At 61.7% G+C, this 55,864-nt stretch carries 51 protein-coding genes and 5 tRNA genes (2 of these 56 cut by a window edge); 15 read left to right on the forward strand and 41 right to left on the reverse strand.

Annotated elements, in window-relative coordinates; translation table 11 throughout:
* From K6T12_RS03655 to rnr, 3 genes are all read left to right on the forward strand, one after another.
* Positions 1 to 908, forward strand: partial view of a tetratricopeptide repeat protein gene (locus tag K6T12_RS03655; RefSeq protein WP_222219596.1) — the 3' portion only. It extends 655 nt beyond the left edge of the window; only the last 908 of its 1,563 coding nucleotides appear in the window; its start codon lies beyond the left edge, outside the window; its stop codon occupies positions 906 to 908.
* A gap of 134 nt (positions 909 to 1,042) precedes the next feature.
* Positions 1,043 to 1,750 carry a tRNA-uridine aminocarboxypropyltransferase gene (locus K6T12_RS03660; protein WP_222219598.1) on the forward strand — a complete coding sequence of 236 codons (708 nt, stop codon included), beginning with the start codon at positions 1,043 to 1,045 and terminating at the stop codon, positions 1,748 to 1,750.
* Positions 1,751 to 1,797: 47 nt separating this feature from the next.
* The gene (gene rnr / locus K6T12_RS03665) at positions 1,798 to 4,323 is read left to right on the forward strand and encodes a ribonuclease R (protein ID WP_222219600.1); all 2,526 of its coding nucleotides are present in this window, start codon (positions 1,798 to 1,800) and stop codon (positions 4,321 to 4,323) included.
* On the opposite strand, the gene K6T12_RS03670 is transcribed toward rnr, so the two are convergent.
* Positions 4,313 to 5,656 (reverse strand): bifunctional DedA family/phosphatase PAP2 family protein, encoded by a 1,344-nt coding sequence (locus K6T12_RS03670; RefSeq protein WP_222219602.1) that lies wholly within the window; start codon positions 5,654 to 5,656, stop codon positions 4,313 to 4,315. The two genes, rnr and K6T12_RS03670, sit on opposite strands and share 11 nt — an antisense overlap.
* A gap of 113 nt (positions 5,657 to 5,769) precedes the next feature.
* Between K6T12_RS03670 and serB the strand changes: the two genes are divergently transcribed.
* On the forward strand, positions 5,770 to 6,987 hold the full coding sequence (serB, locus tag K6T12_RS03675; RefSeq protein WP_222219604.1) for a phosphoserine phosphatase SerB: 1,218 nt from the start codon (positions 5,770 to 5,772) through the stop codon (positions 6,985 to 6,987).
* An 86-nt stretch (positions 6,988 to 7,073) separates the two neighbouring features.
* Here the strand turns inward: serB and K6T12_RS03680 are convergent, their stop codons facing one another.
* From K6T12_RS03680 to K6T12_RS03735, 12 genes are all read right to left on the reverse strand, one after another.
* Positions 7,074 to 9,191, reverse strand: coding sequence for an EAL domain-containing protein (locus tag K6T12_RS03680; RefSeq protein ID WP_222219606.1), 2,118 nt, complete (start codon positions 9,189 to 9,191; stop codon positions 7,074 to 7,076).
* 300 nt (positions 9,192 to 9,491) lie between these two features.
* A tRNA-Gln gene (locus K6T12_RS03685) sits at positions 9,492 to 9,566 on the reverse strand.
* A 44-nt stretch (positions 9,567 to 9,610) separates the two neighbouring features.
* Positions 9,611 to 9,687 (reverse strand) — tRNA-Met (locus K6T12_RS03690).
* 12 nt (positions 9,688 to 9,699) lie between these two features.
* Positions 9,700 to 9,774 (reverse strand) — tRNA-Gln (locus tag K6T12_RS03695).
* Positions 9,775 to 9,789: 15 nt separating this feature from the next.
* Positions 9,790 to 9,866 (reverse strand) — tRNA-Met (locus K6T12_RS03700).
* A 186-nt stretch (positions 9,867 to 10,052) separates the two neighbouring features.
* Positions 10,053 to 11,144 carry a redox-regulated ATPase YchF gene (ychF, locus tag K6T12_RS03705; RefSeq protein ID WP_222219608.1) on the reverse strand — a complete coding sequence of 364 codons (1,092 nt, stop codon included), beginning with the start codon at positions 11,142 to 11,144 and terminating at the stop codon, positions 10,053 to 10,055.
* A 78-nt stretch (positions 11,145 to 11,222) separates the two neighbouring features.
* A complete protein-coding gene (pth, locus tag K6T12_RS03710; protein WP_222219610.1) occupies positions 11,223 to 11,810 on the reverse strand; it encodes an aminoacyl-tRNA hydrolase in 588 nt (195 codons plus the stop codon).
* A 27-nt stretch (positions 11,811 to 11,837) separates the two neighbouring features.
* The gene (locus tag K6T12_RS03715; protein WP_222219612.1) at positions 11,838 to 12,434 is read right to left on the reverse strand and encodes a 50S ribosomal protein L25/general stress protein Ctc; all 597 of its coding nucleotides are present in this window, start codon (positions 12,432 to 12,434) and stop codon (positions 11,838 to 11,840) included.
* A 122-nt stretch (positions 12,435 to 12,556) separates the two neighbouring features.
* A complete protein-coding gene (locus tag K6T12_RS03720) occupies positions 12,557 to 13,498 on the reverse strand; it encodes a ribose-phosphate pyrophosphokinase (RefSeq protein ID WP_222219614.1) in 942 nt (313 codons plus the stop codon).
* A gap of 66 nt (positions 13,499 to 13,564) precedes the next feature.
* A tRNA-Gln gene (locus K6T12_RS03725) sits at positions 13,565 to 13,639 on the reverse strand.
* A 132-nt stretch (positions 13,640 to 13,771) separates the two neighbouring features.
* On the reverse strand, positions 13,772 to 14,341 hold the full coding sequence (lolB, locus tag K6T12_RS03730; RefSeq protein ID WP_222219616.1) for a lipoprotein insertase outer membrane protein LolB: 570 nt from the start codon (positions 14,339 to 14,341) through the stop codon (positions 13,772 to 13,774).
* Positions 14,341 to 16,041 (reverse strand): tetratricopeptide repeat protein, encoded by a 1,701-nt coding sequence (locus K6T12_RS03735; protein WP_222219618.1) that lies wholly within the window; start codon positions 16,039 to 16,041, stop codon positions 14,341 to 14,343. Before K6T12_RS03735 ends, lolB begins: the two co-directional genes overlap by 1 nt.
* A 196-nt stretch (positions 16,042 to 16,237) precedes the next feature.
* Here K6T12_RS03735 and hemA point away from each other — a divergent pair, with 196 nt between their 5' ends.
* Positions 16,238 to 17,509, forward strand: a complete 1,272-nt coding sequence (gene hemA / locus K6T12_RS03740; RefSeq protein WP_222219733.1) for a glutamyl-tRNA reductase — start codon at positions 16,238 to 16,240, stop codon at positions 17,507 to 17,509.
* 2 nt (positions 17,510 to 17,511) lie between these two features.
* Positions 17,512 to 18,600: a peptide chain release factor 1 gene (gene prfA, locus K6T12_RS03745; RefSeq protein ID WP_222219620.1), complete on the forward strand. Its 1,089-nt coding sequence runs from the start codon at positions 17,512 to 17,514 to the stop codon at positions 18,598 to 18,600.
* Positions 18,601 to 18,881: 281 nt separating this feature from the next.
* Here the strand turns inward: prfA and K6T12_RS03750 are convergent, their stop codons facing one another.
* Entirely contained in the window at positions 18,882 to 19,079 is a 198-nt protein-coding gene (locus K6T12_RS03750; protein WP_222219622.1) for a hypothetical protein, read from the reverse strand.
* A gap of 274 nt (positions 19,080 to 19,353) precedes the next feature.
* On the opposite strand from K6T12_RS03750, the gene prmC reads away from it, so the two are divergent.
* Genes prmC through K6T12_RS03765 form a run of 3 tightly spaced genes read left to right on the forward strand, consistent with a single transcriptional unit; the run spans position 19,354 to position 21,394 of the window.
* Positions 19,354 to 20,196, forward strand: a complete 843-nt coding sequence (gene prmC / locus K6T12_RS03755) for a peptide chain release factor N(5)-glutamine methyltransferase (RefSeq protein ID WP_315853558.1) — start codon at positions 19,354 to 19,356, stop codon at positions 20,194 to 20,196.
* Positions 20,197 to 20,202: 6 nt separating this feature from the next.
* Positions 20,203 to 20,958 (forward strand): molybdopterin-synthase adenylyltransferase MoeB, encoded by a 756-nt coding sequence (locus tag K6T12_RS03760; protein WP_222219624.1) that lies wholly within the window; start codon positions 20,203 to 20,205, stop codon positions 20,956 to 20,958.
* Positions 20,959 to 20,980: 22 nt separating this feature from the next.
* The gene (locus K6T12_RS03765; RefSeq protein ID WP_222219626.1) at positions 20,981 to 21,394 is read left to right on the forward strand and encodes a CoA-binding protein; all 414 of its coding nucleotides are present in this window, start codon (positions 20,981 to 20,983) and stop codon (positions 21,392 to 21,394) included.
* A 363-nt stretch (positions 21,395 to 21,757) separates the two neighbouring features.
* On the opposite strand, the gene K6T12_RS03770 is transcribed toward K6T12_RS03765, so the two are convergent.
* A complete protein-coding gene (locus K6T12_RS03770; protein ID WP_222219628.1) occupies positions 21,758 to 21,943 on the reverse strand; it encodes a hypothetical protein in 186 nt (61 codons plus the stop codon).
* A gap of 110 nt (positions 21,944 to 22,053) precedes the next feature.
* Positions 22,054 to 22,623 (reverse strand): TetR/AcrR family transcriptional regulator, encoded by a 570-nt coding sequence (locus K6T12_RS03775; protein ID WP_222219630.1) that lies wholly within the window; start codon positions 22,621 to 22,623, stop codon positions 22,054 to 22,056.
* Between the two features lie 115 nt (positions 22,624 to 22,738).
* Here K6T12_RS03775 and K6T12_RS03780 point away from each other — a divergent pair, with 115 nt between their 5' ends.
* A complete protein-coding gene (locus tag K6T12_RS03780) occupies positions 22,739 to 23,383 on the forward strand; it encodes a glutathione S-transferase family protein (RefSeq protein ID WP_222219632.1) in 645 nt (214 codons plus the stop codon).
* Between the two features lie 18 nt (positions 23,384 to 23,401).
* Here the strand turns inward: K6T12_RS03780 and K6T12_RS03785 are convergent, their stop codons facing one another.
* The 10 genes from K6T12_RS03785 to aspA all read right to left on the reverse strand — a co-directional run bounded on the left by K6T12_RS03785 (position 23,402) and on the right by aspA (position 35,190).
* Positions 23,402 to 24,010 carry a hypothetical protein gene (locus K6T12_RS03785; protein WP_222219633.1) on the reverse strand — a complete coding sequence of 203 codons (609 nt, stop codon included), beginning with the start codon at positions 24,008 to 24,010 and terminating at the stop codon, positions 23,402 to 23,404.
* Between the two features lie 15 nt (positions 24,011 to 24,025).
* Complete coding sequence (locus tag K6T12_RS03790) at positions 24,026 to 24,706, reverse strand: MOSC domain-containing protein (RefSeq protein ID WP_222219634.1); 681 nt, start codon at positions 24,704 to 24,706, stop codon at positions 24,026 to 24,028.
* Positions 24,707 to 24,855: 149 nt separating this feature from the next.
* A complete protein-coding gene (gene cydC / locus K6T12_RS03795; RefSeq protein WP_222219635.1) occupies positions 24,856 to 26,610 on the reverse strand; it encodes a thiol reductant ABC exporter subunit CydC in 1,755 nt (584 codons plus the stop codon).
* Complete coding sequence (gene cydD / locus K6T12_RS03800) at positions 26,603 to 28,384, reverse strand: thiol reductant ABC exporter subunit CydD (RefSeq protein ID WP_222219636.1); 1,782 nt, start codon at positions 28,382 to 28,384, stop codon at positions 26,603 to 26,605. The genes cydC and cydD overlap by 8 nt, the downstream gene beginning before the upstream one ends.
* A gap of 5 nt (positions 28,385 to 28,389) precedes the next feature.
* Entirely contained in the window at positions 28,390 to 28,542 is a 153-nt protein-coding gene (gene cydX, locus K6T12_RS03805; protein ID WP_222219637.1) for a cytochrome bd-I oxidase subunit CydX, read from the reverse strand.
* A gap of 69 nt (positions 28,543 to 28,611) precedes the next feature.
* Positions 28,612 to 29,754: a cytochrome d ubiquinol oxidase subunit II gene (cydB, locus tag K6T12_RS03810; RefSeq protein WP_255611522.1), complete on the reverse strand. Its 1,143-nt coding sequence runs from the start codon at positions 29,752 to 29,754 to the stop codon at positions 28,612 to 28,614.
* 14 nt (positions 29,755 to 29,768) lie between these two features.
* Positions 29,769 to 31,361, reverse strand: coding sequence for a cytochrome ubiquinol oxidase subunit I (locus tag K6T12_RS03815; RefSeq protein WP_222219638.1), 1,593 nt, complete (start codon positions 31,359 to 31,361; stop codon positions 29,769 to 29,771).
* A 13-nt stretch (positions 31,362 to 31,374) separates the two neighbouring features.
* A complete protein-coding gene (locus tag K6T12_RS03820) occupies positions 31,375 to 31,983 on the reverse strand; it encodes a GbsR/MarR family transcriptional regulator (RefSeq protein WP_222219639.1) in 609 nt (202 codons plus the stop codon).
* Positions 31,984 to 32,391: 408 nt separating this feature from the next.
* Positions 32,392 to 33,687 carry a dicarboxylate/amino acid:cation symporter gene (locus K6T12_RS03825; protein ID WP_222219640.1) on the reverse strand — a complete coding sequence of 432 codons (1,296 nt, stop codon included), beginning with the start codon at positions 33,685 to 33,687 and terminating at the stop codon, positions 32,392 to 32,394.
* Positions 33,688 to 33,777: 90 nt separating this feature from the next.
* Complete coding sequence (gene aspA, locus K6T12_RS03830; protein ID WP_222219641.1) at positions 33,778 to 35,190, reverse strand: aspartate ammonia-lyase; 1,413 nt, start codon at positions 35,188 to 35,190, stop codon at positions 33,778 to 33,780.
* A gap of 560 nt (positions 35,191 to 35,750) precedes the next feature.
* Between aspA and K6T12_RS03835 the strand changes: the two genes are divergently transcribed.
* Entirely contained in the window at positions 35,751 to 36,548 is a 798-nt protein-coding gene (locus tag K6T12_RS03835) for a TSUP family transporter (RefSeq protein ID WP_222219642.1), read from the forward strand.
* 190 nt (positions 36,549 to 36,738) lie between these two features.
* On the opposite strand, the gene K6T12_RS03840 is transcribed toward K6T12_RS03835, so the two are convergent.
* From K6T12_RS03840 to K6T12_RS03865, 6 genes are all read right to left on the reverse strand, one after another.
* A complete protein-coding gene (locus K6T12_RS03840) occupies positions 36,739 to 37,590 on the reverse strand; it encodes a LysR family transcriptional regulator (protein ID WP_222219643.1) in 852 nt (283 codons plus the stop codon).
* Positions 37,591 to 37,629: 39 nt separating this feature from the next.
* Positions 37,630 to 39,045: a sigma-54-dependent transcriptional regulator gene (locus K6T12_RS03845; protein ID WP_222219739.1), complete on the reverse strand. Its 1,416-nt coding sequence runs from the start codon at positions 39,043 to 39,045 to the stop codon at positions 37,630 to 37,632.
* Entirely contained in the window at positions 39,045 to 40,775 is a 1,731-nt protein-coding gene (locus K6T12_RS03850; RefSeq protein WP_222219644.1) for a transporter substrate-binding domain-containing protein, read from the reverse strand. Before K6T12_RS03850 ends, K6T12_RS03845 begins: the two co-directional genes overlap by 1 nt.
* 289 nt (positions 40,776 to 41,064) lie before the next feature.
* Positions 41,065 to 42,021: an AEC family transporter gene (locus tag K6T12_RS03855; protein ID WP_222219645.1), complete on the reverse strand. Its 957-nt coding sequence runs from the start codon at positions 42,019 to 42,021 to the stop codon at positions 41,065 to 41,067.
* A gap of 195 nt (positions 42,022 to 42,216) precedes the next feature.
* Positions 42,217 to 42,720: a SixA phosphatase family protein gene (locus K6T12_RS03860; protein WP_222219646.1), complete on the reverse strand. Its 504-nt coding sequence runs from the start codon at positions 42,718 to 42,720 to the stop codon at positions 42,217 to 42,219.
* A 151-nt stretch (positions 42,721 to 42,871) separates the two neighbouring features.
* Entirely contained in the window at positions 42,872 to 43,531 is a 660-nt protein-coding gene (locus tag K6T12_RS03865) for a peroxiredoxin (protein WP_222219647.1), read from the reverse strand.
* Positions 43,532 to 43,819: 288 nt separating this feature from the next.
* On the opposite strand from K6T12_RS03865, the gene K6T12_RS03870 reads away from it, so the two are divergent.
* Positions 43,820 to 44,599, forward strand: a complete 780-nt coding sequence (locus K6T12_RS03870; RefSeq protein WP_222219648.1) for a Mut7-C ubiquitin/RNAse domain-containing protein — start codon at positions 43,820 to 43,822, stop codon at positions 44,597 to 44,599.
* Here the strand turns inward: K6T12_RS03870 and K6T12_RS03875 are convergent.
* The 8 genes from K6T12_RS03875 to K6T12_RS03910 form a co-directional block, all read right to left on the reverse strand.
* Complete coding sequence (locus K6T12_RS03875; RefSeq protein ID WP_222219649.1) at positions 44,562 to 45,743, reverse strand: MFS transporter; 1,182 nt, start codon at positions 45,741 to 45,743, stop codon at positions 44,562 to 44,564. The genes K6T12_RS03870 and K6T12_RS03875 overlap by 38 nt on opposite strands.
* Positions 45,744 to 45,833: 90 nt before the next feature.
* Positions 45,834 to 46,280, reverse strand: a complete 447-nt coding sequence (locus tag K6T12_RS03880) for a hypothetical protein (RefSeq protein ID WP_222219651.1) — start codon at positions 46,278 to 46,280, stop codon at positions 45,834 to 45,836.
* A gap of 121 nt (positions 46,281 to 46,401) precedes the next feature.
* A complete protein-coding gene (locus tag K6T12_RS03885) occupies positions 46,402 to 46,887 on the reverse strand; it encodes a hypothetical protein (protein WP_222219653.1) in 486 nt (161 codons plus the stop codon).
* A 118-nt stretch (positions 46,888 to 47,005) separates the two neighbouring features.
* Positions 47,006 to 47,707, reverse strand: coding sequence for an ABC transporter ATP-binding protein (locus K6T12_RS03890; RefSeq protein ID WP_222219654.1), 702 nt, complete (start codon positions 47,705 to 47,707; stop codon positions 47,006 to 47,008).
* A 1-nt stretch (position 47,708) separates the two neighbouring features.
* Positions 47,709 to 48,476, reverse strand: coding sequence for a high-affinity branched-chain amino acid ABC transporter ATP-binding protein LivG (gene livG, locus K6T12_RS03895; protein WP_222219656.1), 768 nt, complete (start codon positions 48,474 to 48,476; stop codon positions 47,709 to 47,711).
* Positions 48,473 to 49,726 carry a high-affinity branched-chain amino acid ABC transporter permease LivM gene (locus K6T12_RS03900; RefSeq protein ID WP_222219658.1) on the reverse strand — a complete coding sequence of 418 codons (1,254 nt, stop codon included), beginning with the start codon at positions 49,724 to 49,726 and terminating at the stop codon, positions 48,473 to 48,475. Before K6T12_RS03900 ends, livG begins: the two co-directional genes overlap by 4 nt.
* A complete protein-coding gene (gene livH, locus K6T12_RS03905; protein ID WP_222219660.1) occupies positions 49,726 to 50,652 on the reverse strand; it encodes a high-affinity branched-chain amino acid ABC transporter permease LivH in 927 nt (308 codons plus the stop codon). The genes K6T12_RS03900 and livH overlap by 1 nt, the downstream gene beginning before the upstream one ends.
* A 72-nt stretch (positions 50,653 to 50,724) precedes the next feature.
* On the reverse strand, positions 50,725 to 51,837 hold the full coding sequence (locus K6T12_RS03910) for a branched-chain amino acid ABC transporter substrate-binding protein (protein ID WP_222219662.1): 1,113 nt from the start codon (positions 51,835 to 51,837) through the stop codon (positions 50,725 to 50,727).
* A gap of 582 nt (positions 51,838 to 52,419) precedes the next feature.
* On the opposite strand from K6T12_RS03910, the gene K6T12_RS03915 reads away from it, so the two are divergent.
* Entirely contained in the window at positions 52,420 to 54,105 is a 1,686-nt protein-coding gene (locus K6T12_RS03915; protein WP_222219664.1) for an AMP-binding protein, read from the forward strand.
* 332 nt (positions 54,106 to 54,437) lie between these two features.
* On the opposite strand, the gene K6T12_RS03920 is transcribed toward K6T12_RS03915, so the two are convergent.
* Positions 54,438 to 55,268: a helix-turn-helix transcriptional regulator gene (locus K6T12_RS03920; RefSeq protein WP_222219666.1), complete on the reverse strand. Its 831-nt coding sequence runs from the start codon at positions 55,266 to 55,268 to the stop codon at positions 54,438 to 54,440.
* A 276-nt stretch (positions 55,269 to 55,544) separates the two neighbouring features.
* Here K6T12_RS03920 and K6T12_RS03925 point away from each other — a divergent pair, with 276 nt between their 5' ends.
* Both K6T12_RS03925 and K6T12_RS03930 read left to right on the forward strand, forming a co-directional pair.
* Positions 55,545 to 55,754 carry a Flp family type IVb pilin gene (locus K6T12_RS03925; RefSeq protein ID WP_222219668.1) on the forward strand — a complete coding sequence of 70 codons (210 nt, stop codon included), beginning with the start codon at positions 55,545 to 55,547 and terminating at the stop codon, positions 55,752 to 55,754.
* A gap of 91 nt (positions 55,755 to 55,845) precedes the next feature.
* Positions 55,846 to 55,864: the 5' end (the start) of an A24 family peptidase gene (locus tag K6T12_RS03930; protein WP_222219670.1), read on the forward strand. 575 nt of this gene lie beyond the right edge of the window; only the first 19 of its 594 coding nucleotides appear in the window; its start codon is at positions 55,846 to 55,848; the stop codon falls past the right edge of the window.

Raw genomic sequence — 55,864 nt, forward strand, 5'->3', positions numbered from 1 at the left:
TGCTGGCCGAGGTGCACGAGTGCCTCGGTGACACGGAGGCCGCATTGGAGGCGCTACAGGAGGCGACCGCCCGGGCACCGATGGGGATCCCCCGCCAGATGCGCCTTGGCCGCACGGCGACCCAGACCGGCCGCTACGATCTGGCCAGCGGCGCCTATCAGAAATCGATCATATTGGGCCGGCACAGCTGCTATCGGTCGCCGGAGCCGTACCTGCGACTGGCTAACATCCGACGTCTGGAGTTGAACGGGGCCACCGGTCGGCAAAGGGATAGCCTTGCCGGTGGTATCGAGCAGTTGCTGGTCAATGCCCAGTCCAAATTTCCGCGTGATAGGGAGCTGGAGGTCAGGGCGGCACTGCTGCGGGCCGAGATGTACAAGGAGCTTGGCGATAGCCTTAATACCAAGAAGTTCCAGGAAGCCGCGCAGATGTACAACCAGGAGTTGGAGCAACCGCTCGACCTGGAGCGGGAACGACTCGACGTCACCGGCGACAAGGTGCCGGTACTGGAACCGGTGGCTCAGCCGATCGAGCCGTCACCGGAATCGGCGCCGCAGGGCCAGCCGGGCCAGGACCCGATGATGAGCCAGAAGGTCAACCGGCAGGGGGTCAAGCAGTACCTGGCCGGCAAGCTGGTTCAGGCCATCAAGCACTTCACCCTGGCGATCGACTACGACCGCAACAACGCCTATGCGCTGCTTAACCTGGCCCAGTTATTTCTGGAAACGGCACGGGACAGCCAGCAGAATCGTGACGAGCGGCTGAAGATGGCCGACCGTTATCTGAAGCTGACCAAGTTGCTGGACCTCGACGACAGCGCCGGGCAGAAAGCGGAGCTGCTGGCGGAGCTGTTGGCCGCTGGCGTGGAGCAACTGCCAGACGGCTCGCTCGGCGCCCTGTTGCGCTGACGGCCAGTTTGGCACCAGTCCTGAGTTATCCAGGCCAGGTTGGTCGGCGGGCAGCGGTTCGCAACGGTTCTTTCCCGCTTGGCTGCCCTATGGGACTGGCGTATAGTGCCTGCTGACGATTGTAGTTGGATGTTATGACCTGCCTCACCAGCTTTCCGCGGCGTCCCTTCCGGGCCCGCGGCTCGAATGTCGAGCGCTGCGGCCACTGCCTGTTGACGCCGCGCACCTGTATCTGTGAATTCCGCTTTCTGCACCATGCCCAGGCGCGCTTCTGCCTGCTGATGCATCGCAAGGAACAGTACAAGCCCACCAATACCGGCCGCCTGATTGGCGATGTGATCGCCAATACCGAACAGCTTGAATGGCAGCGTACGGCGCCTGGCGAACGTTTGGCCCGGTTGCTGGACGACCCCACGCTGGCGCCCCATATCGTCTTCCCGCCGGCGGAGGATTATCGTCACCGGATGGTTAGCCGGCCGGTCGACGACGGCCGTATCCCGCTGTTTATTTTGCCGGACGGTACCTGGCGGCAGGCCCGGCGGATTTTCCGCCACAGCCGCTATCTGGATCAGCTGCCGGTGATCTCGCCGCAGCAGCAGCTGTTGAGCCGCTATCATCTGCGTAAGAAGATCGAACCGGATCAACTCTGTACAGCGGAGGTGGCAGCTGCCATGCTCGATCAGATAGGGGATCCCCGTTCAGCCCGGTTGCTGGACGCGTATTTTGATATTTTTAACGAACACTACCGTGCCTCACGGCTGACCCGGCCGCTGAACCCCGAACAACCGGCCAAGCAGCTGATCCGGGCGTTACAACGGGGCGAATGGCCTGCAGCGGGTTGAGGTAGACGGATGCGGTCGCGTTCCGGCCGCCTGAATGGAATGGAGCTATGACAGAGCATTGGAGTCAGCGCGATCCGTTCGCGGCGCGCGAGCGGGAAAAGTATGGTACGCCGGTCCCCAGCCGGGAGTATATCCAGCAGACGCTGGAACGAATTGGCAAGCCGCTGCCCCACGAACGGGTCTGCGATGCCCTCGGTATTGAAGACGAGGAGACTCGCGATGCGGTGCTGTTCCGGCTCAAGGCGATGTGCCGCGATGGCCAGTTGATCAGCAACCGCAAGAACGAGTTCGGCCTGATCCAGCACATGGGGCTGATCAAGGGACGGGTGATCGGACACCGCGACGGCTTCGGCTTCGTGAAGCCGGATGAGGGCGGCAGTGACCTGTTTATCAGCCCGCGCCAGATGCGCCAGGTATTCGACGGCGATCGGGTGCTGGTGCAGGAGCTGGGTGCCGATTTCAAAGGGCGTCGCGACGGCAAGATTGTCGAGGTGCTGGAGCGCTGTACCCACAAGCTGGTCGGCCGTTTCAAGGGCCAGGACGGCTTCGGCTACCTGACCCCGGAGAATCAGCGTATTCCTCAGGAGATCATGGTGGTCAGTGACCAATCGGCGCCGGCCTACCACGACGGCCAGCTGGTGGTCGCCGAGATCGTACAGCAACCGGGGCGGCGCCAGATGGCGCAGGCGCGGGTGATCGAGGTGTTGGGCGACCATATGGCGCCGGGCATGGAGATCCAGGTGGCGATCCACAACTACGATATCCCGCAGGATTGGCCGCAAGGCGTCAGTGACGAGATTGCCCAGCTGGATGTCGAGGTGGACGAGGCGGCCAAGGCCGGCCGGGTCGACCTGCGTCAGCTGCCGTTCGTCACCATCGACGGTGAGGACGCCAAGGACTTCGACGATGCGGTCTATGCCGAGCGAAACACCAGCGGCGGCTGGCGGCTGTGGGTGGCTATCGCCGATGTTTCCTGGTACGTGCGGCCCGGTACCGAACTGGACAGCGAAGCGCTGAAGCGCGGCAACTCGGTCTATTTCCCGGAATACGTGGTACCGATGCTGCCGGAACTGCTTTCCAATGGCCTCTGCTCGCTGAACCCGCAGGTCGACCGGCTGGCGATGGTCTGCGAGATGACCATCAGCAAGGCCGGTCGATTGTCCGGTTACCGCTTCTACGAGGCGGTGATCAATTCCCACGCCCGGCTGACCTATACCCAGGTGGGCGCCATGCTGACCGAGGCCGATACCGAGTACGGTGCGCGGATGCGGCGGGAGTACGAAGGGCTGCTACGCCACCTGGAAAACCTGCACGGCCTCTATTTCAATTTGCGCAATGCCCGCGAGCAGCGCGGCGCGATCGATTTTGAAACCACCGAGACGCGGATCCTGTTCGACGAGACACGCAAGATCGAGCAGATCGTGCCGGTCCAGCGCAACGATGCCCATAAGCTGATCGAAGAGTGCATGCTGTGCGCCAACGTGGCCACCGCCCGTTTCCTGCATAAGCTGAAGCGGCCGGCGATCTACCGGATTCACGAAGGACCCAAGGCGCAGAAACTGGAAAACCTGCGTGGCTTCCTCGGCGAGCTGGGGCTGGCGATCAGCGGCGGTGACGACCCGAGCCCGGAGGATTTCCAGCAGCTGGCGACGATGATCGAGAACCGGCCCGACCGCCACCTGATCCAGACCATGATGCTGCGCTCGATGAACCAGGCGGTCTACAGTCCGGACAACCAGGGCCATTTCGGGCTGGCCTACTCGGCCTATACTCATTTCACCTCGCCGATCCGCCGCTACCCGGACCTGGTGGTGCACCGGTTGATCCGGGCCGCACTGCACAGTGAGCGGGAGGAGCGTTCGTTGTTGCGGGCCGACGACTTCGCCGTCAATCCGCAGTTCGCCGTGCAGTACGACATGCCGCAGATGCTGCAGCTGGGTGAGCACTGCTCGATGACTGAGCGTCGCGCCGACGATGCCACCCGTGATGTGGTGGCCTGGCTGAAGTGCGAGTACATGAGAGATCAGGTCGGCGGGGAGTTCGACGGCGTGGTGGCGGCCGTGACCGGCTTCGGCCTGTTCGTCGAGCTCGACCAGGTGTTCGTCGAGGGGCTGATCCATGTCACCGGCCTGCCGTCTGATTACTACCAGTTCGATGCCGGCAAGCAGCGGTTGATCGGTGAGCGTACCTGCAAGGTGTTCCGTCTCGGCGACCGGCTGAGGGTTCGGGTGGCACGGGTCGACCTGGATGAGCGTAAGATCGATTTCGAGCTGATCTCGGTCGAGCAACGGGGCCGTAAACAGTCGAGCGTCCGCCAGCAACTGGCGGCAGGCAAGCTGGGTGGCGAGCTGCCGGCTGAGAAAGCCGCCAAGCCGCGCCGGCGACCGGCTGCCAAGGGCGCGAAGGACAAGGCCCCGCTGTCTGCAGCGGAGCGGGAGCAGCAGGCGTTCAGTGCCGAGTCCGCCGGCAAGAGTCAGAAGGCCAAGAAGCGTAAAGCCAAGGCGGGCGGCAAGACCACCGCCAAGACTGACAAGAAGGCCAAAGCCGACAAGGTTGGGAAAGTCAGCCGCTGAGCTGGTAGAACTGCAGTGCGCCGGAGGTGCAGGCCAATAGATAGAGGCCTGTACCTACGGCGACCCCGCAGCCAATCTGGCGGCGCAGCCGGCTATCCAGCGGCAGCGGTCGGTGGTCCAGCCAGAGCCGCCAGCACAGTGCCGCCACTATCCCTTCAAGCGCACCGGCCAGCGCATCCAGCGGCCAGTGCAGGTCCAGCAGCACCCGCGACAGTGGCACCAGCGTCACCGGCAGCAATGTCAGTGTATATAGCCGCCTGCGTAGCCGGTCCGGCCAGCCCCGAACCAGCAACACCGCCAGCATCGCGAAGAATCCTGCCGCGGCACTGGCGTGACCGCTGGGGAAGCTCCAGCTGTCATAGAGGCTGGTTCCCAGCGGGGGGCGCGGTAGCGCGTACAGCCACTTAAGACCGCTGTTGAATGCTACCAGGGCGAACAGCAGGCTGATAAACACCAGGCCGTGGCGCCAGAGGCCGCGCCAGGCCAGCAGGGCGACGAGTCCGAAGCTCAGGCCGAGCAGCAGCACCTTGTCACCCAGCTGGGTTATGGCCACGGCCGCCGGCTTCAGCCAGTGCGGCCATTGTTGCAGTTGTTGGTGCCAGAGTTGTTCGCTGTCCGGCACGCCAACCAATAACCGTATCAGGCAGAGCAGCGTCAGCAGCGTAAGCGCGGTCGCCAGCAGCAACCAACTGCCGCGTGGTTCCGGTAGCCAGCCGAGTTGGCGTGCCAGCCAGCGCTGCGGCTGCAACTGCAGGTGCAGGCTGTGCCACAGCAGCATCAGTAGCAGCAGGGCACCGAGCAGTTGCAGTGGCCCGTTCCAGTAGGGTTGCAGCTGTTGGCTCTGTTCGCCGAGCCAATAGCCGGGCAGCAGGTAGGCCGGTGCCCAGAGCAGCGCCGAGAGGATATTGACTAGCATGAAGCGCAGCGGCGGCATCGCCATGCTGCCGGCGATAAACGGGATGAACGGCCGTACCGGTCCGACGAAGCGACCCACCAGGACGCTCAGCCCGCCGTAGCGGGCGAAGAACCGGTGGCCATCTGCCAGCCAACGGGGGTGGCGCCGGAACAGTGCCAGACTGGCGATTGAACCGGCCCAATGACGACCCAGCCAGTAGCTGATACCGTCACCCAGCACCGCGCCGACGAACCCCCAGCCGAGCAGCACCGGCAACGCCAGCTGTTGCTGGCCGGCCAGCCAGCTCAGCGAGGCGATCAAAGCCACGCCGGGTACCAGCAGGCCGACCAGCAGCAGCGACTCCAGCAGTGCCACCAGGCCGATCAGCAGCGGCAGTCCCTGCGGGCTGTAAAACCAGTCGATCAGCGCAGCGATCATCTCAATATCCAGTCCATTTGCCGGCAGTATACTCCGTTGGCAACGCACCAAGGGAAACAGTTCCTGCTATAATCGCGCCCCATCTCATCTGATTACCCCGACGGGACGGCCTGATGAACGAGATTATCCTGATGACCCTGTCCGGCGAAGACAAGCCGGGCGTGACTTCCGCCCTGACCGCCATCCTGGCGCAGTACAAGATCAATATCCTGGATATCGGCCAGGCGGTGATCCATAACACCCTGTCGCTTGGCATTCTGATCCAGGTGCCGAAGGAGGCGGAATCTTCGCCGCTGCTGCGCGACATATTGTTCAAGGCGCATGAGTTGAACATGCAGGTCCGTTTTCAGCCGGTACTGGATGGTGAGTACGAGCAGTGGGTGGAGCACCAGGGCAAGTCCCGTCACATCATCAGTCTGCTGGCCCGTAAGATCAGTGCTGAACATATCGCCCGGGTAACCCAGGTGGCGGCCGCGCACGGCCTGAACATCGACAATATCAGCCGCTTGTCCGGCCGGGTATCGCTGCAGGAGTCGGCCCAGGATCGCACCAAGGCCTGCGTCGAGTTCTCGGTGCGCGGCGGGCCGGCCGATGCCGCTGCGCTGCGTGAGGAGTTCCTCAGTGTAGCGGCCGAAATGGACGTGGATATCGCTTTCCAGGAGGACAGCATCTACCGCCGCAACCGCCGGCTGGTGGTGTTCGATATGGATTCGACGCTGATCGAGGCGGAGGTGATCGACGAGCTGGCCAAGGAGGCCGGTGTCGGCGACCAGGTCATTGAGATCACCGAGGCGGCGATGCGTGGCGAGATCGATTTCAACGAGAGCTTCCGGCGCCGGGTCGGCCTGCTGAAGGGGCTGGATGAATCGGTTCTTGAGCGGATCGCCGAGCGACTGCCGCTGACCGAAGGGGCCGAGGAGTTGGTCTCCAACCTGAAGGCGCTGGGTTTCAAGACCGCCATCCTGTCCGGTGGCTTCACCTACTTCGGCGAGTATCTGCGTCGCAAGCTGGGCTTCGACTACGTCTACGCCAACGAGTTGGATATCCGCGACGGCAAGGTGACCGGCGAAGTGACCGGTACCATCGTCAACGGCGAGCGCAAGGCGGAACTGCTGCGCGAGATCGCCGCCCGCGAAGGGGTTCGGTTGGAGCAGACCATCGCCGTCGGCGACGGCGCCAACGACCTGCCGATGCTGTCGATTGCCGGCCTGGGGATCGCCTTCAGGGCCAAGCCGCTGGTGCGCCAGAGTGCCAAGCAGGCAATCTCGACACTGGGGCTGGACGGTATTCTCTACCTGATCGGCTTCCGTGATCGCGATACCCTGCAATAGCTGCTCAGTGGTAGCTATTCACTTATTGAATTAAGCAAACCGGCGCCTCAGGGCGCCGGTTTTCGTTTTGGCTCGGGAGCAGTGGGTTACTGCTGGAAGAAGTCGTACTGCATCTCCTCGCTGGGCGACTGCAGGTAGTGACCCTGTACGTAGCGGATCTGCGCCCGCCAGAGCTTGCTCATCACCCGGGCGGATTCGACCAGCGGGGCGATGGTCTGACAGTCGCCGGCATGCAGCGAACTGACCAGCTTCATGAAGTTCTGGTCGTGCAGGTTGTCCTGGTTGAGGTCGTTGATATAGGTGCCGTCCAGCTTCACGTAGCGCGGTTTCAGCTGCTTCAATACCCGGTCGGCGCTATTGGAGCTGCCGTAATGCTTGATGCACAGCGGGCTGTGCAGGCGTTTCAAGGATTCCGCCCAGTCCCGAGCCCGCTGCAGCTGTGCCAGCACATCGGTCTCACTGAGCTGGAAGATCAGTTGCTCGCCGGAAACCCGGTGGCGCCGTAGCAGCTCGGCGATCCAGTTGATCAGGTTACGATCGCGCAGGGTGCGGCTGTTGAGGTTGATAAACAGCTGGGTATTCTCGCCCTGCTGTTGTAGTCGCTGGATGCATTGGTTGATCACCCAGCGGTCCAGTTGTACGCAAAGGGTGTCCAGGTTGAACGCGGTCAGGAAAGGCGCCGGTGAGTACTCCCGGCCCTGTTCGTCCTGCAGGCGCAGCAGTACCTCGTAACGCCCCCGACTGTCCTGCTGGGCCAGGCCGACCACCGGCTGGAACAGCAGCTTCATCCGCTCCTTTTCGACCGCTTCGCGCAGGGTCTGCAGTACGCCATCGCGTTGCAGTGATTGGGGTTCATGGATGATGGCGGTGTACAGCTCGACATGCGGGCCCGAGTTGAGCTGGTGGGTTCGTTCTATCGCTTTGCGGCCCTGGCTGAGCAATGCGTCTATGCTGGCGGCGTTGTCATTGATCGGCACTACGCCGGCGGCCCAGCGTAGTTCGACCGGTTGTTTGACTGCTGTCAGGGTCAGCTGGTCCAGTTCCGATACCAGTTGTCGGGCGACCTCCAATGCCGTTTGCTGGCGGGCATCCTGATAGATCACCAAATAGCTATCGTCCTGCAGACGGCCGAGCGGGTGGGGGTTGCCGATCGCTTCACGCAGCAAGGTGGCGGCATCCAGGCTGAGCTGGTCGGTTGCGTAGGTGCCATACTGTTCGCGCAGCTGGTTGAAGTTCTCCAGCTGGACATACAGCAAATTGCAGTCATGGCCGCCATCCAGTGCGCGCCTGTAGCAGCGATCGAGCTGCTCATGGATCTGCTCGCCGTTGGGCAGGCCGGTGATCAGGTCCAGCCGCTGCTGGCGCTCCTCCAGGGCTTGCTCGGGGCGTATAGTCAGTAGCAGTGTCGAGATGCCGTTATGGCGGATCTCCTGCATGCCGATGCTGGCTTTGAACTGGCTACCGTCGACACGCTGGCAGGTGAGGTTCTGCCACTGTTCCGTCAGGTGGTCCTGCAGGAAGCTGCGTAGCTGATCCTGGAAGACAGGCTGGTCATCCTCCATGATCAGGGTGTCGATGGGCTTGTTGAGCAGTGCTTCGCTGCTGTCATAGCCGAACTGGTGCAGCAGGCTCTGGTTCAGGTAGACGATATGATCCGGATCGCAGCAGCAGAGGGCTTCGCTGGAATGGTTCATCAGCCGGTTCTGGCGCTGCTCCGCTTCATGTAGCAGCAGATCGATGCGTTTCAGCCTGCGTCGCTGCTCCAGAGACTCCAGCTCTCTTCGAATGCATACCAGTACCAGTTCCGGATCATCAGCAGGCAGTACCGCCTTGAGCTGCTGATGAAGGCCCTGATAGATCGCCTGTTTGCTGCAGGTCTCCAGCAACTGGATCACCGGGATATCTCGGTTCTGCTGATACAGCAATTCGATAATACGCCGGGCCGGCAGCTGCGCCGCCTGGTCACCGCAGATGATAAGGTCCCAGCTGCGCTGACTCAGCTCGTCCAGCAGCTCTTCCGGCGTATCGACTTGCCGGGTGCGAGGGCCGATATGGGTGCCGCGCAGCACGGTACAGACCTGGTCGGCCAGCTCTAACGGCAGGCCGATGAACAGCAGCTCGACATTCTTACGTAAAGGCTGGCGGCGGCGCTGTGACAACTCCTTGAGCAGCGCGACATTGGAAAGCGCAACAGTCTGATTCATCAATGAATTCCCCGCATTCATTGCAGTGGGGCGAGTGATCCTTGCCCCAAGTTTAGACCCGGTTGACGAGAAATGTCAGTGGGGGAGCTTCAAGTTACAAGCGATAAGCTGTAAGTAGATCGTGCCAGGTGGGTAGCTTATCGTTTGAAGCTGAAAGCTTGTGGCTCTGAATCAGCAGTGCCTGCAGCATGGCATAGCTATAAGTTTCAAGCTGTAAGTCATACAGGCCAAAGCAGTGAATCGACAGCAGTACTGCTGTCAGCTTTTGATATTCGTGGGGAGTAATAACGAGAGGGGAGGTGGCTGGGGTAGGAGGATTCGAACCTCCGCATGCTGGAATCAGAATCCAGTGCCTTACCGCTTGGCGATACCCCAACAATGTTCAGTCGCTAGCTTACAGCTTTAAGCGTCAAGTAGCGTGGTGGCAATAGCGGGACTCGAACCTGCGACCCTCGCATTATGAATGCGATGCTCTAACCAACTGAGCTATATTGCCACGCAAAAAAAGTGGCAGGGGTAGCTGGATTCGAACCAACGCATGACGGGATCAAAACCCGTTGCCTTACCGCTTGGCTATACCCCTGCAATTTCAAAAACATGGTGGCAATGGCGGGACTCGAACCTGCGACCCTCGCATTATGAATGCGATGCTCTAACCAACTGAGCTACATTGCCATGCTTTCGAGGACGCGCATTATTGGTTATTTCCGTATTGCTGTCAACAGCTTGCGTTAAAAAAGTTGGTAAATTTTATCTCTAAGGATAGTTGCTCTATTGACGGGTTGTGCTGCCGGTAGAGGAAGGTGTCGGCCACAAAAAAGCCGACCATGGCGGTCGGCTTTGTGATCAGTATCGGCGGCTTTAAACGTTGAAGCGGAAGTGTACTACATCGCCGTCCTGCACGATGTAATCCTTGCCTTCCAGGCGCCAGCGGCCGGCGTCTTTGGCACCCTGTTCGCCGTTGTGGTTGACGAAGTCGTCGTAGCTGACCACTTCGGCCCGGATGAAGCCTTTTTCGAAATCGGTGTGGATAACTCCGGCGGCCTGCGGCGCGGTGGCGCCGATTTTCACGGTCCAGGCGCGGACTTCCTTAACCCCGGCGGTGAAGTAGGTCTGCAGGCCCAGCAGCTGGTAACCGGCGCGGATGACACGATCCAGGCCCGGCTCCTCCATGCCCAGGTCGGCGAGGAACTCGTCGCGCTCCTCGTCGTCCAGCTCGGCAATCTCCGCTTCAAGCTTGTTGCAGATCGCGACGACGACGGCACCTTCCGTTTCGGCCAGCTCGCGCACGGCGTCGAGGTGCGGGTTGTCTTCGAAGCCGTCCTCATCGACGTTGGCGATGTACATGGTCGGCTTGACCGTCAGCAGGTGGAAGCCCTTGACGATCTTCATCTCATCCGCATCCAGCTTGAGCGCGCGTACCGGCTGGCCCTCTTCCAGGTGCGGGATCAGCCGTTCGAGCATCGCTTTCTGCTGGACGGCTTCCTTGTCGCCGCCTTTGGCTGCACGCTGAATACGCTGCAACTGCTTCTCGGCGGAGTCCAGGTCGGCCAGGGCCAGTTCCAGGTTGATGGTTTCGATATCTTCCAGCGGGTGGATGCGGTTGGCGACGTGGATAACGTTGTCATCCTCGAAGCAGCGCACCACATGGGCGATGGCATCGGTTTCGCGAATGTTGGCCAGGAACTGGTTGCCCAGGCCTTCACCTTTGGAGGCGCCCGCCACCAGGCCGGCGATATCGACGAACTCCATGGTGGTCGGCAGCACCCGCTCCGGCTTGACGATCCCGGCCAGCTTGTCCAGCCGCGGATCCGGCATCGGAACAACACCGGAGTTCGGTTCAATGGTGCAGAATGGGAAGTTCTCTGCAGCAATGCCGTTCTTGGTCAGGGCGTTGAACAGGGTGGATTTACCTACGTTCGGCAGGCCGACGATACCGCATTTAAAACCCATGGTGGTGGTCCTGTAATCTGTTGGAAAACCAGCGAAAGCGTCTGCCGTTGCCACGGTCAAACGGTTTGGCTGGGGTTCCTATGCCTTAAAGCTGTGTAACTGGTTCATCGCCTTGGCCCAATCGCCGTTGATGGCGTCCTTCAGCTGATAGAGCGCTTCGTCGATGGCGGCCTGGGTTTTTTCCCGTTCACTGCCGGGGGCCTTGCTCAACACGAAGTTGGAGACCTGGCTGCTGTGGCCGGGATGGCCGATGCCGAGGCGCAGGCGATAGAAGTTCTTGTTGTTGCCAAGCTTGCTGATGATATCGCGCAGGCCGTTGTGACCACCGTGTCCGCCACCCAGCTTGAAGCGGGCGACGCCGGGCGGCAGGTCGAGTTCGTCATGAGCGACCAGAATGGCCTCGGGCGGAATCTTGTAGAAGTTGGCGAGACTGGCGACCGACTGGCCACTGAGGTTCATGAAGGTGGTCGGGATCAGCAGGTGTACCTGCTGGCCGTCCAGCTGAACCTTGCCGTACAGGCCGTGATATTTCTTATCGGCCTGCAGGGTAACGAGCTGTCGAGCAGCAAGCTGCTCGACAAACTCGGCGCCGGCATTGTGACGGGTATGTGCATACTTGTCGCCTGGATTACCCAGGCCCACAATCAGCTGAATCCGATCCTTCATGCCGGCGCTCTGTCAGGGCTACAGCGCTTACTTGGCTTTGGAGCCACGCGGAGCGTAGACGTAGCCGATGCCCTGGTCGTGGTCGGCGCCGCGACGCAGTGCGACGATCTCAACGCCTTCCGGCAGGGAGATGTCGGACAGGTGCAGGATCTGGCCCAGTTCTGCGCTGGTCAGGTCGACAGTCAGTGCTTCCGGCAGTTTGTCGGCCAGGCACAGTACTTCGGCAGTGTTCTTCTCAACCGCGAACTTGGCAGCAGCCTTGGATGCAGCGGACTTTTCGAAGTTGACGAACTGCAGCGGCACGGTGATCTTGATCTTGTTGGACTTGGTAACGCGCTGGAAGTCAGCGTGCAGCAGGACCGGCTTGGCCGGGTGACGCTGCAGGTCCTTGATGATCACCTGTTCTTCCTTGTCATCCAGCTTCAGAGTCAGGATGGAGGAGAAGAACGCCTGGTCTTCAGTCAGCTTGACCAGTTCGTTGTTCGGGATAGAGATAGACGCCGGCTTCTTGCGCTTGTCGCCACCGAATACGATACCCGGTACCAGACCTTCGCGACGCAGGCGGCGGCTCGCACCTTTCCCTTCGTCTTCACGTGCTACTGCATTGATTACGAAATCAGTCATTTTTTTAACCTTCTTTAATAAACAAAACTGCAAAACCCCGCGACCAGAGTTTTGCAGTAATGGTTTTAGGCCCCGAAGGGCGTTATAGCGGGCCGGTAAACCGGCCCGTCAGCACGCTGTTATTAGCGGAACATCGCGCTGATGGATTCCTCATTGCATACGCGGCGAACCGCTTCGGCCAGCATCGGCGCCAGCGTCAGCTGACGGATCTTGCCGCAGTTTTTTGCAGCATCCGACAGCGGGATGGTGTCGGTGACCACCAGTTCGTCCAGCTCGGAGCCGATAACGTTCTGAATCGCCGGGCCGGACAGCACCGGGTGGGTGGCGTAAGCGACCACTTTGGCGGCGCCCTTGTCTTTCAGGGCCTTGGCTGCCTTGCACAGGGTGCCGGCGGTATCGCACATGTCGTCGACCAGTAGGCAGGTGCGGCCTTCCACGTCGCCGATCAGGTTCATTACCTGGGATTCGTTGGCGCGCTCGCGGCGCTTGTCGATGATCGCCAGGTCACAGTCCAGCTGCTTGGCGACTGCGCGGGCGCGAACCACGCCGCCTACGTCCGGCGATACGACAACCATGTTCTCGTATTCCTGATCCATGATGTCGTCCAGCAGCACCGGGGAGCCATACACGTTATCCACCGGGACGTCGAAGAAGCCCTGGATCTGGTCGGCGTGCAGATCGACGGTCAGTACCCGGTCGATGCCTACGCCGGACAGGATGTCTGCTACGACCTTGGCGCTGATCGCCACACGGGCGGAGCGCGGGCGGCGGTCCTGGCGGGCATAACCGAAGTACGGGATGACGGCTGTCAGGCGGCTGGCGGATGCACGACGCAGGGCGTCGGCCAGCACCATCAGTTCCATCAGGTTGTCGTTGGTCGGAGCACAGGTGGACTGGATAATGAAAACGTCCTTACCGCGCACGTTTTCCTGAATCTCTACTGCCACTTCGCCGTCGCTGAAACGACCGACATTTGCTTTACCCATCGGGATGTCAAGGCGTTCGACAACCTTGGCGGCCAGCTCCGGATTCGCATTGCCGGTAAAGACCATCATCTTGGACACGAGGTGCACCTTCTCGATTTGATTGGAATCTGAACTAATAACTGACAGGGAACCGTTCATGGTAATTGGCTGGGGTAGGAGGATTCGAACCTCCGCATGCTGGAATCAGAATCCAGTGCCTTACCGCTTGGCGATACCCCAGTAATCTTGTCGGAGGACCGGCCTCCCATAAAAGAGGCGCGTATTGTCGTTGATGATTTGGCCGATGTCAAACCTGAACGGCCGGCAACGGGTAAAGTCGCCGAAGGGCCTTGGGCATAGCTTTCTGCGCAATCATTGCCAGTCATGGATCACCAGGGTGATACGCAGCCGGTCCCGTTGCAGCACCAGTTTTTCCGGTCGGCTGCGATCCTCGCTGTAGCGCAGATAGCGGATGGTCCAGCCAGCCTGGTCGAGCCGCGCCAACCGCTGATCCTGCAGTTTCTGCTGGTAGCTCTGGTCGGGGGAGGGCAGGCCGCGGATCCACCAGTTCAGATCATGGATCGGAAACTGCCAACCGAGGTGATCTTGCAACAGCGCTTCGGGGCTCGGTGCCCGATAGCGGCGGTCGTCCATCTCCAACTGGATATAGTCGAGGTTGCCCTCGATGCGGGCGCCCAGCTGATTGAGCGGACCGAACAGTTCGATCTGGTAGCGGTCGTCCTGCTGCTGCCAGCGAAAACCGGCCGACTCGCTGTCGTCGGGGGTACGGAAGCCTACTTTGCCGCTCAGCTGCCACTGCTTCAGGGTGCTCATCTGCCACTGGTATTGCTGCCAGTTACTGACCTGGGCGGGTGGGCTCGGCTGCAGGCTGCTGCAGGCGGCCAGCCAGAGGCTGGCCAACAGCACGATCAATGGACGCATCAGCGGTTACTCAACGCTTCGGCCGCTTCCAGCAGGAAGCTGTTGTCCGGATCGCTGGTCAGGCTGTTGTCCAGCAGTTGGCGGGCCTTTTCCAGCTGGCCGTTGGCCTGGTAGCTCTGGATCAGGTGGCCGGCCACTTCCGGATCGGGGTACTGCTGATAGGCGCGTTCCAGGTAGTCGATCGAGTCGCTGTAGCGTTGCAGCTTGAACAGTACCCAACCCATGGAATCGAGTATCGCCGGGTCGTCCGGTTTGCCGGCCAGCGCCCGCTCGATCAGCGCCAACGCCTCCTGGTAGCGTTCAGTGTGCAGGGTCAGGGTGTAACCCAGCGCATTCAGCGCCTGGCTGTTGTCGGGCTGTTGGCGAATGACCTCGCGCAGGTCCTTTTCGGCCTGGCTGAAATCGCTCGCTTCGATCAGCATCGCCCGGGTATAAAGCAGGTCGGGATCGTTGTCGAACTCGGCCAGAGCCTCCTCCAGCAGCGCCAGGGCTTCATCGGTCAAGTCATACAGATGCAGCCATTCGGCTTCCATGGTGTACAGCAGGCGGGCGATCTCCGGATGCAGTGCGCGACCGTCGGCGACGATCTGGCTGAGCCGGGCTTTGTGCTCGGCGCTGTCCAGCAGCGCGGCGATACGGGCATAGGCCTGGTACAGCTTGGGACCGTCATCGACCTGCTGGTAGTGGGCGATGGCGGCGTTGACGCGGTTGTCGCGTTGTTCGATAAAGCCCAGGTAGAAATGTGGCGTGCTGTCCTGCGGGTACTGTTCCAGCAACTGCTGCAGAATCCGGCGGGACGGCTCCATCAGGTCGGCGTCCAGCATCAGTAGCGCCAGGTACAGGTGCAACTGGGCGTCGCGCGGGGTCTGCTCGATCAGTTCGAGTGCCGCGTTGCTGCCCTGTTCGGCCCGGTCGCTGTCGAACAGCAGCTGGATCCGCAGTAACTTTAGCTGGCGGTTGTCCGGTTCGATCGCCAGGGCTTTGCGCACCAGCGTCAAAGCCGGTTCCGTTTGATCCATCGCCCGCAGCAGATCGGCCTTCTGTGCCATGATATCCAGCTGATTCGGTGCCAACTGCTGGGCCCGGTTAAGTGCCTGCAGGGCGGCTTGCTCGTCTCCCTGCTGGCGTAGCAGTACCCCGCGGCTGCGGTGCAGGCTGGCATTCTCCGGATCTTGCTTCAACTGGGTATCCAGCAGCGCCAGGTAGCCGGCCAGGGTTTCCGGCTCCATCTGCGCGGCGCGGCTGTCGATCAGCGCCAGGGTCTGGGACTGGTCGGTCTGCAGTGCCTGCTCCAGCAACGGCAGCGCCTGTGGGTAATCGCCTTGGTGCAGCATCACGCTGGCGGCGATCTGGTAGGGTTCCGGGTTGGTCGGGTCCGCTGAGATCCACAGCAGTGCGGCCTGGCGGATACTGTCCGGTTCACGCAGATACTGGGCGATACGGGTGGCCCGCTCGGCGACCCCCGGATCGCGGGTCAGCCGGGCCTGGCGCAGATAGTTGTCCAGCGCCTGCGGGTATAGCTGACGCTGGCCGGCGATCTCGGCACTGAGCAGTTCGTACAGGGTTTCCCGGTTCAATTCGCCCGGCTGATAGTGCACCGGAGGCAGAGGCTGGGCGCTGTAGTCGCTGGAACGTTGCAGGTTGCTGCAGCCGGCCAGCAGCAGGGCTGCGCTGAGCGCCGCTAGTACAGATGATTTCATAGGGTGTTCGCAATCCGGTATTTGAGCTCACTATAGATGAAAGCACCAAACCTTGTCAGCCGTCGCCGGCCTGCCGGGCAGCCCGTGGCGGGGGAAGCTCGGCGGTTCCGGTCATCGTATTCGGTTATGCTAACCATAGTATTGAAACCGTTGTATCATTACGCGCTTTGTGAGTGAAAGGGTGCGCGACAGTCGTATGGCGCTTTTGGCATTAGGCATAAACCATAAAACGGCCTCGGTCGAGGTTCGCGAGCGGGTTGCGTTCGTGCCGGAACAGATGGCTGAGGCATTGGAACAAGCCCGTCGCTCCGCTTCCCTGAAAGAGGTGGCGATCCTGTCCACCTGTAACCGTACCGAACTGTACTGCTCAACCGACCTGGCCGGCACCCGGGCGCTGCTCGAATGGCTGGGCAGTTATCACGGGCTCAGTGCCGATGCGTTGCAGTCCTGCTCCTACGCTTACTGGGATGAGGAGGCCGCGCGCCACATGATGCGGGTGGCCAGCGGGCTCGATTCGCTGGTGCTTGGCGAACCGCAGATCCTCGGCCAGCTGAAATCCGCCCATGCGGTCTCCCAGCAGCACGGTACTTTGGGGGCCGAACTGGGCCGACTGTTCCAGCAGACCTTTGCGGTGGCCAAGCAGGTGCGCACCGATACCGCCATCGGTGAAAACCCGGTGTCGGTGGCCTATGCCGCGGTCAGCCTGGCCCAGCATATCTTCGCCGACCTGAGCCGCAGCCGGGCATTGCTGATCGGCGCCGGCGAGACCATCGAGCTGGTGGCGCGCCATCTGGTCAATGCCGGCGTCAGCCAGATCACCGTTGCCAACCGGACGCTCAATCGCGCGGTCGACCTGGCCGGCGAATTTAACGGCGAGGCGATCCTGCTGGGCGATATCCCCGAGGCGCTGGTCAAGGCGGATATCGTGATCGCCTCGACTGCCAGCCAGCTGCCGATTCTCGGCAAGGGTGCGGTAGAGGCGGCGCTGAAAAAGCGCAAGCACCGGCCGATCTTCATGGTCGATATCGCGGTACCGCGCGATATCGAACCGCAAGTGGCCGAGCTGGACGATATCTACCTGTATACCGTGGACGACCTGCGTGAGGTGATCGAAGAGAACCAGCGCAATCGCGAGAGTGCCGCCCAGGAAGCCGAGGCGATCATCGAGACCGGTGCCCACGAATTTTTCCGCCAGCTGCGCTCGCTGGCTGCGGTCGATACCCTGACCGCACTGCGCGGTCAGGCGGAGCAGACCCGAGACCAGGAGCTCGAGCGCGCCCTGCGCCAGCTCGACAACGGCAAGGACCCGGCCCAGGTGCTGACCCAGCTGGCCCGCGGCCTGACCAATAAATTGCTGCATCAACCGACCATCCAGATGCGTAAAGCCAGCGCCGAAGGGCGCTCTGAACTGCTGCAGGCGGTACAGGAGCTGTATCAGCTGGCTGGCCCTGAAAAGACCGATTCCTGACCATGAAAGATTCCATTCTTGCCAAGCTGGAAAAGCTGCAAGACCGCTATGAGGAGCTGGCCGCGTTGATGTCGGATGCCGGCGTAATCAGCGACCAGAACCGTTTCCGCGACTACTCCAAGGAGTATGCCGAACTGGAGCCGGTGGTGAAGAGCTTCGGCGCTTACCAGCAGGCCCGCGAGGACCTGGCCGAAGCCGAACTGATGTCCGAGGACAGCGACCCCGAGATGCGCGAGATGGCGCAGGAGGAGTTGGCCGACGCCCGCGAACGGATCGAGGCGCTTGAGACCGAGCTGCAGATCCTGCTGCTGCCGAAGGACCCGAACGATGCCCGCAACGTGTTCCTGGAGATCCGGGCCGGAACCGGTGGCGACGAGGCGGCGCTGTTCTCCGGCGACCTGTACCGGATGTACGCCAAGTATGCCGAGCAGAAAGGCTGGCGGATCGAGGTGATCAGTGCCAGCGAGGGCGAGCATGGCGGCTACAAGGAGCTGATCACCCGGGTGGTCGGCAGCGATGTTTATTCTCACCTGAAATTCGAATCCGGCGCCCACCGGGTGCAGCGGGTGCCCGAGACCGAGTCCCAGGGGCGCATTCATACCTCCGCCTGTACCGTGGCGATCATGCCGGAGATGGACGCATCCGCCGAAATCGAGATCAACAAGGCGGATCTGCGGGTCGACACCTTCCGGGCTTCCGGCGCCGGCGGCCAGCACGTCAACAAGACCGACTCGGCGATCCGTATCACCCATATCCCGACCGGTGTGGTGGTGGAGTGCCAGGAGGAGCGTTCGCAGCACAAGAACCGCGCCAAGGCGATGTCGCTGCTGGCCTCGCGGCTGCAGGCCGCCGAACAGGAGCGCACCGCCGCCGCGCAGGCTGGCATGCGCAAGAGCCTGGTCGGTAGCGGCGACCGTTCCGAGCGGATCCGCACCTACAACTATCCGCAGGGACGGGTGACCGATCACCGTATCAACCTGACGCTGTACAAGCTGCAGGAGGTGATGGCTGGCGAGCTGAACCATGTGGTCGAGCCGCTGATGACCGAGTACCAGGCCGAGCAACTGGGCGCATTGTCCGATAGCGATTGAGCTGGGCGCGTCTGAACCAGCTGGCCGAAGGCGTCCCGCAACGAGTAGCCGGCCGCTCCGTGGCAGCCCGCTTGGTATGCCCCTCGGGTACCTAGGGCGACACCCTCGAGGCTGAGCCAACCTTGTCGCGGTCAGAGCCCGCTGCTACAAGGTTTCATGCTTCGTAGCAACCCGCCGCCAAAAGAAACTAAAAAGCCCCGCTCAATAGCGGGGCTTTTTTGTGTGCGCGCTCAGGGCACGCTTAACGGGGGCTTGGCATTGTTAGCGTTGCTGCTAACCCCTTATGACCAGCTATAGTCATCGGCGTCGTAGCTGCTTTCAATCTGCCGGCGCAGTCGTTTCTCTTCCAGCCGTTCCTCTATGTCGCGTCTCCGGTCCCGGCCCGCTTTCTTGCGATAGGAACCTTTGTCGGAAAAGTCGTCATCCCATTCATCGAGATTGTCCAAGCTAGTATGATCGACACTGACTTTGGTGCCCATCGTTTCACTCTCACTGTCAGGTTGATAATCATGCAGGCGGGCCTAATTGCCATGCCTGCGGTGAAAACCAGTTGGGTGTCATCGGTCTGGCGCCATCGGCAGCAGGCCTGCTGGCCTCAACTACTACCCGGCGGCTGCGCTATTGTGCACCCTAATATGGCGAAATATAGCAGGAAAATCGAATTGGAAAAGCCCGAAATATGACTATTTTTTTGTGCTCCAACGACTGCACAGAAAACCGTCCTGGCGAGCCGCCATGCGGGGTGGAGGTTGAATGATGCGGATAGCGGATGCGCTGGCGTTGAGTGCGCGCCTGGAGCCGGTCAGCGACAGTGCCCGGCTGGATGTTGAGTTGCTGCTTTGCGCGGTGCTGCGGCAACCGCGCAGCTACCTGTTTACCTGGCCCGATCGCGAACTGGCGGCGGACCAGCGGCAGCAACTGGAGCGGATGCTGGAACGCCGCCAGCAGGGCGAGCCGGTAGCCCATATCGTCGGTCACACCGGCTTCTGGACCTTGCAACTGGAGGTTTCGCCGGACACCCTGATCCCGCGGCCCGATACCGAGACGCTGGTGGAGCAGGCGCTGGAGCGATTGGCCGACGGTCCCTATCGGGTGCTGGACCTGGGCACGGGAACTGGCGCTATCGCCCTGGCGCTGGCGTCCGAGCGGCCCGCTTGGCGACTGGTCGGCTGCGATCGGGTGGCCGCGGCGGTGGCCCTGGCAGAACGAAACCGTCAGCGAAACGGGCTGACCAACGTCGAGTTCGTCGAAGGCAACTGGTTTGAGCCGCTGCAGGGCCGGTTCGATATGATTGTCAGTAATCCTCCCTATATAGACCCGGCCGATCCGCACTTGGCGCAGGGGGATGTGCGGTTCGAGCCGAGTAGTGCGCTGGTGGCCGACGAGGCCGGTATGGCCGATATCCGTTGGATCGCCGAGCAGGCGCGAGCATGCCTGAAGCCGGGTGGCTGGTTGCTGTTCGAGCACGGTTACGATCAGGGCGAGGCGTCTGCGCAGCTGTTGCGCCGACTTGGCTACCGGCAGGTTAAAACGGTACGGGATTATGGCGGGCGCGACCGGATCACGGTCGGTCGCTGGCCCGGTGATGAGGAGTAGAGAAAGATGCTGAGTGACCAACAACTGCTGCGTTACAGCCGGCAGATCATGTTGCCGGAAGTGGAGATCGCCGGCCAGCAGGCCTGGCTGGACAGCTGGGTACTGATTATCGGGGCCGGCGGACTGGGCAGTCCGGTGGCGATCTATCTGGCGGCGGCCGGGGTCGGCACGCTGGTGCTGGCGGACGACGACCAGGTCGACCTGAGCAACCTGCAGCGGCAGATCGTCCATACCACCGAGCGGATCGGGGTCGACAAGGTGGAATCGGCCCGCCAGACGTTGCAGGCGCTGAACCCGGAGGTGCAGGTGGAAACCATCGCTGCCCGGCTGGAGGGCGAGACGCTGGCGCAGCAGGTGGCTCGCGCCGACCTGGTGGTCGATTGCACCGACAATTTCACGACCCGCTTCGCGATCAACCGAGCTTGCGTGGCCGCCAAAACCCCGCTGGTGTCCGGCGCCGCGATCCGTATCGAAGGCCAGGTGGCGGTGTACGATCCGCGCCAGCCGGATTCGCCCTGCTATCAGTGCCTGTATAAGGACGGGGATGACGAGAACCTGACCTGCTCCGAATCCGGCGTGCTGGCGCCGCTGGTCGGCATTATCGGTTCGGTCCAGGCGATGGAGGCATTGAAGGTGCTGGCCAATATCGGTCAGCCGCTGGTTGGCAAGCTGATGTTGCTGGATGGTCTCAGCATGGAGTGGCGTACATTGAAACTCCGCAAGGACCCGGCCTGCCCGGTCTGCGGGAGTGGTGACCGGTAAGGGGATGGGAGACAGTCGGTCGATGAACGATCAAGAGCAATTGATTCGCAAGCTGTTAACGGAATGCCGGCTGATCGCGTTGGTCGGCGCCAGTCCGAAACCGGCCAGAGCCAGCCACCGGGTGATGGAGTTTCTACTGGCGCGCGGCTACCGGGTGATTCCGGTCAACCCGCGCTATGCCGGCCAGCAGATTCTCGGCCAGGAGGTGCGGGCCTCGCTGGCCGAGATCGCCTCGCCGATCGACCTGGTCGACGTGTTCCGCAACGTCGAGGCCGCCGGCGAGGTGATCGATGAAGCGATCGCTGTCGGCGCCAGGGCGGTCTGGCTACAGCTGGATATCGTCGATGAAGTCGGTGCCGAGCGGGCTCGCCGGGCCGGCCTCGAGGTGGTGATGGATCGTTGCCCGGCGATCGAGATTCCGCGGTTGGGGCTTTAGAGGGGCTACCGGGCCTTACATCGCCTGTAGGACGCGACCCGGGGCGCCAACGAATTAAATATGACCCGCTTGACCGCCCGGTGCGGCCCTACAGGATTGGTTGCCGTAACCGAAATAAAAAGGTCCGGTAGGGTGGGCACATGTTTTGTGCACACCAATCGCCGGATTGCCGGACCACGCGGGGTGCTTCCCACAAGAGCTTGCCCGGTCCAGTGATCCCTCTGAAAAACTTGCTCACCCCTCGCTCGGAGTTCGCCTGTTGTGCCGCTTGTTGCTTGCAGCTTATAGCTTGTCGCTCCCCGAAAGGGGCATAAAAAACGCGCCCGGCAGGGCGCGTTGGGCGTGCTGAGGGGGAAGCGAAAATCAGTTCAACAGCCGGGCGGATATCTCGTACTGCTCGGCCAGCCAGAACTCGGCGGCGTGTTGGCCTTCATCTCTCAGCTGTTCCGCCCGTTGGCGTAGTTCCGTCGCCAGCTGTTGGCGTTCTCGTTCGTTCTTCGATGAGCGTTCCGAGCTGTTCAGTACAGCGGCAATGGTGCGGTGATCCATGGTCTCATCCCTTTTTTATGATCTTCTTATCTCTCTGGCCAGCCCCATACCGCAGGGGCAGAGACTCAGTGTAGACCAGATTTCGGCATGCACCGCCCTGGTGCAGGGATTCAACAAAACTCTTGATCTGAAGCAACTTGCGGCTGCCGACAGGCCTGTAGAAGCCGCTCCGCCAGGGCGTCGTCATTCAGTGCCCGGGCGATCGCCATACCGCCGATCATCAGTACCGCAGTGCGCATCGCATCATCCTGCTGTTGCGGACCTTCACTCTGGGTCATATGCGGTTTCAGCAGTTCGACAAAACCGCGGAACACGTCGGTATAGGTACTACGTAACTGTTCATCGCGCTGGGCGACATCGGTGACCAGGAACGCCATCGGGCAGTTGGCGCCTTCTCCGTTGCGGTGCGCCTGGCTCAGGTAGCCCTCCAGTAGATCGGTCAGCGACAGCGAAGGTTCGCGCAGCCGCTGGCCGTTGCGACGGGCCGTGGCCAGTATCGCTTCGCGATAGAGCTCGGCCTTCGAATTGAAATGAGCGTAGAAGGCGCCGCGGGTCATTCCCGCCTCGCGCATCAGCTGGTCGATGCCGACCCGGTCGAAACCGTGTAGTGCAAACAAGCGGGCGGCGGCTTCGACGATTCGGCGACGGCTGTCTTCCTTATGGGCTTCATTCCAGGGCATGGCGATTCTCCTTCATGGTGCCACCGCCATTATGGCGCGACAGCAGAATATGTTCTTGATCATATTTTGCTGCTCACTAGGCTGTGGATAAAGACCCAACCGAAGGAGAATCGGAATGAGCACTGAGGTACAGATCTACGGGCCGGCGTTCAGCAGTTTCGTACGCACGGTGATGCTCTGCTGTGAGGAAAAGGGGATCGACTACAGCCTCGGTTTCGAGCTGGATGGCGAAGCGATCGAGTTCCACAGCGAGGCCCACTACCGCATTCACCCCTGGGGTAAATTGCCGGTGCTCAGTCATCAGGGACGCAGACTGTACGAGACCGCGGCGATCTGCCGCTATCTGGATGCGAACTTTGGCGGTCCCGCCCTGCAGCCGGCCGACCCTTATCAACGGGCGCTGGTGGATCAGTGGTCGGCAGCGATTAGCGGCTATGTCGATCAGGCGTTGGTGCGCCGCTACCTGCTGGAGTTTGCATTCCCGAAAGGGGAGGATGGCAGCGTGCGGATGGAGCGGGTGGCCGAGGCCCAGCCGGAGGTGGAAAACACCCTGGCGATTCTGACCACCCAGCTGGCCGATCAGCCGTATATCTGCGGCGATAGGCTCACTATCGCCGACCTGCTGTTGCTGCCGATGCTCGATTACCTGGCCGGTTTGCCGCACGGCGAAACATTGATCGCCGCCGATTCGCCGCTGGCGGCTTACCTGGCCCGTCTGCGTGAGCGGCCGTCGGCACAGAAGGTGCTGGCGAAGCGTTGATCAGCGATTGAAGGCTAATTAGCGATTGAAAAAAGCCTGGCGGATCTGTCGGTCCTGCTGCAGCCGGCGGGCGTAGTTAAGCAGCTCGGCGTCGTACTCGGCGTCCGGCAGGGTATCCGGCAGGTCGAGCCCGGAGTTGACCAGGAACTGGACCAGTTCGCGATCCTGCTGCTGCAGCGCGTTGAGCAGCAGTTGTGGCTGCGACTGCAGGTCGGCGCCATGCTGGATCAGCCGGTTCAGGTGCAACATCCGCCGCGCCGGCGGGCAGTGGATCAGGCACAGCTGCAGCAGGCTGCGGCCGGCTTGATCGCAGCCGTTGGCGTTGGCGCCTGCCTGCAGCAGCGCGCTGAGCAGCGCCAGGCTGTCCGGTTGTTGCAGCGCCAGCGGGCTCAACGGTTGGCCGTCGCTGGCCAAGGTGTCGGCCGTGCCGCCTTTGTCGAGGATCAACCTCAGCGCGCCAGCCTGATTGGCACGAATCGCTCGTTCGGTGGCACTCTGTCCCTCCAGCAACGGGCCATTCAACTGGTCCGCATCGAACCTGTTCAGCAGCGGGCCCAGCTTATCCAGCGCGCCCCGGTCGATCGCGTCGGCCAGTTTGGCGCTGCGGCCCTTCAGGAAATTCAGCATCGTGTTCCCGCGGATTCAGTTGATAGTTGCAGTAGCTGTTGACGCCTTGGCCAGCCGTGCCGCCTTGTCGGCCAGCTTCTTTTGCCAGGGTTCAGACAGCCCGTACAGGCGTGAAGCTTTGGTCAGCTCGGCGATGGCCGGTTGCTTGCTGCGCTGCAGCTGCCAGAAGCGGTTCAGTGGCCAGTCCGGGTTGGGACGTTCCAGTAGTTTCAGGTTATCGCCCGCCTGGGCGCAGCCGGGTTCAAGCACCCGGTAGTACCAGCCGGTCAGCCCCTGTGCCTCGATATGGCCGGCCAGTTCGGCGCAGTCGAACTTGTGGTTGATCTTCCAGCAGGGCCGGCGTGGCTCCGACAGTTGTATGCGGGCGCTGCCGAGCTGAAAGATATCGCCGATGCAGACGTTGTCGCCATCCAGCTCGGCACAGCTCAGGTTCTCGCCCAGGCTGCCCGGTTGTAGCTGGCTGGCCAACTGCGGGAACGCCGCGGCCAGTTTCCGGTAATCGGGCTGGGCATACTGGTGCAGCGCCTTGTCCGGCCCGCCGTGAAAGCGGCGGTCGGCCTGCTCGTCGCCGGTCAGGCCTTCGACAGTGATCTCCACCGGCCCTTCGACTGCCGTCTTGAAGATCGCGCTTGGCTTGCCGGAGGGTTCCAGTGTGCGGATCTGGCCCCGGTAGAGGGCGTCAACGGTCTGCTGCATGCGATATTCCTTTTCTATTAGCCGCTGTCAGTTAACCGCTTTGAATTAATTGGGTTAATAGTCGCGCGGCCGTTGTTGCCAGGTGAGCCAGTCTACCGGGAATGAAAAAACCGCGCCAAGGGCGCGGCCTGTTGTGAGCGATGGAGCGTTCAGAACCAGTGCATCAGTTCGGCGTAGCGAGTATTTGCTAATAGCGTCTGATGCGGTCCCTCGGCCTGGAGCTTGCCGTCCTCCAGCAACAACACCCGATCCATATGGGACAGCAGGGCGGGGCGGTGGCTGATCAGGATCACCGTGCGATCCACCATCGCCTGTGCCAGGGTTTCACCGACTTCGCGCTCGGTGATCGGGTCCAGCCCTTCGGTCGGCTCGTCGAGGATCAGGATCGGCGCCGGTTTCAGTAGCGCCTGGGCGATCGCCAGCCGGCGCTGCTGGCCGCCGGACAGGCCGCGGCCGCCCTCGCCGATATAGGTCTGGTAGCCGTCCGGCAGGCTGGCGATCAGCGGGTGGATACCGGCCGCCCGGCAGGCCTGCTGCAGGGCTTCATCGCTGGCTGTCGGGTCGGCCAGCCGCAGGTTATCGGCGACCGTGGCGTTGAACAGGTGGCTGTGCTGGGAGACTACCGCGAACCGTTCACGCAAACGATCGGCCGGCAGCCGGTCGATCGATTGCCCACCGAGCCGGATCTGGCCGGCTTCCAGTGGCCAGAAGCCGAGTAGTAGCTGCACCAGGGTGCTCTTGCCGGCGCCGCTGGCACCGACCAGCGCGATCTTCTCTCCGGGCTCGATCTGCAGGTCGATACCGCGCAGCAACGGCGGTTGCTCAGGGCTATAGCGGAACCGCAGGTCGACCAGCTCCAGTTGATGGCTGTTCGGCAGCTCGACCGGGCAGGCGGGCTCCGGGCGCAGCGGTGGTTGGTCCGCCAGGTCGAACAGTCGGCGGGCGGCGGCCAAGGTGGTGGACAGCTGCTCGAGCGCCAGCGGCAATGGCTGCACCGCTTCGAAGCTGGCCATCACCAGCAGTACCAGCATCACCAGCTCGACCGCTGGCCGGGTTCCGCTGGTGACCTGTGGGATCAGCCACCAGAGTGCCGCCCAGACCAGCAGGCCGACCACCAGGGTGCTGGCCAGCAGCGCCGTGGCGGCGCAGTGGTTGATCCGTTGCTGCTGGTCGGCCAGAGATTCGCTGAACTGCCGGCACTGCTCGGCGTGGCGGTCGGCGGCCCGGTAGAGGATCAGCTCGCGCAGCCCCTGCACGCCGTCGATCAGCGCTGCCCGTAACCGGGCGCCGTCGCGAACCGTAGCTCGTCCGGCCGCGCGGGTGGCGCCGCCGAGCCAGAGCGGGATCAATACCCCGGCCAGCAGCAGGGCCAGGCCGGTCGCCAGCGCCAGGGGCCCGTCGTAGTTGGCGATCACCAACAGCAGCAGCGGTACCGCGACCAGCGCCACCAGGCCGGGCAACAGCACCCGCAGATAGAAGTGGTCCAGCGCGTCTATATCGGCCTGTAGCCGGCTGAGCAGGTCGCCGTGGCGCAGCCCCTGCAGGCCGGCCGGCGCCAGTGGCTCCAGCCGGCGATAGAACCAGACCCGCAGTTCGCTGAGCAGCTTGAAGGTGGCGTTGTGGGTTACCAGCCGTTCGCCGTAGCGGCCGGCGGTACGGACGATCGCCAGGAAGCGGATTACCCCGGCCGGGGTGAAGTAGTTCATGGTGACGCCGGCCAGTCCGGCGGCGGCCATCGCCGCCAGGAACCAGCCGGAGATTGCCAGCAGGCCGATATTGGCCAGCAGGGTCAGCAGCGACAGCAGGGTGCCCAGCGCCATCCAGCGCCAGTGCGGCTTGGCCAATCGCAGGAGGCGCCACAGCAGGGCCAGGGATTCGCGGCGGGAGATTGTCTGCTCAGGCATGCACCGCCTCCTGTGTCGCGCCGAGCATGCGGGCGTAGAGGCCCTGCTGGTTCAGCAGCTGTCGATGGTCGCCCTGTTCGATAACTCGGCCGCCGTCCAGCACCCAGATCCGCTTGGCCTGGCGTACGGTATGCAGCCGGTGCGCCACCACCAGCACGATATGGTCGCGGGCGTAGCGCTGGATCGCCTGTTGCACCTGTGCTTCGCTGACCCGGTCCAGGTGGGCGGTCGGCTCGTCGAGGATCAGCAGCGAAGCCTGCTTCAGGAATGCCCGCGCCAGCGCGATCCGCTGGCGCTGGCCGCCGGACAGGCCGGCGCCGCCTTCACCGAGAAGTGTCTGGTAGCCCTCCGGCAGTTGCCGGATAAACTCCGCCGCGCCGGCTTGGCGGGCGGCGGCTTCGATCTCTTCAGCGGACGCTTCGGGGTTGCCGAGGGCGATGTTGTCCGCCACCGTGCCGTAGAACAGCTGCGGCTGCTGCGGAATCCAGGCCAGCTGGCTGTGGATACTTTCCAGCGCCAGCTTATCCACAGCGGTGCCGTTCAGCCGGTAGCTGCCCTGCTGTGGATAGATAAAGCGCAGCAGCAGATCGACCAGGGTGCTCTTGCCGGCGCCGCTGGGGCCGACCAGCGCATAGAGGCCGGGCCGGTCGATCTGAAGCTGAATATCTTTCAGTGCCGACTGCTCGGCTTCATAGGCGAAGTGAACATTCACAAGTTCGAGTGTGTCGATCGCCGCCAGCTCGGTTGTGGAAGATGAGGCTTTTTCCACAGGCTCGGCCTGCATGATCGTCATCATCTGCTGGGCGGCGCTGACGCCGGCCATGCGGGCATGGTACTGAGTGCCCAGGTTACGTAGCGGCAGGTAGAACTCCGGTGCCAGCAGCAGCACCGCCAGGCCGGTAGCGAAATCCAGTTCGCCCCAGTAGAGCCGGAAGCCGATGGTCACCGCCAGCAGCGCGATGCTGAGCGTGGCGAAGAACTCCAGCGCCAGCGACGACAGGAAGGCGACTCGCAATACCGCCAGAGTGTCGCGCCGAAAACGGTCGGAGATCGCCGCCACGGTGTCGATCTCGCGCCGGCTGGCACCGAGCAGTTTCAACTGGGTCAGACCGCGGATCAGGTCCAGGAAGTGGCCGCCCATCCGGCCCAGCTGCTGCCAGCGCTGCTGGTTGAGCTGCTCCGCCTGCTTGCCGATCAGTATCATGAAAAACGGGATCAGCGGCGCGGTGACCAGCAGGATCAGCCCGGACCGCCAATCGACCGGCAGCACCAGCGCCAGGATCGCCAGCGGCAGGAAGGCGCTCAACGCCACCGCCGGCAGGTAGCGGGCATAGTAGGCCTCCAGCGCCTCGATCCCTTCGTGCAGGCAGTGGCTGAGTTCGCCGCTGCGCTGCCGCTCCAGCCAGGCCGGGCCGAGCCGTATCAGTTTGCGGAACAGCCGGTCGCGCAGCTGTAGCTTGACCGCCGCTGCGCTGCGGAACGCCAGTCGTTCGGTGGTCCGCACCAGCAACGCGCGCACCAGCAGCAGGCCGAGCATCGCCCACAGCAGCGGAGCCAGCTCCGCCAGGCCCTGGTGGCCGAACATCGCGCCGTCGGCGATACGGGCCAGCAGCAGCGCCTGGCCGATCAGCAGGCCGCCGGCCAAGGCGCCGCTGAGCACGGTCAGCAGCGGCAGCCGGCCGGCCAGCGCTTTGTGCTGCTTCAGCCAGCGCTGGCTGGCCCGGCCGTCGATTTCGGCGGGATTGGCAGTGCTTTGTGCCGCAGGATTGGGCATCACGCTCAGCGCCCCTGCCGTTCCAGTCGGTTGATCAGGTCGCGGACCTGGTCGCGGGCCTCGCTGTCGCTGTGCTGCTCCATCTCGTACCACAACACGTTGATCACCCCGAGTGCGCAGGCCAGCAGCACTCCGAGTATCCAGGCGAAATACCACATAGTCGGGTTCCTCTAATTATCAATCGGGCGTTAATCAGGGAGCGCAGCCGTTGTGCGCCCCCCTTTCTGTCAGTAGCTGGAATGGCTGTGCTGACGGATCTCGGTGACGGTCACCCGGCGCCACATGCGGATGTAGCACCAGAGGGTGTAGCCGAGGATGATCGGCAGGAAGATCACCACCGCGATGAACATGATATTCAGTGTCAGGTGGCTGGAGACCGCGTCCCACAGGGTCAGGCTGCTGACCGGGTTGATGCTGGAGGGCATCACGAACGGGAACATCGATACCCCGGCGGTAGCGATGATGCCGAGGATCGCCAGCGAGCTGGCAGTAAACGCCAGTCCTGCCCGGTCGGCCCGCGACAGCAGCAGCGCCAGCAGTGCGCCGCCGAAGCCGAGCGCCGGGAACAGCAGGGTCAGCGGCTGCAACCGGTAGTTGTTCAGCCAGCCGCCGCTGACCAGTTCGACGCTCTTCGCCAGCGGTGCCGGCGCGCCGTTGGTGTCCGGCAGGTTGCTGATCAGGTAGCCGTCGATGCCGGTGGCCAGCCAGACGCCGGCCAGCGCGAAGCCGGCGACGGTCAGCAGCGCGGCCCACTGGGCCACCCGCGCGGCGCGGCCGGCAACCGGCTCGGCGGCGCGCAGCTGCAGCCAGAGCGCACCGTGCGTGGTCAGCATCGCCGAGCTGACCAGCCCGCAAAGCAGTGCGAACGGATGGAACAGCTCCAGAAAGGCGCCGCTGTAGCTGGCCCGCATCAGGTTATCCAGTTCGAACGGCACTCCCAGCAGCAGGTTGCCGAAAGCGACGCCGAACACCAGCGGCGGAATTGAGCTGCCGACGAACAGCGCCCAGTCCCAGCTGTTGCGCCAGCGCGGATCGGCGATCTTGCTGCGGTAGTCGAAGCCGACCGGCCGCAGGAACAGCGCGAACAGCACCAGCAGCATGGCGAAATAGAAGCCGGAGAAGGCCGCCGCGTAGACCATCGGCCAGGCGGCGAACAGCGCGCCGCCGGCGGTGATCAGCCAGACCTGGTTGCCGTCCCAGTGGGCACCGACGGTGTTGATGATCACCCGGCGTTGTTCGTCATTTCTGCCGACCAGCGGCAGCAGGGTGCCGACCCCCATATCCATGCCGTCGGCGATTGCAAAGCCGATCAGCAGGGCGCCGATCAGCGCCCACCAGATCAGTTTCAGGGTTTCGTAATCGAAGATCATTGCCAGCGTTCCTGTTAAGCGTTAACCGTTTCCAGCGTGCGGCGCTCAGCGTCCGCCGGCTGGCTTTCGAAGTGGTAGCGGCCGGTGTGCAGTGAGCTGGGGCCGAGCCGGGCGAAGCGGAACATCAGCCAGAGCTCGATCACCGCCAGCACGCTGTAGAACAGGATGAAGCCGGTCAGGCTGATGATCAGGTCGCGGGCTTCGAGGCTGGAGGCTGCCATGAAAGTTGGCAGCACCTCGCTGATCGCCCAGGGCTGGCGGCCGAACTCGGCCACGAACCAGCCGGTCTCGATGGCGATCCAGGGCAGCGGGATGGCGAACAGCGCCATCTTCAGCAACCAGCGCTTCTGTTCGATCTGGCGGCGGGCGTTGTAGTAGAACGCCAGCGCGAAGATCAGCAGCATCGCGAAGCCGCAGGCCACCATCACCCGGAAGCTCCAGAACAGCGGCGCCACCGGCGGGGTGGAGTCCTTCACCGCCAGCTGGATCTGCTGCTCGGTGGCATCGGTCACCTGGTCGGTGTAGCGCTTGAGCAGCAGGCCGTAGCCCAGGTCTTGCTTCAGTTCGTCGAAGCGGGCGATGTTTTCCGGCGTCTCCTCGCCGTTGCGCAGTTTCTGCAGGTAGTCGTAGGCGATCATGCCGTTGCGAATCCGCTGCTCATGCTGCGCTTCCAGATCCTTGATGCCGGGCACCTGCTGGTCCAGCGAGCGGGTGGCGATGATGCCCATCAGGTAAGGGATCTTGACCGCATAGTGGGTATGCTGGGCTTCGTCATCGGGCAGGCCGAACAGGGTGAATGCCGCCGGTGCCGGCTCGGTGTGCCATTCCGCCTCGATTGCCGCCAATTTGACCTTCTGCACGTCGCCCACCTCGTAGCCGGATTCGTCACCCAGCACGATCACCGACAGGATCGACGCCAGGCCGAAGCCGGCCGCCACCGAGAACGAGCGCTTGGCGAACGCCAGGTCGCGCCCTTTCAGGATGTAGTAGCTGCTGATCCCCAGTACGAACATCGACGCGGCCACGTAGCCGGCGGCGACGGTGTGGATGAACTTCACCTGGGCCACCGGGTTGAACACCAGCTCGGCGAAGCTGGTCATCTCCATCCGCATGGTCTGGTAGTTGAATTCGGCGCCGACCGGGTTCTGCATCCAGCCGTTGGCGATCAGGATCCACAGCGCCGACAGGTTGGTGCCCAGCGCCATCAGCATGGTGCAGGCCAGGTGCTGGCGCTTGCTGAGCCGCTGCCAGCCGAGGAAGAACATGCCGACGAAGGTGGATTCCAGGAAGAACGCCATCAGCCCCTCGATCGCCAACGGTGCGCCGAACACGTCGCCGACGTAGTGCGAGTAGTAGGACCAGTTGGTGCCGAACTCGAACTCCATGGTCAGGCCGGTGGTGACCCCCAGCGCGAAGTTGATGCCGAACAGCTTGCCCCAGAACTGGGTCATATCGCGGTAGATCTCGCGGCCGGTCATTACGTAGACCGACTCCATGATCACCAGGATCCAGGTCATCCCCAGCGTCAGCGGGACGAACAGGAAGTGGTACAGCGCGGTGATGGCGAACTGCCAGCGCGACAGCTCGACCAGTGATGCGTCAAACATGGTAGCTCCGAATTTATTCCGATTTTCTGTCGGAGGTGTTGTCAGGTGCCTGCCCGGTGGCTTTGTCGGTCTGTTTGCCGCTGCCACCCAGCAGCTGTTCCTTGATCTCCATCATCCGAGTCACGCCGGCACCCAGTTTCATCAGGGTGTTGAGCTTGTCCGGGTTTAGCCGCTGCAGTTCGCTGGCCCACTGGGTGGTGGTTTCCAGCAGGTCGTGGATCTCCCGCATCCGGTCCTGGGCGTAGGCTTCGCTGTCGTTGGCCGGGGCCTCCAGCAGGATGTCACGCAGCATCGACAGAGTCGGGTCCACCTCGCGTTTGCGGCGTTCTTCGAACACCCTGTTGGCCATCTCCCAGATGGTGCCGCGCGGTGTGAAGTAATCCTTGCGGTCGCCCGGAATATGGCTCTGCTGGATCAGCTGCCAGGACTGCAGCTCCTTCAACCCCATGCTGACGTTGCCGCGCGAGATGTTCAGCGCATCGGCGATCTGGTTGGCGTTCAGCGGCTTGTCCGAAACCACCAGCAGGGCATACATCTGGCCTACGGTGCGATTGAACCCCCAGCGGCTTCCCATCTCGCCGAAGTGGAAAACGAAGGACTCGATCATTGGTGAGAGCTGCATTTTATGATCCTTCTAAACTTTCAGAATTTTCTGAAAGTTAGATTTTTCCTTGTCCCGGGTCAATAGGGCGGATTGTCGCAGTTGATGGATATCAAGGCGCCCAGCAGGAAAAAGCGCTAGCTGGGATCGGTTTTGTTTGCTGTGGACAGTTACTTGAAAGTCTTATCTAACAGTGGGTTATAAGATCTACTGCGGGTCCATCTATGGCTGGAGAGAGCAGAAATAGAAAATTTGGACAGGATGGGGATCTGTCGTGCAGGGGACGGTAGTGGTCGTATTGCATGGGCTCGGGCCTCAATCATTTAGCACTTTAAGCTGGAATGATTGACACCTTATGCCGGGGGGCAGGCGAAGTGTATAACCTAAAAAGGGAGCCTGGGGCTCCCTTTTCAATGGTGGAATCAGTAATCAGGCGTTGGCGCTTTCGCGGCTAGCCTGTACTTCACTGACCGGCTCGGCCGCGTTGTAGATCGACTCGTCCAGTTCGTTCTCGGACTTGCCGACCAGTACCGACACCATCAGGTCGCCGGAGACGTTGACGCAGGTGCGGGCCATATCCAGGATACGGTCGATACCGGCGACGATCGCCAGACCTTCCATCGGCAGGCCTACAGTGGTCAGTACCAGCGACAGCATGATCAGGCCGGCGCCCGGTACACCGGCGGTACCGACCGACGCCAGGGTCGAGGTGGCGATGATGGTCAGGTAGTCGGCCATGCTCAGGTCGATACCGAAGGCCTGGGCCACGAACAGTGCGGCAACACCCTGGTAAAGTGCGGTGCCGTCCATGTTGATGGTGGCGCCCAGCGGCAGCACGAAGCTGGAGATCCCTTTGGAAACACCGAGATTTTCCTGGGCGCAGCGCATACTGACCGGCAGGGTGCCGGAGCTGCTGGTGCTGGTGAAGGCCATCATCTGGGCATTGACGATGCCCTTGAGGTACTGAACCGGACGCAGACGGGCGACGGTGCTGATCAGGCCGCTGTAGACCACCAGGACGTGCAGGATACAGCCGATGTATACGGCAGCGATCACCTTGATCAGCGGCAGCAGCACATCCAGACCGTACTTGCCGGCCACCCAGGCCATCAGCGCGAAGATACCGTACGGTGCGAACTTCATCACCAGTTCGGTCAGCTTGTACATCGCCTCGGCGAAGCTGTTGAACAGCTTGACCGCCGGCTCGGCTTTCTCGCCGATCATGTTCAGGGCGATACCCAGACCCAGTGCAAAGACGATGATCTGCAGGATCTTACCGCCGGCCAGGGCTTCGATCGGGTTTTTCGGGATCAACGCCAGCAAGGTGCTGACCAGCCCCGGCGCCTCTTTGGCTGCCGCGGCCGATTCTGCGGAGACGCTCATATCGAGCCCCGCACCCGGCATCAATACGGTGCCAAGGCCCAGGCCGATGGAGATCGCCACGGCGGTGGTGGCCAGATAGATGACGATCGATTTCATGCCGATGCGACCCATCTTGCGGGTATCCTGCATCGAGGTGACGCCGACGATCAGCGAGCAGAACACCAGCGGTACGATCAGCATCTTGATGGCGTTGATGAACAGGGTACCGATCGGCTTCAGCAGCTCGGCATCCGGGCCCATGACGATACCGACGATGATACCGGCGATCATGCCGATAAAGATCTTTTTCCACAGGGCCAGGTTACCCCAGCCCCCTTTGGAAGTATTGGTTGCAGTGGTCATAGTTCAGGTCTCTTCTTATCGTTGTTGGACGGCATTGTCCGGCAGCAAAAAAAAGACCGCCCCGCCACCATGGACGCGGGGCGGTCCATCCTAGCAACGCGGACGAATCATGTTTTCCGGCTTCAGAATCTCGTCGAGCTGTTCCGTTGACAGCAGCCGCTCCTCGCGCACCAGCTCGACCACGCTGCGGCCGCTGGCCAGCGCTTCCTTGGCCAGTCGGGTGGCGTTGTCATAGCCGATATGCGGGTTCAGCGCGGTGACCACACCGATGCTGTTGTCCACCTGGGCACGGCAGACGTCGGCGTTGGCGGTGATGCCGCGTACGCAGCGGTTCTCCAGCATCGGCATCGCCTTGCTCAGCAGGCGCAGCGATTCCAGCACGTTGTAGGCGATCAGCGGCTCCATTGCGTTGAGCTGCAGCTGGCCCGCCTCGGCGGCCATCGAGATCGCCAGGTCGTTGCCCATCACCTGGTAGGCGACCTGGTTGACCGCCTCCGGGATCACCGGGTTGATCTTGCCCGGCATGATCGAGCTGCCCGGCTGCTGCGGCGGCAGGTTGATCTCGTTGAGGCCGGCGCGCGGCCCCATGCTCAGCAGGCGCAGGTCGTTGGCGATCTTCGACAGCTTGATCGCCAGGCGCTTCAGCATCCCGGAGAACAGTACGAAGGCGCCCATATCGGAGCTGGCCTCGACCAGGTCGGTGGCCTGTACCAGCGGGAAGCCGCTGACCTGGGCCAGCGCTGAGACGGCCTTTTTGCCGTAGCGGCTGTCGGCGTTGATGCCGGTGCCGATGGCGGTGCCACCGAGGTTCACCTCGGTCAGCAGCTCGGCCAGGCCGGCGATACGGTCGATATCCTCGCCCAGGGTGGTGGCCCAGGACTTGAACTCCTGGCCCAGGGTCATCGGCACCGCATCCTGCAGTTGGGTGCGGCCCATCTTGATCACGTCGCTGAACTCTCCGGCCTTTTGCTCAAAGGCCTGTTTCAGCGAGCGCAGCGTATCGACCAGCCGGCCGTGGCTCAGCAGAATCGCCACCCGTACCGCAGTCGGGTAGGCATCGTTGGTCGACTGCGACATATTGACGTCATTGTTCGGATGCAGCTGGCCGTAGTCGCCCAGCGGGTGCCCCATCTGTTCCAGCGCGATATTGGCGATCACCTCGTTGGCGTTCATGTTGGTCGAGGTGCCGGCGCCGCCCTGGATCATGTCGACCACGAACTGGTCGTGAAACTCGCCATCGATCACTCGCTGGCAGGCGGCGATGATCGCATCGGCCTTATGCTGCTCCAGCGAACCGAGCTGGGCGTTGGCGCGGGCGGCGGCCAGCTTGACCATCGCCAGGGCGCGGACCAGCTGCGGGAAGTGGTGCAGCGGCACGCCGCTGAGGTCGAAGTTCTGGCAGGCACGCCAGGTCTGGATACCGTAGTAAAGGTCGGCCGGCAGTTCGGCTTCGCCGAGTAGGTCTTTTTCGCGGCGGGTCAGGCGCTGTTCGATGGCATTCATGGCGATGTACGCTTTTGTTGTTATCTACTGTTTTCTATTTCGAGACTGCGCTGCCGTTTCGGGGCGGTCAGCAATGTCGCTTCGTCTCTTTGACCCTTTAGTTACAGCAAACTCAATGCCAGAACCGCTTTTTTAAATTTAAGTTGCTGTTTTGTAAGGTTTATTTGTTTGGTTTTGAGGTGCCTTCCCGAGCTTGAAACCCTATAACCAGGGTTATGGATCGCTGACCGGACGAATGGTCTGGCTTGCCGGGAGGGCCCGTAGTTACTGAGGTTGGAGGGGTATAACCGCCGTTATGGTGATAACCCTGGTTATAGGGGTTTAAAGAGCCTTGTAGGGTGGGCACGTTTTTTTGGTGCCCACGAGCCGATTGTTCACCTGAGGTAGATGTTTCCCGCTCACCCGCGAAGAAGCTTTAAGAGAAGGCATTCCATTACACGCTGGAATTTTGCATAAACAGGAACGATTCCAATTGGTCATAGGTCGACTGCCAGGGTTTCGCTGTTCGTCGCCGATACCGGCCTGCTACAGTGCCGACCAGATGAACTGGAGATCAATGAATGGAACTGGATATTGCCTGGATCCTGCTGCTGCTGGCGACCGGCCTGGGAGCAGGGATGGTGGATGCGATCGCTGGTGGTGGTGGTCTGATCACCCTGCCGGTGCTGCTGGCCACCGGTATGAGCCCGGTGGAAGCGCTGGCGACCAACAAGTTACAGGGTAGCTTCGGCACCTTTGCGGCGACCCGCTACTTCGTCCGCAAGGGGCTGGTGGACCTGAAGCAGATGCGCTTGATGATCGGCTGCACCTTTGTCGGTGCGGTGGCCGGGACGGTGCTGGTGCAACTGATCGACAGCAGCCTGCTGGCCACGGTGATGCCGGTATTGCTGGTGTTGATCGCGCTCTACTTCGTGCTGTCGCCGCGAATCAGCGATGAGGACAGCGAGCAGCGTATCGGCCCGGCGCTGTTTGCATTTCTGTTCGCCAGCGCTATCGGTTTCTACGACGGCTTCTTCGGCCCCGGCACCGGCACGTTCTTCACCATCGCCTTCGTATCGCTGGCCGGCTACAGCCTGGCCCGGGCGACCGCCCATACCAAGGTGCTGAACTTCACCTCCAATATCGCGGCGCTGCTGTTCTTCATGCTGGGGGGCCATATCGTCTGGGCGGCCGGCATGGTGATGGCGGCCGGTCAACTGGTCGGCGGCCGGCTCGGCGCCCGGATGGTGGTCACCAAGGGTACCCGCTTGATCCGACCATTGATTGTGCTGGTCACCTTGGCGATGTCGGCCAAGCTGCTGTTCGACCAGTACCGGCAGGGCGGCGAGCTGATGGCGCTGCTACAGAGCTGGTTTTAAGTATTTTCTAGAACCTGGTCGGACTAAGTTCGATGGCCGCGAAAGCAGTGTTCGCTCATATCCAGTTGTAGGGCGCCACCCGGGGCGCCACCGCCGCAGGCGGTTGAAACGCCTGCCGGCGTTTGGTCGGCCAGGTCCGACCCTACATGGGCCTATCGGCAGGCGGCTGTTCCCATCGGCCGCCCGGCGATCAGTCTCCGTCGCCAAGCGCGGCAAAATGCTCGACCAGCCGTTGCCGCAATTCTCCGATCCGTTCGCGCTGCAGGCTGCGCGGCCGGTAGCAGAGATTGAGCGGCCGGCTCAGTGGCTGCGGCGTCGGTTGCACCATGCGGTCGGCAATGCCCATCGTGGCAATCAATCCCTGCGGCACCAATGCCGGTGCCACCCCTTTTACGCCCAGTTGGGCGACCGCGAAAAAGGAGTTCATCTGCATACCCGGTTGCAGGCCGGTCTGTAGCAACTGGGGCTCGAGGTAACGGTTGGCGGGGTTGTGCAGGTCGATGGTCAGTACCTGCAGTGGCCGGTCGAACGACAGCGGCTCTGGATAGACCAGTACGAAGGGCTCCTCCAGTAGGCGATCCACCTGCAGATCGGTCACCGCCGGCAACCTGCCGGCGCAGATGCCCAATGCGGCATCGCCGGCACGCACCTTCTCCAGGATCAGCGGCGTATGGTGGGTGACGAAATCGAGCCCGCTGTCCCGTTGTAGGTAATCGCGCAGAAAGTCGCCCAGATAGGCGGCCAGCACCGTTTCCGAGCAGGCGATCTGCAGCCGGGTCTCATCGGTCAGTTCCTGGTGATCGAACAGCAACCCTTTCAGGGTCACCAGCTCCGGTGCGGCGCTGGTCAGCAGCTCGCGGGCTTCGGCGGTCAGCTGGATGTTGCGACCCTGGGGTTCGATCAGTTTCTTGCCGAGCCGCGCCTCCAGATTGGCGATCCGCTTGCTGACCGCAGACTGGCTGATATACAGCCGGCTGCCCGCCTTGCCCATGGTGCCCTCCTGGGCCAGCACGTAGAGGGTTTCCAGTCCTTCCAGCAGCATCGAATTGTCCTTGTCTCGGGCGGAGAGGGCGGCGCCGGATCAGTTTCCCACCGGTCGCATCTTTTTCAGCCGTTTGCTCAGCGCCGGCTGGGAGATCCCCAGCAGCCGGGCGGCCAGCGACTGGTTGTGGTCGGCCCGCTGCAATGCTTCTTCCACCAACAGAGCATCCATCTGCGCCAGGGTCGGCAGCGGCAGTTCCGGGTTAAAGGCGACCGGTGTGGATTCGGCCTGCGGCAGCTCGTCGCTGTCGTTGCCGATCGCCTGGCGGAACACCTCCATCGATAGCAGGTGCGAGCGGTGGCGGCTGATGGCGTCATAGACCAGCGCGCGCAGTTCGCGGATATTCCCGGGGAAATGGTAGGTGCTCAGCAACAGCGGCAGTTCCGGCGGATAGCCGGGTGCACTCTTGTCCATCTCGGCAGCGGCCTGCCGGATGAAGTGGTCGAGCAGTAGCGGGATATCCTCCTTGCGCTGACGCAGCGGCGGGATCTGGATCTGATGGGTGCAGAGCCGGTAGTAGAGGTCCTTGCGGAAGCTGCCGTCGGCCTGGCGGGCTGGCAGGTCCTGGTGGGTGGCGACGATCACCCGGGCGCGGATACGCTTCGGCCGGTCGCTGCCGAGCGGGTAGTACTCGCCCTCCTGCAGCAGCCGCAACAGCTTGACCTGAGAAGCCATGCTCAGGTCGCCGATCTCGTCGAGGAACAGGGTGCCGTTGGCGGCCTGTTCCACTAATCCGGCACGGCTGCGCTCGGCACCGGTGAAGGCGCCGCGCTGGTGACCGAACAGGGTGTCGGCGAATACGTTGTCGTCCAAGCCGGCAACATTGACCGTTACCAATGGGCCTTTGCGGTTACTAAGCTGGTGGGCAGCCTGGGCCAGCAGCTCCTTACCGGTACCGCTCTCGCCGCAGATCAGCAGCGGCTGGTTACTCGGCGCGATCGACTCCAGGTACTGGAATACCGCCCGCATGGTGGGGCTGCGACTGACGATCGGCTCGAATACCTCCGGCCGTTCCAGGCTGTTGTTGAGGATCCGCTGGCCCAGCGCCAGGTTCTCGCGACGCATCTCCTGCATCCGGATCGCCCGCTTGATCCCCTCGATCAGCCTGCTCTCCTCGCTGGTCTTGACGAAGTAGTCGAAGGCGCCCTGCTGCAGGCACTCCACCGCCGACTCCACCTGGTTGAGACCGCTGATAATGATGACCGCTATATCGGGGTGCTGCTCGGTGATCATCGTCAGCAGCTGCTTGCCGGACAGGTGCGGCATGGTCAGGTCCAGCAGCACCAGACCGATCGACTGCTGCTGCAGAATATCCATCACCCGGCGGCTGTCGTCGCAACGGTGAATATGGGTGATGCCGCCGGAGCGCTCCAGCAGGATGCTCAGACTGCGCAGGTAGGAGGTTTCATCGTCGACCAGCAGGACGCCGAATTCCGGGTAGAGGCTTTGGTTGATCATTGGTTCGGTGCTCCGCTGGTCGGCAGGGTCATCATCACACTGGTGCCCTGGCCGGGGCTGGATTCGAAGGTCAGGCTGCCGCCGTGGGCTTGCACGATGCCGCTGGATACCGACAGGCCGAGACCGGTGCCGCCATGCTCGCGCTTGGTGGTGAAAAACGGGTCCAGCAGTCGGTTGAGGTTTTCCGGCTCGATACCGCAGCCCTGATCCTCGACCAGCAGCGACACCTGCTGCAGGTCGGCGCGGTAGAGCGTACGCAGACTGACCCCTTTGCTGCGGTTCGGCAGCGCCTGGCAGGCGTTGAGAATCAGGTTGATCACCACCTGCTCGATCCGTTGGGCGTTGCCCAGCACCGGCGCGATCCGCTCGCTGTAGCGCACCTGGAAGTGATCGGTGCTGTTGCGGATCGAGTTGTCGACCAGCCGCACAGCGGTGGCGACCACCTCGTTGAGGTCGAACGGCTCGCGGATATCCTCGCTCTCCTGGCGGGCGAAGTCCTTCAGGTCGTTGACGATCCGCTTGATCCGCCGCGCGCCCTCGTGCATCTCGTCGAGCATCGCCGGAATCTCCTCGCGCATCCGCGAGTAGGCCAGCCCGCCGAGCATGAAGTCACCCTCCTGCTCGTAGCGCTGCTCCATATAGTCCTGGCAGTCCTGCCAGGCTTCGCGCAACACCGGCAGATTGAGCAGCAGCAGGCCACTGGGGTTGTTGATCTCGTGGGCCACGCCGGACACCAGGATGCCGAGCGAGGTCATCTTGTCGGCCTGGATCAGCTGCTGCTGTTGCATATGCAGTTCGGCGGTGCGCTTGTCCACCTGGCGCTTCAGCATCCGGTTCCAGATCACGGTACCGCCCAGTCCGACCAGCAATAGTACCGATAGAATCGCCGCCACCTTGCCGAGCTGTTTCCAGGGCAGACCCTGCTCCTGCAGCGGGCCCAGCCATTTATCGTAGATCGCCTGCTGGCGACCGGTGTTCTTCAGGATCGCCAGCCCCTCGCTGAACTGGGCCAGCAGCTCCTCGTGGCCCTTCAATACTGCATAGCCGTAGCGCTGGGCCTGGAACGGCCGGCCGACCGGTACGATATTGGACAGCCCCAGCTCCTGGCCGAGATAGAGCCCCGGCAGGTTGGCGACCAGCGCGTAGTCGTACTTGCCGGCGGCCAGTTGACGCAGGGCGTCGGCGTGGGTGGCGGCGGTGATGATGATCGCGCCGACATCGTTCTGCAGCAGGTAGTCGTGCATGATGCCGTGCTGCTGCACCACCACCTGCTTGCCGCGCAGTTGCTCCAGCGAAGTGGCCTTGGGATCGCCGCGGCGGGCGAAGATCGACTGGTAGACGATGGCGTGCGGCGGGCTGAAGGCCAGGGTGGCACTGCGCTCGGTGGAGCTGACCATCCCCTGCAGGGCGTCGATGTCGCCGTTTTCCAGCGCTTCGCGCATCTCGGCCCAGTCGGCCAGCTCGAAGCGCACCTTCATCCCCATCACCTCGGCGATGGCGCGGGTCAGCTCGACGTTGTAGCCGGCCGGCTGGCCATCCTCATCCAGAAACTCGTAGGGAGGGTAGTTGTAATCGCCACCGACCACGATGATATCGTCGGGCTGGAAGGTGCGGGCCTGGGCGATGCCGCCGGACAACAGCAGGGCGCATAACAGAGTCGGAAGGATTACCCATAACAGTTTGGGCAGCTCTCGACAGTGCAATGGACGATCGGCAGGGTTGTTCATCGGCGGCGGAACCTGATTGAGCGAAGGCCACTGCGACTTTGGTCGCAGGGCACAATGGACAGCTCAATCATAGCCAGATAACAGGGTTGAGTTAACCGTTAGGAGTTAACAGTGAAAAGTTAATAGTTATGAGTTAGCAGATTCGAGTGTCGTGGTCCTTACCTGATGCTTACAGGGTTTCGCGCTTTGTCGCAGCCAGCTCTGCGGGCGACCTGCCATGGCGCCGATGGGGCCGCCACGAGTCGCGGCTGAAGCCCCCTCCTACAGGACCGTTTACTTATCACGCATATTAAATAACGCCCCACAGCCTCAACAGATAGATGCCGGCGCTGAGGGTCAGCACCGAACCGAGGGTGGTCATCAGGATGATATTGGCGGCCAGTTCGGCGTTGCCGCCCATCCCCTTGGCCATCACGAAACTGGCGGCGGCGGTGGGGCAACCGAACAGCACGAACAGCATTGCCAGGTCCTGGCCGCGGAAACCGCTTAGCCAGGCACCGAGGCTCAGCAACAGCGGCAGGATTACCAGTTTGGCGGCGCTGGCCCAGCTGGCCTGGGCCGAGGTGTTGCGCAGGCTCTTCATGTTCAGCGAACCGCCGATCGCCAGCAGTGCCAGCGGCAGGGTCAGGTTGGCGAAGTAGCGACCGGTCTTCTGTACCACTTCCGGCAGCTGGAAGCCGAAGTAGGAGAACGGTAGCGCCAGCGCCACCGCGATGATCAGCGGGTTCTTCAGGATTTCCAGCAGGGTGCCGGCCAGGTTGGCGCCGCCGCCGCGCTGCATCGGCACCGTCAGCGCGATGATCGACAGCACATTGAACAGCGGGATCACCAATGCCAGCAGCAGCGATGCCTGGGCCAGCCCCTCGTTGCCGAACAGGTTGAAGCTGACCGCCAGGCCGATAATGCCGTAGTTGGAGCGGAACGCACCCTGGATGAACACCCCCAGATCCTCCGGCCGATGAATCCAGCGCGCCGCCAGCAGCCACAGCAGCAGGTAGCTGACAATCACGCTAATCAGCACGTAGCCGAGCTGTTGCGGATTGAACACCGCCTGGAAGTCGGTGCGCGAGATCGACATGAAAACCAGTGCCGGCAGGGTGATTACGAACACCAACCGCGAGGCGGTGCCAACGAAGCCGTCGTCGATCACTCCCAGTCGCTTGAGCAGGTAACCGAGAAAGACAATGAAAAATATCGGCGCGACGATGTTGGCGGTAAAGCCGAGGGTTTGCAGGTACAGCTCCATGGGTACTCCGGCAGCGGGGCGGGAAGGCGTGCATCTTAGCGCAGAGTACGCCCGACGGCGCATAACGAGCGGTTATCGCAGGGATAAGGGGATTTGATAAGTGAAGAGTTTACAGTGAGGAGTTAACAGTTATGAGTGAACAGTAATAGGTGGATAACCGCAGTCTCCGGTCACTGTAAACTCACCACTGTTAACTCAACTCTTTGCATACGGCGGATGTAGTTTCGGGTAGTCGAACCAGGTCAGGGTGCCGCAGGATTCGGCCACCTCGGACCAGCTGCGGATACTCAGGTGGATATGGACGATACCGCCGGTGGGGAAATTGTCCAGCGGCTTATGGGTCAGGTAATAGCTCAGCTCTTCAAGGCCGGGGTTGTGGCCGACCAGCATCAGGTGATGGTGGTGGTCGGACTGGGTTTGCAGCACATTGAGCAGGGTCTGGTAGCAGGATTCGTACAGCTCGGGCACCAGCTCCAGCGGTGTGGCACTGAGCCGCGCGGCGATCGCTTCGGCGGTTTCCCGGGCCCGGCGGGCGCCGCTGGCGAGGATCAGGTCCGGTTGCGCGAGCCGCTGGCAGGTTCGCTGGGCCAATCCTTCCAGATCGCTGCGGCCACGTTTGTTGAGCGGCCGGTCGAAGTCGGCCAGCGTCGGATCTTTCCAACTGGACTTGGCGTGACGGATCAAAGTCAGTTGCTTCATGGCCCGTTCCCCAGTGCGCGTCAGTTCTGTGCAGTATTACGCCGGGCGGCCTATTTTGCCAGTTGCGGCGTTGATCCGGTGCCATCGCCCCGACCCTCTTACAGCGTGATCGGGGCGGTGACCGAAGGGTCTCTATCTTGTCCGAGGTGGGTCACTTCGGCTGGGGCACGATTCTCAAATAGGGTTTGGGTGCCTTCCAGCCGTCCGGGAAGCGTTCTTTGGCGACCTCGTCGGAGACCGCCGGAACGATGATCACGTCTTCGCCCTGCTTCCAGTTGACCGGGGTGGCGACCTGGTGCTTGGCGGTCAGTTGACAGGAATCCAGCAACCGTAGCACCTCATCGAAGTTGCGACCGGTACTCATCGGGTAGGTGATCATCGCCTTGACCCGTTTATCCGGGCCGACAATAAATACCGAGCGGATGGTGGCGTTATCGACTGCGGTTCGTTCTTTGGCCTCCCCGCTGGCGTTGGGATGGATCATATCGTACAGCTTGGCGATGCTGAGGTCGGTATCGCCGATCAGTGGATAATTGATAGCACAGCCCTGGGTTTCTTCGATATCGCCAACCCAGGCTTTATGGTCCTCCACTGAGTCGATACTGAGGCCGATCGCCTTGCAGTTGCGCTTGTCGAACTCGGGTTTCAGCTTGGCCATGTAGCCCAGCTCGGTGGTGCAGACCGGTGTGAAGTCCTTCGGATGCGAAAACAGGATTGCCCAACCGTCGCCGATCCAGTCATGAAAATTGAGTGTGCCTTCTGTCGTCTGGGCAGTGAAATCGGGCGCGATATCGCCAATTCGAACAGCCATGGTGTCTCTCCTTTAATCAGGTGTTCAAAGTTTTCCGAGATGGCCTGCGGCCTGGCAGCTTATCGGGCTTGACCGATCTAAGTGTTAAGTCCGACAGGCTGCCAGCGTCCTTGATGAGGGGATACCGGGGACGTAAGAGGCCTGAGGCCTGCGGTAGTTATAGTTGAGAACCGAAACGACAAGCGGAGCAGGTTATGCCGTTTTGATCTTACCCTATGGTTATTAGCAGTAACGGCCCGCTTAGAGCCTGAACAGTCTCTTATAGACAGAGCGACTAAGCTTAAATGCATGATCCATATCGAATGCCACTGCCACGGTCGATTGCGTGAACTGCTGCCGCAGGGACAGCGCGGCTGCCGCCGGCTGAAACTGAAGCAGCGACTGACGCTCTACGAACTGCTGGCGATGCTACGGATACCCCATCCGGAGGTGGACCTGGCGCTGTGCAACGGCGAATCGGTGGACCTGCAGCAGCGGATCGGCGACCGGGACCGCTTGCATCTCTACCCCAGTGCCTGCGGGATGGTGGAGTCCCGCCCGTTGCAAAGGCTAAGAACCCGGCCGCTACGCCTGCCGCGTTTCATTCTGGATGTGCATCTGGCCCGGCTGGCCCGTCGAATGCGGCTGTTGGGGCTGGATTGCTGGTACCAGCCCGGTACCGCCGACGACGAAATCATCCGCTTGGCACTGGCCCAGCGGCGTACCATCCTGACCCGTGACCGGGGCTTGCTGCACCAGCCGGCGGTCCAGCACGGCTACTATGTGCGGGCGATTGAGCCCTCCCGGCAGTTGCAGGAGGTGTTGAGCCGGTTCGATCTCTATCCGCAGTTGGCACCGTTCAGCCGCTGCACGCTCTGTAACGGAATGATCGAAGCGGTCGATAAGGAGCGGGTTCGCGACCAGGTAAAGCCGCAGGTCTATCGATTGTTCGAGGAGTTCTTTCGCTGCGGCCGCTGTGGCCAGGTGTACTGGCAGGGCAGCCACTACGAGCGGATGCTGCGTGACCTGCAACCCTGGCTGGTGCCAGAGTTCAGTGGTCGGTCAGACGGCCCAGGCGCCGTAAACTGAGCAGCCCCAGCAGCGGGCCGGGCAACAGCAGCCAGATCAGCCATTCGATCGGCCAGCCCGGCAGCAGCCAGCCCAGCAGTGCCACCGACAGGGTGGTCAGGCTGTAGCCGAGACAGTTGATCAGCGTGAGCGCGCTGCCAACCACGGCCGGCGGTGCATGCTGGGCCGACAGGGTGGACAGCTGCGGCGAGTCGCCGACCACCGAGAAACCCCAGATCAGCCAGAATGGCAGCAGCAGCCAGCCGGGGGCCTGCATCATCAGCGGCGACAGCAGGCAGCAGAGGCCTGACAGTGCCAGCATCAGGCTGGCGACCGGGCGGCTGCCGAAGCGTAACGACGCCCTGCCGCCCAGAATACAACCGAGGCCGCCGATGGCGATGATCGCGAAGGTCCACAAGGAGCTGTTCAGCGGACTGTGATGGTAGTCGGCCCAGGCATTCAACCAGAGTGGCGCCAGCGCCCAGACCGCATAGAGTTCCCACATATGGCCGAAATAGCCGCCGGCGGCGGCCTGCAATGGTCTGTGCCGCAATGCTTGTATCAGCGCCCGCCAGTTCAGCGGCGCGCCCCGGTACAGCGCCGGTCCGTCGGGTACGCCAGCCAGTACCAGTAGGCCGGCCAATAGGGTGGTGGCGGCGACTGACAGCATCACCGGCTGCCAATGCTGGCCGATCAAGCCGGATAGCAGGTGCGGCGAGGCGGTGCCCAGCACCAATGCACCGACCAGGTAGCCCAGCGCTCGGCCCAGCCCTTGCGGATACCAGCCGGTGGCGATCTTCATGCCGACCGGGTAGATACCGGCCAGCATCAGGCCATTGATAAAGCGCAGCCACAGCAGCTGATCGAGGGTCTGGCTCCACAGTGCGATTGCCAGCGAGCAGCCGGCACTCACGGTGGTGCAGGCGAAGAACAGCATCCGGGGCGAGACGCGGTCGGCCAGCGCCAACAGCGCGAACAGCAGTGCACCGGCGATAAAACCCAGTTGAACCGAATTGGTCACCGCGACAACGGCGCTGTCGGGTAGCGCCCAGCTCTGCTGCAGGGCGGGCAGGATGGCGTTGCCGGCCAGCCAGCTGATGGTGCCCAATAACTGGGCCAGGATGATCAGTGGCAGGATGCGGCGGGGACGGTCAATGTCGGACAACGGGCAGGCTCCATGCTGGCGAAGAGCACAGCCTAAGGTTTATCCGGTGCGATGAAAAGAGCGGGTTCGGAACGCTTGTTCACAGGTTCCTTAGAGAAACTGCCACCAGCGCACCTTCTTGCGATAGGGGATAAACGGCTGGATCTCCTCGAACAACCGGTTCATCTGTTCGACATGGCGCAATTTCAGGGTCTGCTGGTCGGCGTACAGTTTGAGTTCGCTCACCTGGCCGCGATAGGTCTTGTACAGCAGGGCGTGAACATCGGCCAACGGCAGACTTCGTATGGACTGGTCGCCGTAATTGACCTGTAGTACGCCTTCTGCCACCTGCAGGCGTTGACTTCGGATACGCCGAAATTCTGTTATCACGTTGGGCAGTCGCAGCAGGACGACCAGCAGAAACAGCGCCGCCGCCAGTTCGATGCTGAACAGATCTACCGAGCCGAACAGCGCTAACAAGGCGCCGAGGCCGATCGCCTGCTCGAACGTCTCGAACAGAAAACGCAGTGCGGCAAGCGAGGTTGTTTGATACACCAAGATGGACTCCGCCAGTTATTGAGTCTTTGTTCAGTGTAACGGGTCATGGTGGCTTTGGTTGCGGCCAGATGGCCCCTCCGATTGGGGCCATCCGGCACGTTTCAGATTGGGGGCAGGGTATTTATCCGCTGTCTGGTGACTTACCCGGCCAGCCATCCGGAACCCGCACCGCTTCCACTTCCCCTTCGGCGCAGGTCACCTGGCCCGACGAGAGGATGCAGCTGAGCAGAATCTTGTTGTCGTGGATCGATTCGAACAGTGCCAGTAGTTCCACCGGCTGGTCGACCGGTACTGGGTGCAGGTATTCGATCGACAAGCGGTCGGTGCAAAAGCGGATCGGTTCCCCTTCGCCGATCTGGCGTTCGGCCTGCTGGTAGGCCATGGCGATGGCGCTGCACAGGCAGTGATAATCGATCAGGGCGGCGATCAGGCCGCTGTTCAGGTAGCGCCTGCTGGTGAGCGATTGGTAGTCCGACGGCTGAAAGGTGCAGATGGCTCGATCATTCCCTGACCAATAACTCTGGATCCTGAATCCCGGTTCCGGCTTGGCGCCATACCCGAAACATAGGCCGTACGGGATCTGATCCTGGAACGCGAGCATGGTCATACCCTATCAGGTTCAATGGTCAGAAATTGGGATGTCCCCGTACTGTTAAGTGTAGATGGCTTGCCACACAACGAAAAACGGCCTCCCGAGGGAGGCCGTTACTGTCGGAGCGTGTCCTTTAGCCGCCGAGGTAGGCTTGGCGGACCGCTTCGTTGGTCAACAGCGCGTCGCCGCTGTCTTCCAGTACCACCCGGCCGTTTTCCAGCACGTAGCCACGGTCGGCGATACGCAGCGCCTGGTTGGCGTTCTGCTCTACCAGGAAGATGGTCACGCCCTCATCGCGCAGCTTCTGGATGATGTCGAAGATCTGCTGGATGATGATCGGCGCCAGGCCGAGCGACGGCTCGTCCAGCAGGATCATGCGCGGCTTGGCCATCATCGCCCGGCCGATCGCCAGCATCTGCTGTTCGCCGCCGGACATGGTGCCGGCCCGCTGGCTGTACCGTTCACGCAGGCGCGGGAACAGTTCCAGCACGTGCTCGGCAGTGACGTCGGCGTCCGCCTTGCTGCGGAAGTAGGAGCCCATATAGAGATTCTCTTCCACGGTCAGGCCGCTGAATACGCGACGCCCTTCCGGCACGATCGCCAACCCCTGCTGCATGATCATCGACGTGGGCTGGCCGGTGATCTCCTTGCCGTCGAAGATTACCTTGCCGGAGCTGGCCTGAGGGTCACCGCAGATGGTCATCATCAGGGTGGTCTTGCCGGCGCCGTTGGCGCCGATCAGGGTAACGATCTCGCCCTGGCGTACTTCGACGGAGACATCGTGCAGCGCCTGAATCTGACCGTAATGGGTGTTTACGTTTTCAATTCGCAGCATCTTATTCCTCCCCGAGGTACGCTTTGATCACGTCCGGATTGTTCTTCACTTCGTCCGGAGTGCCGTCCGCCAGCGGGGTGCCCTGGGCGATTACGTAGATGTGATCGGAGATCCCCATTACCAGGCCCATATCGTGCTCGATCAGCAGTACCGAGATCTCGTGCTCATCGCGCAGCTGGATGATCAGCTCGTCCAGCTCCTTGGTCTCGTTCGGGTTCAAACCGGCCGCCGGTTCGTCCAGCAGCAGCAGTTCCGGCTGAGTCACCATGCAGCGGGCGATCTCCAGACGACGCTGCTGGCCGTAGGCTAGGTTGCCGGCTTCGCGGTTGGCGAACTCCAGCAGATCGACCTCTTTCAGCCAGTAGGCGGCACGGTCCATTGCCTCGTCCTGCAGGCGGCGATAGCTCGGCGTTTTGAACAGGCCGGACAGCAGGTTGGTGTTGAGGTGACGGTGCTGGGCAACCAGCATGTTCTCAATCACCGTCATTTTGGAGAACAGGCGTACGTGCTGGAAGGTGCGTACCAGCCCCTTGCGGGAGATCTGGAAGTCTTTCAGCCCGGCAATCTGCTCGCCTTTGAACATGACACTGCCGTCGGACGGGATATAGAAGCCCGACAGGCAGTTGAACACGGTTGTTTTACCGGCGCCGTTGGGGCCGATAATGGATACGATCTGTCGGTTCTTGACGCTCAGGTTAACGCCGTTTACCGCCACCAGGCCGCCGAAGCGCATGGTCAGACCGTTAACATCAAGCAGTAACTGACTCATTGATTCAGCTCCAAATGCGGACGTTTCATCGGTACCAGGCCTTGTGGGCGCCAGCGCATCATCACCACCATCAGCAATCCGAACAGCAGCATGCGGTATTCGGAGAACTCACGGGCCAACTCCGGCAGGATGGTCATCACGATCGCCGCCAGGATGACGCCGATCTGTGAGCCCATGCCGCCGAGCACCACGATCGCCAGGATGATGGCCGATTCGATGAAGATGAACGATTCCGGGCTGATGAAACCCTGTCGCGCGGCGAAGAAAGCGCCGGCGAAACCTGCAGTGGAGGCGCCCAGGGTGAATGCGGACAGCTTGATGATGGTGCGGTTCAGACCGAGCGAGCGACAGGCGATCTCGTCCTCGCGCAGTGCCTCCCAGGCGCGGCCGATCGGCATCCGGGTCAGCCGGTTGATCACGTAGACCACGAACAGCATCAGTATCACGGCGATCAGGTACAGGAAGATCACCTTGTAGGAGCTGGAGTAGTCGATGCCCATCCACTCATGGAACGGGACGTTGCCTTCCTCCTTGGCGCGGCGGGTGAACTCCAGGCCGAACAGGGTCGGCTTCTCGATGCCGGAGATGCCGTTCGGGCCACCGGTCAGCGCGGTCCAGTTGTTCAGCAGGATACGGATAATCTCACCGAAACCCAGTGTAACGATCGCCAGGTAGTCACCGCGCAGTCGCAACACAGGGAAGCCGAGGATAAAGCCGAAGGTGGCCGCCAGGCCGGCGGCGATCGGCAGGCAGGCCCAGAACGACAGGCCGAAGTACTGCGACAGCAGCGCGTAGGTGTAGGCACCCACCGCGTAGAAGGCGACGAAGCCCAGGTCGAGCAGACCGGCCAGGCCGACCACGATGTTCAGGCCCAGGCCCAGCATGATGTAGATCAGCGTCAGGGTGGCCAGGTCGACCGCGCCGCGCGAAACCATGAACGGCCACACCAGCAGGCCGACGATCAGCGCTGCCAGCAGCCAGGGCTTCAAGGTGGCGCGTTTTTCCTCGGCCGGCAGCAGGGCGCCGATTTTCGGCTTCGGCAGTTTACCGAACAGTGTGTCGATCCGGTCGGCGAACAGCTGGGCCAGGAATACCAGCACGATGCCGCCGACAATCCAGCTCCATTGCTCGCCGCTGGCGCCGCTGACGGTTAGGGTCGTGCCCTCGGTGTTCAGCTTGACGCCGATCATCAGGCAGGCCAGTACGAAGGTGATACCGGCGGCGAAGATTGCGTTGTAGATCTTGCTCATCAGACTTTCTCCACCTCCGGTTTACCCAGCAGACCACTCGGCCGGAACAGCAGGATCAGTACCAGCAGGCTGAAGGCGACGACGTCCTTGTATTCGGACGGGAAATAGGCGGAGGTCAGCGCTTCGGTAACGCCCAGAATCAGGCCGCCGAGCATCGCGCCCGGAATCGAGCCGATACCGCCCAACACCGCAGCGGTGAAGGCTTTCAGGCCGGCCATGAAGCCGACGAACGGGTTGACCACGCCGTAGTACAAGCCCAACAGCAGGCCGGCGATGGCGGCCAGCGCGGCGCCGATGACGAAGGTCATCGAGATGATCTTGTTGGTATTGATACCCAGCAGGTTGGTCATGCCCAGGTCTTCAGAGCAGGCGCGGCAGGCGCGGCCCATGCGAGACTTGGAGATGAACAGGGTCAGGCCGGCCATGGTGAGGAAGGTAGCCAGCCAGATCAGCAACTGCATGTAGGAGAAGGAGACCTCGAACACCGACGGATCGCCGAAGGTCCAGCCACCGGAAATCTGCGGCGGCAGCGCCACGTCGCGCGAACCCTGCGACAGAACCACGAAGTTCTGCAGGAAGATCGACATACCGATCGCGGAGATCAGTGCGATCAGTCGGTTGGAGCCGCGCAGCGGCCGGTAGGCCACCCGCTCAACGGTCCAGCCGTAGGTGCTGGAGGTGATGATGGCGATAATCAGCGCGATCAACAGGACGATCGGCAGGCTCACCAGCCCCATGCTCATCAGACCGGCAATCACGATGAAGGTAACGTAAGAGCCGATCATGTAAATTTCGCCGTGCGCGAAATTGATCATGCCGATGATGCCGTAGACCATCGTGTAGCCAATGGCGATCAGGGCATAGGTGGACCCGATAGTCAGCCCGTTAATGAGCTGCTGGATTAGGTACAGGGAAGTTTCGGTCATATTTCGGGACCTGAATAATAGAACACCTTGATTCCGGATCACGAAATCAAGGTGTTGTTTGGTTCAGAGAACTTACTTGACGGCGGTTTTGGAGCCGTCAGCGTGCCAGTTGTAAACCACGAAGGAGAACTGCTTCAGGTCGCCTTTAGCGTCGAACTCCAGTTTGCCGGTAGTGGTGTCGAAGGCGTTGCCGCGCATGTATTCAGCCAGCTCGTCCGGTGAAACGGAGCCGGTCGCCTTCATGGAATCGGTCATTACCTGCAGGGCGGAGTAAGCCGGGAATACGAACGGACCGGTCGGGTCTTCACCCTTGGCCTTGAATGCCGCTACCAGCTTCTGGTTTTCCGGGTCCTGGTCGAAGCTCTGCGGCAGGGTTACCAGCAGGCCTTCGGATGCTTCACCGGCGATCTTGGAGATATCCGGGTTACCCACGCCTTCCGGGCCCATGAACTTGGCACCGAAGCCTTTCTCTTTGGACTGACGCAGGATCAGGCCCAGTTCCGGGTGATAGCCGCCGTAGTAAACGAAGTCGACGTTTTCTTTCTTCAGCTTGGCGATCAGCGCGGAGAAGTCTTTGTCGCCAGCGGTGACACCTTCAAACATCACCGGCTTGATACCCGCCTTTTCCACTTCGTTCTTCACGGAGGTGGCCAGGCCTTCGCCGTACTGTTGCTTGTCGTGGATGATCGCCATGCGCTGCGGCTTGACGGAGTTGATAATGTAGCTGGCTGCGAACGGGCCCTGCAGGCTGTCCAGGCCGATGGTGCGGAAGATCAGCTGGTGACCTTTCTCAGTGATGGTCGGCGAGGTGGAAGCCGCAGTGATCATCAGCACGCCTTCTTCCTCATAGATGTCGGACGCCGGCTCGGTCGAGCTTGAGCACAGGTGACCGATCACATGCTGGATGCCGTCGTTGACGATCTTGTTGGCTACCGCCACCGCCTGCTTCGGATCGCAGGCATCATCGTAGATTACCCCTTCCAGCTCCATGCCGTTGACGCCGCCGGCTTTGTTGATCTGTTCGATCGCCATCATGGCGCCGATCTTCTGCATGTCGCCGTACTGGGCTACCGGACCGGTGGCCGGACCTGCGATACCGATCTTCAGTGTGTCCGCCTGTGCCATGGCGGCTGTGCCCATTACTGCCAGTGCGACTGCTTTCAGCGTCGTTTTCAGTGTTTTCATCAATCTGCCCCTTAGAAGAGTGGATTCCGTTGTTGTTCTTTGTTTTAGAAACCATATTCGGAGTCTTTCAAGCGCAAACACTACCGTTACCCGAAAGTTGAATCAATGCCCAAATTTCAATTGCTTAACAAGGATTTCTATTAGCAGTTGCTGATTGATTCGGGCCTGTGCGCGTAAGTGATTACTACGGCGCTGGTTGGCCTGCATCAAACCGGGCTATCAATACCGTCTATCGGACGGCGGGTCTGCGTCAGGTTGGCTTCTAATCAACTGATATTAATAACAAATCTAAGCTTAGAATAGTTTTGTTCGTTAAATTGACAATTTTCGTCTCTGCGGGCTTTTGGCGGAGAGTTGTAGCCGCTTGCTCCGAGGGCGACATCCATGGATTAAGCCAGACCCGTCGCGGTCGGTACCCAAAGGGCATGCCAAGCCCGCGGCTACCTGTTGCCTGTCGTAGCAGCCCACGCTCCTCTCTGCGGGCGACTGCCATGTAGCAGCGGCCGGTCACCTGCTCTACGCTGAACAATGCCCCCAGTGGGCAGATAGATCTTATCGTGCCGACGGGACAAGGAGATCATCATGGTGCAGCACGCCGCAGACCGGATTCCGGAATATCTCAATCCACACAACTTCACCAGCCTGCCACAACTACTGGATTACCTCAGCCAGCGCTATGGCGAACGGCCAGCCTTTACCAGCTTCGGGCAGACCCTCAGTTTCCGGCAGCTGGACCGGTTGTCGGCGGCGTTTGCCGGTTACCTGCAGCAGCAGACCTCGCTGGAACCGGGTGACCGGATAGCGATTCAGCTGCCCAACCTGATCCAGTATCCGGTGGTGTTGTTCGGTGCGCTGCGCGCCGGGCTGGTGGTGGTCAACACCAACCCTCTCTACACCCCAGCCGAGATGCGTCACCAGTTCCGCGACGCCGGCGTCAAGGCGCTGGTAGTCCATCGCAGCATGGCTGGCAAGGTCGAGGCGATCCTGGACCAGGTGGAGCTGGACTATATCTTCACCACCCAGGTGGGTGACCTGCACGATCCGATCAGGCGGGTGCTGCTGAATGCGGCGGTGAAATACCTTAAGAAGATGGAACCGGCTTACTGCCTGCCGACTGAGCTGCCGCTGCTGGAGGCGTTGAATATGGGACGGAAGTCGCGCTTTCGGCCGATGGATTACCAGCCGGGTGATCTGGCGGTACTGCAATACACCGGCGGCACGACCGGCGTCGCCAAGGGAGCGATGCTGACGCATGCCAACCTGATCAGCAATATGTTGCAGGCCCAACAACTTCTGGACCGGGCGCCGAAAGGCTGGCAGGAGCTGGTGGTGGCACCGCTGCCGCTGTACCACATTTACGCATTCCTGATCAGCCTGGTGGTGATGTCATCCGGTGGGCACAGCCTGCTGATCACCAACCCGCGTGACCTGAACGGTTTCGTGGCCACGCTGAAAAAGGCTTCGCCGACCGCCTTTATCGGCCTCAACACGCTATTTGTCGCGTTGTGCGGCCTACCGGCGTTCCGCGCGCTCGATTTCAGCCGCCTTCGGCTGACAGTATCCGGCGGGATGGCATTAACCCAGGCGGCGGCCGATCAGTGGCATCAGGTGACCGGCTGCCCGGTGACCGAAGGCTACGGCTTGACCGAAGCCTCACCGGTGGTGGCGTTCAATCCGCCCGATGCTGTCCGTTTTGGCACGATCGGCGTGCCGATGGCTGCCAGCGAGGTCAAGGTGGTCGACCAGCAGCATGTGCGGGTCAATGATGGCGAAAAAGGGATGCTCTGTGTGCGAGGACCTCAGGTGATGAAGGGCTACTGGCGCAAACCCAAGGCCACCGCGAAGGCTTTTACCGCCGATGGCTACCTGATCACCGGCGATATCGCGATCCAGGAAGCGGACGGCTACCTGCGTATCGTCGACCGGGCCAAGGATGTGATTATCGTCTCCGGCTTCAATGTCTATCCGGCCGAGGTAGAGGACCGGGTCTGCACCCATCCCGATGTCATCGAGTGCGCTGCCATCGGCGTACCAGACGAACATTCTGGTGAAGTGGTGCAGCTCTATGTGGTGCTGCGTGAAGGGGCTCAATTGGACGAGGCGGCTGTGATCGACTGGTGTGCTGAACATCTGGCACGCTACAAGATTCCGCGCCGGGTGATTGCCGTTACCGAACTGCCGAAGACCAATGTCGGCAAGGTGTTGCGCCGGGAACTTCGTGACCAGGCGGTCCAGTCGAAGGCTGCTGACCAGCAGCGGGCGTCTTAAGTCGTTGACTCGGGCTCTGGCTGCGGTGGATTTGAAATAGCCCGCAGATGTCGCCCGCGGAGCGGGCTGCTACGGCAGGGCACTGTAGCTGCGGGCTTGGCATGCCCTTTGGATGCCGACCGCGACGTATCTGGCTTAGTTCGCGGATGTCGCCCTCAGAGCGGGCTGCTACGCATCGAGCCTGGGGCACCACTGCCACCGCCGCATCTATCCTGCAGAAACACTGGCAAAAAACATTACGCAGATGCGAAATCAGTGGCTGAGGGCAGTTGGGGCTGGAGGAGCCTAGTGGAACAGGAACGCCATCCTGGCATTCCAGTGACGGATCGAGATCAATCCTGCAGATCGGCCTCGAACAAAGACAGCGGTGCGAGTTCCGAATCATCTTCGCTTACCTGATGATCTTCACGATAGGTCTTGGGCGTCATGCCAAAGTGTTTCCTGAACACCCGGCTGAAATAGGACTGGTCCTTGAAACCCACCGCCATGGCGATCTCGAGAATCGGCATGTTCGGCGTCTCCAGCAGTCTTGCTGCCTCATCCATGCGGCTCTTTTGGACATACTCCTGAAACGTGCAGTTGTAGGCTTTCTTGAAGTTACGGCTGAACTGTATCGGCCGCATGTTGCACAGGCTGGCGACCTCCTCCTCGCTGATCTTATCGGCCAGGTGCTGCTGGATGTAGGTCAGCGCCGGCCTGATACCGCGATTCTGGGGCTTGCCGTAGTAGCGCGACTCGATAGGCATCTGCGGCACATTGCCCGGTAGCTGGCAGGTCTCCTCCCAACCCAGGTTATGTTTCAGCTGGGTCATCAGGTTATGGATCTGCCGGTTGATCAGGTCGGCATCGGCCGGCTTCAGGATCAGGTCCCAGACCCTAAGACGTAGTGCCCAGATTGCCAGTGATTCGGAGTGCTGCTCAGTCAGCATGATGATCGGCAAACTCGGGTGGCGGCAACGGGTTTCGCGCAGCAAGTCCAAGCCACCCCGGTCCGGGTAGTCGAAGTCAAAGCAGATCACGCTGGGCGGACTTCGGGTTTCGTCCAGCAGAGAGCTTTCCGGCTCACCGATTACACGTACGACGAAGTGGCGCTCGTACAGAGGCTTCAGACTGTGGCTGTCGGCTGTTCGGAGATCTACCCAAAGCATGACTGACTTATCCATAGACCCTTCCTGATTCGTTTTTACCTGTTGCCGCTATTGCCGCAAGGGTGTGTATCGCCTGGAGCTCTCAGCCCCTGTCCGTGGGCGCTTTGCTTGTGACTGTGTCGTTTGGTTTACAAGTCCGTTTCATCCCCTTTGCAAAATAATCCTAGAACAACCGCAAGAAAGTCCCAACGCGATGTTGCCGGGGTTCCTATATTCAGGGGGCGTAATTCGTTGACATTTGGGTGCTGCGGCGCCTACCGACGCGTGTAATGAGATAGCGAGGATAAGAAGATGAAAGCATTCAAAACCATGCTGATCGGCTTCCTGAAAGAGGAAGAAGGCTTGACCACCGTTGAGTACGCCGTAGCGGGTAGCCTGGTGGCAGCAGTTACTGTTGCGGCTTTTACAACTCTTGGTGAAAACGTCTGCGGCACGATCAATTTCCTGGCGGACGTTATTAATCCGAACGTTGGCGGCGCCGCAGCTTGGGCTGCATGTTAAGCAGGGATCGAATGGCAACGGAACCTTCGACGCTGTAGTTCCGTAAGGCTCAGGAATGGGCCTGCAATGATGAGCAGAAGAGGGAGGGGCAATGATGTTGGCTTATTTGA

This window comes from Marinobacterium arenosum (genome assembly GCF_019795155.1).
Lineage (GTDB): Bacteria > Pseudomonadota > Gammaproteobacteria > Pseudomonadales > Balneatricaceae > Marinobacterium_C > Marinobacterium_C arenosum.

What these genes read in the sequence shown, in the direction of transcription:
- K6T12_RS03660 (WP_222219598.1), top strand. Translation starts at nt 1,043, where the DNA reads ATGACCTGCCTCACCAGCTTTCCGCGGCGTCCCTTCCGGGCCCGCGGC.
- rnr (WP_222219600.1), top strand. Translation starts at nt 1,798, where the DNA reads ATGACAGAGCATTGGAGTCAGCGCGATCCGTTCGCGGCGCGCGAGCGG.
- K6T12_RS03670 (WP_222219602.1), bottom strand. Translation starts at nt 5,656, where the DNA reads ATGATCGCTGCGCTGATCGACTGGTTTTACAGCCCGCAGGGACTGCCG.
- serB (WP_222219604.1), top strand. Translation starts at nt 5,770, where the DNA reads ATGAACGAGATTATCCTGATGACCCTGTCCGGCGAAGACAAGCCGGGC.
- K6T12_RS03680 (WP_222219606.1), bottom strand. Translation starts at nt 9,191, where the DNA reads ATGAATCAGACTGTTGCGCTTTCCAATGTCGCGCTGCTCAAGGAGTTG.
- ychF (WP_222219608.1), bottom strand. Translation starts at nt 11,144, where the DNA reads ATGGGTTTTAAATGCGGTATCGTCGGCCTGCCGAACGTAGGTAAATCC.
- pth (WP_222219610.1), bottom strand. Translation starts at nt 11,810, where the DNA reads ATGAAGGATCGGATTCAGCTGATTGTGGGCCTGGGTAATCCAGGCGAC.
- K6T12_RS03715 (WP_222219612.1), bottom strand. Translation starts at nt 12,434, where the DNA reads ATGACTGATTTCGTAATCAATGCAGTAGCACGTGAAGACGAAGGGAAA.
- lolB (WP_222219616.1), bottom strand. Translation starts at nt 14,341, where the DNA reads ATGCGTCCATTGATCGTGCTGTTGGCCAGCCTCTGGCTGGCCGCCTGC.
- K6T12_RS03735 (WP_222219618.1), bottom strand. Translation starts at nt 16,041, where the DNA reads ATGAAATCATCTGTACTAGCGGCGCTCAGCGCAGCCCTGCTGCTGGCC.
- hemA (WP_222219733.1), top strand. Translation starts at nt 16,238, where the DNA reads ATGGCGCTTTTGGCATTAGGCATAAACCATAAAACGGCCTCGGTCGAG.
- prfA (WP_222219620.1), top strand. Translation starts at nt 17,512, where the DNA reads ATGAAAGATTCCATTCTTGCCAAGCTGGAAAAGCTGCAAGACCGCTAT.
- K6T12_RS03750 (WP_222219622.1), bottom strand. Translation starts at nt 19,079, where the DNA reads ATGGGCACCAAAGTCAGTGTCGATCATACTAGCTTGGACAATCTCGAT.
- prmC (WP_315853558.1), top strand. Translation starts at nt 19,354, where the DNA reads ATGATGCGGATAGCGGATGCGCTGGCGTTGAGTGCGCGCCTGGAGCCG.
- K6T12_RS03760 (WP_222219624.1), top strand. Translation starts at nt 20,203, where the DNA reads ATGCTGAGTGACCAACAACTGCTGCGTTACAGCCGGCAGATCATGTTG.
- K6T12_RS03765 (WP_222219626.1), top strand. Translation starts at nt 20,981, where the DNA reads ATGAACGATCAAGAGCAATTGATTCGCAAGCTGTTAACGGAATGCCGG.
- K6T12_RS03770 (WP_222219628.1), bottom strand. Translation starts at nt 21,943, where the DNA reads ATGGATCACCGCACCATTGCCGCTGTACTGAACAGCTCGGAACGCTCA.
- K6T12_RS03775 (WP_222219630.1), bottom strand. Translation starts at nt 22,623, where the DNA reads ATGCCCTGGAATGAAGCCCATAAGGAAGACAGCCGTCGCCGAATCGTC.
- K6T12_RS03780 (WP_222219632.1), top strand. Translation starts at nt 22,739, where the DNA reads ATGAGCACTGAGGTACAGATCTACGGGCCGGCGTTCAGCAGTTTCGTA.
- K6T12_RS03785 (WP_222219633.1), bottom strand. Translation starts at nt 24,010, where the DNA reads ATGCTGAATTTCCTGAAGGGCCGCAGCGCCAAACTGGCCGACGCGATC.
- K6T12_RS03790 (WP_222219634.1), bottom strand. Translation starts at nt 24,706, where the DNA reads ATGCAGCAGACCGTTGACGCCCTCTACCGGGGCCAGATCCGCACACTG.
- cydC (WP_222219635.1), bottom strand. Translation starts at nt 26,610, where the DNA reads ATGCCTGAGCAGACAATCTCCCGCCGCGAATCCCTGGCCCTGCTGTGG.
- cydD (WP_222219636.1), bottom strand. Translation starts at nt 28,384, where the DNA reads ATGCCCAATCCTGCGGCACAAAGCACTGCCAATCCCGCCGAAATCGAC.
- cydX (WP_222219637.1), bottom strand. Translation starts at nt 28,542, where the DNA reads ATGTGGTATTTCGCCTGGATACTCGGAGTGCTGCTGGCCTGCGCACTC.
- cydB (WP_255611522.1), bottom strand. Translation starts at nt 29,754, where the DNA reads ATGATCTTCGATTACGAAACCCTGAAACTGATCTGGTGGGCGCTGATC.
- K6T12_RS03815 (WP_222219638.1), bottom strand. Translation starts at nt 31,361, where the DNA reads ATGTTTGACGCATCACTGGTCGAGCTGTCGCGCTGGCAGTTCGCCATC.
- K6T12_RS03820 (WP_222219639.1), bottom strand. Translation starts at nt 31,983, where the DNA reads ATGCAGCTCTCACCAATGATCGAGTCCTTCGTTTTCCACTTCGGCGAG.
- K6T12_RS03825 (WP_222219640.1), bottom strand. Translation starts at nt 33,687, where the DNA reads ATGACCACTGCAACCAATACTTCCAAAGGGGGCTGGGGTAACCTGGCC.
- aspA (WP_222219641.1), bottom strand. Translation starts at nt 35,190, where the DNA reads ATGAATGCCATCGAACAGCGCCTGACCCGCCGCGAAAAAGACCTACTC.
- K6T12_RS03835 (WP_222219642.1), top strand. Translation starts at nt 35,751, where the DNA reads ATGGAACTGGATATTGCCTGGATCCTGCTGCTGCTGGCGACCGGCCTG.
- K6T12_RS03840 (WP_222219643.1), bottom strand. Translation starts at nt 37,590, where the DNA reads ATGCTGCTGGAAGGACTGGAAACCCTCTACGTGCTGGCCCAGGAGGGC.
- K6T12_RS03850 (WP_222219644.1), bottom strand. Translation starts at nt 40,775, where the DNA reads ATGAACAACCCTGCCGATCGTCCATTGCACTGTCGAGAGCTGCCCAAA.
- K6T12_RS03855 (WP_222219645.1), bottom strand. Translation starts at nt 42,021, where the DNA reads ATGGAGCTGTACCTGCAAACCCTCGGCTTTACCGCCAACATCGTCGCG.
- K6T12_RS03860 (WP_222219646.1), bottom strand. Translation starts at nt 42,720, where the DNA reads ATGAAGCAACTGACTTTGATCCGTCACGCCAAGTCCAGTTGGAAAGAT.
- K6T12_RS03865 (WP_222219647.1), bottom strand. Translation starts at nt 43,531, where the DNA reads ATGGCTGTTCGAATTGGCGATATCGCGCCCGATTTCACTGCCCAGACG.
- K6T12_RS03870 (WP_222219648.1), top strand. Translation starts at nt 43,820, where the DNA reads ATGATCCATATCGAATGCCACTGCCACGGTCGATTGCGTGAACTGCTG.
- K6T12_RS03885 (WP_222219653.1), bottom strand. Translation starts at nt 46,887, where the DNA reads ATGACCATGCTCGCGTTCCAGGATCAGATCCCGTACGGCCTATGTTTC.
- K6T12_RS03890 (WP_222219654.1), bottom strand. Translation starts at nt 47,707, where the DNA reads ATGCTGCGAATTGAAAACGTAAACACCCATTACGGTCAGATTCAGGCG.
- livG (WP_222219656.1), bottom strand. Translation starts at nt 48,476, where the DNA reads ATGAGTCAGTTACTGCTTGATGTTAACGGTCTGACCATGCGCTTCGGC.
- K6T12_RS03900 (WP_222219658.1), bottom strand. Translation starts at nt 49,726, where the DNA reads ATGAGCAAGATCTACAACGCAATCTTCGCCGCCGGTATCACCTTCGTA.
- livH (WP_222219660.1), bottom strand. Translation starts at nt 50,652, where the DNA reads ATGACCGAAACTTCCCTGTACCTAATCCAGCAGCTCATTAACGGGCTG.
- K6T12_RS03910 (WP_222219662.1), bottom strand. Translation starts at nt 51,837, where the DNA reads ATGAAAACACTGAAAACGACGCTGAAAGCAGTCGCACTGGCAGTAATG.
- K6T12_RS03915 (WP_222219664.1), top strand. Translation starts at nt 52,420, where the DNA reads ATGGTGCAGCACGCCGCAGACCGGATTCCGGAATATCTCAATCCACAC.
- K6T12_RS03920 (WP_222219666.1), bottom strand. Translation starts at nt 55,268, where the DNA reads ATGGATAAGTCAGTCATGCTTTGGGTAGATCTCCGAACAGCCGACAGC.
- K6T12_RS03925 (WP_222219668.1), top strand. Translation starts at nt 55,545, where the DNA reads ATGAAAGCATTCAAAACCATGCTGATCGGCTTCCTGAAAGAGGAAGAA.